Here is a 56,884-nt window from a genome sequence, read left to right as displayed (position 1 = left end):
GTTGCGGCGCCGGATCCGGCGCCATGACCATCGCGCTGGCCCATCCCGGGGCCACCGTGTTTGCGGCAGATATCAACCAGGCGGCGCTGAACGCCGCCGCGATCAATGCGCGCCTGGCATCGGTGACCAATCTGCTACCGGTCCACAGCGACCTGCTGAGCGGGCTCGATGGCGATTTTGACCTGATCGTCTCCAATCCCCCGTACCTGCTGGACCGCGAGCAACGCGCCTACCGCCACGGCGGCGGCGACCTGGGCGCCGGTTTGTCGGTCGCCATCGTCGAACAGGCGGTGGCGCGACTGGCCCCCGGCGGCATGCTGGCGCTGTACACGGGCGTGGCCATGGTCGACACCGCCGATCCTTTCCGCGCCAGCGCAGAGAGCCTGCTTGGCGCCGCCGGTTTCAGATGGACCTACGAGGAAATCGACCCCGATGTTTTTGGCGAAGAGCTCGCGGAACCGGCTTACCAGCACACTGACAGGATCGCCGCCGTGTTCCTGTGCGCAAGCAAGCCGGTGCAGGGCGAGTAAGCCGCGACCCAGGGCGGCCGTCGCGCGCGGGCGCATCATACGTTAGTCAATTTCATTCAATACAACGGCAAACCGCACTCCTATCATCTGCGCACATTTCACTGAAAGGAAACGCAGATGAGCACGTTCATATCCATGGTGGCCTTCGCACTGGTTGCCGCGATTTCGCCCGGACCGGTCAACCTCGTCGCGCTTGCCAGCGGCGCGCGCCATGGCGTGCGCGCCAGCATGGCGCTCGTGACCGGCGCAACGCTGGGGTTCACGCTGTTGCTGCTGCTGACCGGGTTCGGTTTGCATGAAATGCTGGTTCGGATGCCTTGGCTCACTGCCGCGATCCGCTGGGCGGGTGTAGCGTTCCTCCTGTATATGGCATGGCGGCTGGCCACCGATTCCGGGGAACTGGGCGGCGAAAAGGCAGGGCAAAAGCCGTCCTGGTCGCACGGGGCCGCCATCCAGTGGCTCAACCCGAAAGCCTGGCTGGCGGCGGTGGCCGGCATGGGAACCTATGCATCGACGGCAGACGCGCATGCGGTCTGGCTGTTTGCCGGAGTCTACTTTATCGTCTGCTATTGTTCCATCGCCAGCTGGGCCGTGGCGGGGAGCTTCCTGCAGCAGCACGTGCGAACGGCGCATCGGGTGCGGTTGTTCAATCGGGCACTGGCGGCAATGCTGGTGCTCAGCGTGCTGTACCTGATGGCTGGCGCAGGTGCTCGCTAGCCTCGATACTGTCCCGGCGTTGCCGCCGTCAGCCGTTTGAATATGCGCTGGAAATGCGCCTGGTCGGCAAACCCGGCTTCGAGCGCGACCTGGGCCAGGGGAATGCGCTCCCTCAGGCGCGCTTTGGCAAACTGAATGCGGCGGTTGGTCTGGTATTCATGCGGCGCCACGCCGTAGCGCCGCTTAAAAGCGCGGATCAGATACGACCCCGACAGGTTCGCTATGGCGCACAGCTCGTCGAGCCGCAGTGTTTTTGCAAAAAGCATGTCGATATGCCGGGCCGCGCGCTCGGTCTTGACGCTGTCGCCGCCAGCGGTGGGCCCGGGCGCCAGCACGGCGTCGAGCAGGCCGGCAAAATCGGTGACGCCCATCTCGCGCCGGAAGCGGTCGTTGTCGCTGTCGGTCAGTTCCGCGAACAGTTGCGCGCCTGCCGCCGCAAGCGCCGGCGAACGCAGCGCCGCCGTCGCGTACGGCCGGAACGCGGCGCTGCCTTCCCCGCGCAGCTCGCACTGGACGCGCCCCATCCAGTGCGGATCCAGATAAAACATCAGGTACGACCAGGCACCGTCGTCGATGGCATTGCAGACATGAACGTCGCCGGGATTCATGATGACGATCACGCCGCTGTCGACGACCTCAGCATGGGCGCCATTGCCATAGCTGCTGCGTCCTCCCGTAATGACACCGACGGAAAGCGTTTCGTGCGAATGGCGCCCGTGCGTCACCCGGCGGCCGTCGCCCACCTGCCGTACCTCGATGAACGGCAGCTCCGGATGGCGCCAGAATCGTTGAATGGCTGGAATCAGGCTTGAACTCCTAGTCAGCCGGGTGCAAGACCGAATTGCGGCGCGAATAGCCGAAATACACGGCCAGGCCGATCACCAGCCAGACGCCGAACGCGATCCAGGTAGTCTGGCTCAGGAAAGTCATCAAGGCCACGCAAAAGACGATGGCCAGCGCGGGCAGATAAGGCACGCCCGGGCAGCGGAAGGCGCGGTGCAAGTCCGGGCGCTTTCTGCGCAGCACGATGACGGCCACCGATACCAGGCAAAACGCGGCCAGCGTGCCGATGTTGATCAGCTCGGCAAGCACATTGAGCGGCACAAAGGCGGCGATCAGGCCGAACACGATGCCCACGATCCAGGTCGCCAAAAACGGGGTGCCGTATTTCGGATGAATGACGGCCAGGCGCTTGGGCAACAGGCCATCGCGCGCCATGGCGAAAATGATGCGCGTCTGGCCGAACGCCATGACCAGAATCACGGTCGTCATGCCGACGATAGCGCCCAGGTCGACAAAGCCGGCGACCCAGTTTTCCTTGGCGTATTGCAGCGCCAGCGACACCGGATGGTCGACGCCGGCAAAGTTTTTGTACGGCACGATGCCCGTCATGATGGCCGACACCACCACATACAATACGGTGCACACGACGAGCGACCCGATGATGCCGATCGGCAGATCGCGCTCGGGCCGCTTGACTTCTTCGGCCGCCGACGTCACGGCGTCGAAACCGATAAAGGCGAAAAACACCAGCGCCGCAGCACTCATGGTCCCGCTCATTCCGAACGGCATGAACGGGTGCCAGTTGGCGGGTTGCACGTGGCGCGCGCCGACGAAAATAAACAGCAGCACCACGCTGATCTTGATGATCACCATGATGCTGTTGATGCGCGCCGATTCGCGCACGCCCCACGACAGCATGGCCGTCAAAACCAGCATGATCAGCATGGCCGGCAAGTTCATCACCGTTTGCACGCCGGGCAGCGCGCCGGGGGCCGCCGTGAGCGCCGTGGGCAAGTGAAAGCCAAAGCCGCCAATGAGCGACTGAAAGTAACCGGACCAGCCGACCGACACCGCCGAGGTGGCCAGGCCATACTCGAGCAGCAAGTCCCAGCCGATCATCCAGGCGACCAATTCACCCATGGTGGCGTAGCTGTACGTATAGATCGAGCCGGCCACCGGGACCGTCGAGGCGAATTCAGCGTAGCACAGCGCGGCCAGGCCGCAGGCGATGGCGGCGATGACGAACGAGAGCGTCAGCGCCGGACCGGCAGTGAGCGCGCCGGTGCCGGTCAGCACAAAAATGCCGGTGCCGACGATGGCGCCGATTCCCATCAATACCAGGTCGGCGGGACCCAGGACTTTTTGCAGGCCACCTGCGGCGCGGCTTTGGGCCACCATGTGGTCCAGGTTCTTGGTGCGGAAAAGGCTCATTGCTCGGTCTCGATCTCTGCTTGTCTCTGCTTGTTATTGTGGCGTGGGGGCTGTTGCAGCCGGCGAGTATGCTTGCGAGCGCCATTCTAACCTTGGAAACCTTGCACGAAAACCTTCCTGTGTGCAAAAAAGCGACGATCTTGCCCGCCGTGGTGCAGAAGGGGCAATAGCGCCACGTCGTCCTCGCGCACGAGGGTATCGCAAAACGCTGCCACTAATTGATGTAAAGGAGGGATTGGCATCTGTTCTATGGCTCCCCGCATTCGCGAGGACGATGTGGTTACGGTTTTCCAGTTCCGAAATGTCACGAATTTTGGTAGCCACTTAGTACCCAAACGTTTTGCAACACCCTTTCACGCAGGGCAGGCGCGCGCTGCGCCATCCAGGCGCACGCTCACCTTCAAGCCCGGTCCCGGGTCGCCACTCTCGAGGCCGCGCATCGAATCCTCTACCACGCCAGGCCCTGACACATTGCAATATTTGTTGCACTATGGTTCGCACTTGCGTACGCTAAGCAATAACTGATTGAGCGACGGCACCGGAAAGACCAATGGCATATGCGGCATTCCCGTGAACACATGGAACAGATGACACACTCTGCAAGAGTTGGTTACGCCATCGCATTCGTCGTCGGTTTGATCGTGCTAACGATTGCCTTACTTTTATGGCAGCATTTTGGCATGGATACGGTGTTGGAATTGTCCGTCGCCAACGGTCGCCAGCTGGGAGTCACCGCCCTCGACGATCGCCCCCAACAAGGTGAAAGCGTGGCAAAACTGACGCGTAGTGCGGATGCGCTCGTTCTCGATTGCGATTTGCGCCCCACCTTTCGACTGCCCTATTGCGGCTACCAGTTCAGTCTCAGTCGTGACGACAAAGGTATTGATCTCTCCAAATTTGACGCGATCAGTTTTGACCTCGACTACCAAGGCCCCGGCAAGCATTTGCTGCGCTTCTTCCTGCACGACTTCGAACCTGGCCGTTCCACCTTGCAGGACTTTATGTCCCAGAAGATCAGTGAAGTCCATATCTTCGACTTCCCCAGGCAAGGCACCGTGAAGATCCCGGTCACGCTTTTACGGACCGCGCCGTGGTGGATCGACATTCGGAACACACCGCTGTTGAACAATGAGATGCGCATCGATAACGTCACCGCGGTCGACTTACTGATCGGTGCCCCGGAGACGATTGGACAACATCATGTCACCCTGCGATCGATTAAGTTTCACGGCAAACTGATTCGTCAGAACAATCTGCTGCTGATCCTGGTAGCGATCTGGATTGTCTGCGCCCTTGCATGGCTGGCCAATGCGGTGATGCGCTACCGCGCCCAATTGCGCAGCACCAGCAGCCGGCTCGCCTTGCTCAGCCAGGTAAATAGCGCACTGGAACTGGAGACGCGAGAACTCGCTGGCCAGGTGTATTTCGACTCCCTCACCGGCGCACTCAACCGCGAAGGCTTGCGCGACGGCCTGATCAACAAGTGGCAATACAAGGGATCGCACAGCGAACCGATGGCGGTGCTGTTCATCGACCTTGACCACTTCAAGCGCGTCAACGACACGCACGGCCACGCGACAGGGGACGAAGTGCTGCGTACCTTCGCCGTGTCGGTGCAACGCGATATCCGCACCACCGACAAGCTGGTGCGCTGGGGTGGGGAAGAATTTCTGATTATTTGTCTGGGAACCGATGGCGTCGCCGCGCAGGGACTGGCCGAAAAATTGCGCGTCGCGATGCAAGGCCAGGTATGGCCGTGCGGCCTGCAGATGACGGCCTCATTCGGGGTCACGACATTGCAAGCGGGCGAAGATATCGGCGAAGCCATCAAGCGGGCCGACGGCGCACTTTACAGCGCCAAGGCGAGCGGCAGAAACTGTGTACAGTCTGCCTGACGCCACTGTGGTAAACATTCGCCAATCCCCGAATGTCGCGCGATGGCGCCGTGGCCACGCAAGCGGCAATTGCGTGGTATCTTTTCTGATATTAAAAACAACTTCATGATCAGGAAACGCATGGATACCTCCGCCGCCCGCCCACCCTGCCCGCCTTTTACCCGCGACAGCGCCATCGCCAAGGTACGCGCCGCCGAAGACGGCTGGAATACGCGCGATCCGCAGCGCATCGCGCCGGCCTATACCGCCGACTCCCGCTGGCGCAACCGCGCCGAGTTCGCGCTCGGACGCGACGAGATCATTGCCCTGCTTGAACGCAAGTGGCAGCGCGAACGCGACTACCGGCTGATCAAGGAACTGTGGGCCTTCACGGACAACCGAATTGCCGTGCGCTTCGCCTATGAATGGCACGACAGCGCCGGCAACTGGTTCCGCTCCTACGGCAATGAAAACTGGGAATTTGACGCCAGCGGCTTGATGCAAGTACGCCATGCCAGCATTAATGACCTGGCAATCGGCGAGGCCGAACGCAAGTTCCGCTGGCCCTCGGGGCGGCGCCCGGACGACTACCCTGGTCTGTCCGCGCTCGGCCTCTGATCGGGCCCGCCACCGGTTAGTGGCGCACCTTGAGCAACACCAGCCCGTGATTGGACACGGCAACGATCGATCCCTTGTTGTTGATCGCCAGCGCATGGGTCAGGCGCAGGCCAGGGTCGGCCGCGTACAGATGGTCGTTGAGGTCCACTAGGGCGCCGGCCAGCGTCCACGAAACGGCGCGTTCGCCGCCCGCGCCGGGCAAGTTGGAAGAGCCCACCACCACGCCGTCGGCATTGATCGCCACCGCTTCCGAGTAGTTGCCGCCAAGGGTGCCGATGTCGTGCATGAGCGCGCCGTCGTGCATGAACCCGTGGGTGGAGCCGATGCCGGTTGGCGACGAACTGCCCACCACCAGGCCCGCAGCGTTGATCTCCACCGCTTCCGAAAAATCCCCGCCCAGCGTGCCCAGGTCGTGCATGGCGCCGCCGTCATAGCGGTAGGCGTGCAGCTTGCCGTCGAGGTTGTCGGATCCGCCAACCACCTGCCCCGCATCGTTGAGCGCGCGCGCATACGAACGGGCGCCGCCCAGGGTGCCCAGGTCATGCAGGGCCGGGCCGCTGGCGCTGTCGTAAAGAAAGGCGTGCAGCGTTCCGGCCACTTCGGAGGTGCCCGCCACCATGCCGGACACGTTAATGTCGAGCCCTTCGGAACGGGCGCCGCCCAGCGTACCCAAGTCGTGCAGCACGCCGTCGTACTGGTAGGCGTGGGCCGCGCCGCCAAAGGTGGCAATCCCCGTGACCTTGTCGCAGTCGCTCACCGCTCTGGCCTGCGAAAACGGGCCCGGTGGCGCGAGCCGGTGCAAGGCGCCGTCGTAGCGGAAGGCCTGGGGAATGTCGCGCGAGGGCCCGAGCGCCCAGCCGGCGACATGGCCGCAGCGGTTGATGCCGAAAGCTTGCGCACTGGCCCCGCCAAAATCGCCCAGGTCGATCAGGCGGGCGCCGTTGTGCAGGAATGCGCGGCTGGGGCCTGACGGTTTGAAGATGATGCCGGCAACCATGTCGTATTCGTTGATGCCAGTCGAGGTCACGCGGATCAGCGCGGCCGGGTCGTCGATCAGCGGCACCACGTCGTAGATGACGCCAGGTGCCGGGTCGGGCGGCGGCGGCGGGTAGTGGTGCGAATGCCCGCTGCCGCAAGCGCCCAGCAGGGCTGCTGCGGCCACCGCAATGGCTGTTGAGAAAAAGTTGCGAGGTTTGAGTGTGGCGAACGATGTCAACATGATGATCTCCTGGACTGTACGTGACCGAGTCTAGGCGTCTGAGTTGGCATTCGCACGCTAATGAACAGTTCGCTTGTGTGCGCTCAAGCAGATCGATTCCTACCATCTAGAATGCAGCGAGGCATCCATAAAATGGCGCGCTCCCGGGCACATCAGGCCCGGGCCGCAAGACGTCAATATTCCCTACCGCTTCAGTTGCGACAAGTCACGCACGGCGCCGCGATCGGCCGAGGTGGTCAGCGCGGCGTAAGCTTGCAAGGCTTGCGAAACGTAGCGCTCGCGCGCCACCGGCTTCCAGGCGGCGTCGCCGCGCTCATCCATCGTGGCGCGCCGGTGCGCCAGGTCCTCGAAGCTCACGCGCAAGTTGATGGTGCGCGCCGGAATGTCGATATCGATCATGTCGCCCTCTTCCACCAGGCCGATCGCGCCGCCTTCGGCCGCTTCCGGCGAGGCGTGGCCGATCACCAGGCCCGACGAGCCGCCCGAAAAACGCCCGTCCGTAAACAGGGCGCAAGCCTTGCCCAATCCCTTCGACTTGATGTACGAAGTCGGGTACAGCATTTCCTGCATGCCAGGGCCGCCTTTCGGTCCTTCGTAGCGGATGATGACGACGTCGCCCTCGTGCACGGTGTCGCCCAGGATTGCTGCAACCGCATCGTCCTGGCTTTCGAACACGCGCGCCTTGCCGCTGAACTTCAGGATGCTCTCGTCCACGCCGGCGGTCTTGACGATGCAGCCATTTTCGGCCAGGTTGCCGTACAACACAGCCAGGCCGCCATCTTGCGAATAAGCGTGTTCCTTGTCGCGGATGCAGCCGTTGCTGCGGTCCATGTCGAGCGAAGCGAAGCGCTCGGACTGCGAGAACGCGGTCTGGGTCGGCACCCCGCCCGGTGCGGCCCGGAACAGGTCGAGCACGGCCGGATCGGTGCTGCGCGTGATGTCATTGTGCTCGATGGCGTGGCCCAGTGTCTTGGCGTGCACGCTGTAGACCGAGGTGTCGAGCAGGCCGGCGCGCGCCAGTTCGCCCAGGATGGCGCTGATGCCGCCGGCGCGGTGCACGTCTTCGATGTGGTACTTGTCGGTCATCGGCGCGACCTTGCACAGGCACGGCACGTGGCGCGAAATGCGGTCGATGTCGGCCATCTTGAACTCGACCTCGGCTTCGTGCGCGGCCGCCAGCAAGTGCAGCACGGTGTTGGTGGAGCCGCCCATCGAGACGTCGAGCGCCATCGCGTTTTCAAAAGCAGCCTTGGTGGCAATATTGCGCGGCAGGACAGTCGCGTCGTCCTGCTCGTAGTAGCGCTTGGCCAGCTCGACGATCAGCCGACCGGCGCGCAGGAACAGTTCCTTGCGGTCCGAATGGGTGGCGAGGACGGTGCCGTTGCCCGGCAGCGACAAGCCGAGCGCTTCGGTCAGGCAATTCATGGAATTGGCGGTAAACATGCCGGAGCACGAACCGCAGGTCGGGCATGCCGAGCGCTCGATTTCGGCCACGTCGGCGTCGCTGACGCTGCTGTCGCCGGCCTTGATCATGGCGTCGACCAGGTCGAGCTTGATGATCTTTTGCTTGCCGTCCACCACTTTGAGCACCTTGCCCGCTTCCATCGGGCCGCCGGAGACAAACACCACCGGGATATTCAGGCGCATGGCCGCCATCAGCATGCCGGGCGTGATTTTGTCGCAGTTCGAAATGCACACCATGGCGTCGGCGCAGTGCGCGTTGACCATGTATTCGACCGAGTCGGCGATCAGGTCGCGCGAGGGCAGCGAGTACAGCATGCCGCCGTGGCCCATGGCGATGCCGTCATCGACGGCGATGGTGTTGAATTCCTTGGCCACGCCGCCGGCCGCTTCAATCTCGCGCGCAACCAGCTGGCCCAGGTCCTTCAGGTGCACGTGGCCGGGCACGAACTGGGTGAAGGAATTGACGACGGCGACGATCGGCTTGTCGAAGTCGCCATCCTTCATCCCGGTGGCGCGCCACAGGGCGCGCGCGCCGGCCATATTGCGGCCGTGGGTGGTAGTGCGTGAACGGTAGGTCGGCATGGTCTCTCCTGAAAAGGCGAACGAATAAGACCAGTAGTGTGCCGCGCCGGCCACGAGTTGTCCAATATATGATTTAATGGCCTGTCATTCTTTTTGCGTATCACCGCCAATGCTGCAGACAAGTCCACAGACATGACCGCCACCATCGAACTGCGCCAGTTGCGCTACTTTGTCAGCGTTGCCGAGGAACTCCATTTCGGGCGCGCCGCCGCGCGCCTGCACATGACGCAACCGCCGCTGTCGCAAACGATCTTTGCGCTCGAGGCCGCGCTGGAAGTGGCGCTGTTCGAGCGCAACCGGCGCGGCGTTGCGCTCACCACGGCGGGCGCCGCCCTGCTGCCGGAGGCGCGGCGGCTGCTGGCGCACGCGGGCGAATTGCCCGAGCTGGTGCAGCGCGCCGCCTCGGGCGCGACCGGCAAGCTGGTGCTCGCCTTTGTCTCGTCAGCCGACTACAGCGTGCTGCCGCCCTTCCTGCGCGCCTACCGCGCCGCCTTTCCGCACGTGCAGATCACGCTGCGCGAAGCCACGTCCGACCTGCAACTGGACGACTTGATGAATGGGCGCATCGATGCCGGCCTGGTGATCGCGCCGCTGCCCGGCAAGGCCAGGACCGAGCTGGACTACCTGCCGGTGCTGAGCGAGCCGCTGATCCTGGCCGCGCCCGCGGGCCTGGCGGCGCTGCGCGGCAAGCGCGAGGCCGACCTGCGCCTGATGCCGCCGCTGCCGCTGATTATTTTTCCACGTCCGATTTCGCCCAGTCTGTACGACGCCATCCTGGCCGTGTTCCGCGCGGCCGGCATCACGCCTGCCATCGGCCAAGAGGCGATCCAGATGCAGACGATCGTCGGCCTGGTCTCGGCCGGCATGGGCATCGCCCTGGTACCGGAATCGGTGAGCAAGCTGCGCCGTCCAGGCGTGCAATACCGGCCGCTGGCGCAGTCAACGCCGCTGGTGGAGACGGGACTGGCCTGGCGGCGCGACAACAGCTCCCCAGTACTACAGGGTTTCCTGGAATTGATGCGCAAGACGCTCTGATGATCCAGCCTTGAATATGTTGCACGATAACAACGTTCGTAACATTTTTTGACGGTATTTGGTCGCTGTTCGCGACGAGTGCGTGCCAGCGAACAGAACGCCACTATCTCAAGCGTAAGCTTCAATTTAGGAAACGCATCGATCTGGATGCGCCCATTGAGGATTGTGATTATGTTACCAAGTAAATTAGTACCGCTGGCGCTGCTGGCCCTGAGCCAGGCGGTTGCCGCCCAGAGCACGCCGGGCGCCGCCGGCCAGTTTCAGCAAATCCCCCCTGCCCCTGTCATTCCCAAAGCCGCGCCCGCTTTGCGCATCGAACACAACAGCGCCGCGGCCACGCCGGGCGCCGATGAAATCAAGTTCAAAGTCACAAGCCTGCGGGTGAGCGGCGCGCGCGCATACGCCGAGCGCGACCTGGTCGCCCTTAGCGGCTTTCGCGCCAATGTCGATGTCTCGATGGCCGACCTGGTGCGCATGGCCGCCAGGATTGCCGACCGCTATCACCGCGACGGCTACCTGCTGGCCCAGGCTTATTTGCCCGCGCAAGACATCAACAATGGCGCCGTCACCATCGCGGTGCTCGAAGGCACGTATGGCAAGGTCACCATCCGCAACCGCAGCGCCCTGTCGGACCGCGTCGTCCAACGCCAGTTGGAAGGATTGCGCAGCGGCGACACCGTCACCCGCGCGCCGCTCGACCATCGCTTGCTGCTGCTGTCGGACAACCCGGGCGTCGATGTCAGGTCGACCCTGGTGCCGGGCGCGTCGGTCGGTTCATCCGACCTGATCGTCGATCTGGCGCCCGGGCGCCGCCTGTCGGGCAGCGTCGAAGCGGACAATGCCGGCAGCCGCTACACCGGGCAATACCGGGCCGGCGCCACGCTCAACTGGAATGAACCGCTCGGCATCGGCGACGTGGCCAGCCTGCGCACGCTGACCTCGGGCAAGGGCCTGAACTACGCGCGCGCCTCGTACCAGCTACCCATCGGCAAGGTAAAGGCCGGGCTTGCCTACAGCAAGCTGCGCTACGAACTGATCGAGGAATTCGCGCCGCTGCACGCGCACGGCACCGCAGAGATCGCCAGCGTCTTCGCCAATTACCCGCTGCTGCGCACGCGCAACACCAATTTGAACGTCCAGCTTGCCTACGACGACAAGTCCTTCCGCGACCAGATCGACGCCACCGGCGCGCTTGGCGAAAAAGGCGCCAAAGTGCTGATGGCCAGCCTGTACGGCGACCATGGCGACGCCTTCGGCGGCGGCGGCGCGAACACATTCGCCCTCACCGTGTCGAGCGGCACGCTCGACCTGCAAACACCGTCCCTGCGCGCGCTCGACGCCCAAAGCGCCCGCAGCAACGGCGGCTATGCCAAGCTCGCTTTCAGTGCCAGCCGTGTGCAGCGCGTGACGGACGCGCTATCGCTGGCGGCGGCCATCAACGGCCAGGTAGCGTCCAAGAACCTCGACGTTTCGGAAAAAATGGAACTGGGCGGCATGCACGCGGTGCGCGCTTTTCCGGAAGGCGAGGCTTACGCCGACCAGGGCTACGTGCTGAGCGTCGAAGCGCGCCTGTTGCTCGCGCCCTTCACGCCAAATCAGCGCAGCCAGGTACAGGCGCTCGCCTTTGTCGACAGCGGCACGGTCGAGCGCGACCACCAGCCATGGTCCGACGCGCCCAACCGGCGCACGCTGAGCGGCGCCGGGATTGGCCTGGTCTGGTCCGAGAACGCCAACTTCCTGCTGCGCGCCTACTACGCGCGCAAGCTTGGCAGCCAGATGGCGACCTCGTCGCCCGACAAGCCGGGCCGCTTCTGGGTCCAGGCCGTGAAATATTTTTGATTAGGTAACGATTATGAACGCCATCTACAGATCCATCTGGAACGCCCGCCATGGCACCTTTGTCGCCGTTTCCGAAAACGCCGGCTGTGCCGGCAAGGCGGCATCGTCTTGCACCAGCGGGCGCGGCGGCGCCGCGCGCCTGACGCTGGGCATCATGGCAGCTTCCGTCGCCCTGGCGTGCTCGGGCACCGCGCTGGCCGCGCAGCCCACCGGCGGCGTGGTTACCGCCGGCAACGCCCAGATCAACAGCAACGCCACCGGCATGCTGATCAATCAAACCACCAACAACGTGGTGATCGACTGGCAAAGCTTTAACATCAGCGCCGGGCAGAGCGTGCGCTTCGTCCAGCCGGGCAGCAGTTCGGTTGCGCTCAACCGCGTGCTGGGCGCGGACCCGTCCAGCATCCTGGGCAGCCTGAGCGCCAACGGCAAGGTATTCCTGGTCAACCCCAACGGCGTCCTGTTCGGCCGCGGCGCATCGGTCAACGTGGGCGCGCTGGTCGCTTCCACGCGCGACATCGGCAACGCCGACTTCATGGCCGGCAACTACCACTTTTCGGGCGGCGCCGATGGCGCGGTCGACAACGCGGGCGCCATTCACGCCGCCGACGGCGGCTACGTGGCGCTGCTGGGGGCAAAGGTCAGCAATGGCGGGCGCATCGAAGCGAACTTCGGCACCGTGGCGCTGGCGGCAGGCAACGCGCTGACGCTGGAACTGTCGGGCGACCAGCTGCTAAGCGTGGGCGTGGACCAGGGCGCGGTGCGCTCGCTGGTTCAGAACGGCGGGCTGATCCAGGCCGACGGCGGCCGCGTGCTGTTGACCACGCAAGGCGCCGGCAACTTGCTGCAAAGCGCCGTCAACAACACCGGCGTGATCCGCGCCCAGCACCTGGAGAACCACGACGGCGTCATCCGCCTGATGGGTGACATGCAGTCGGGCACGGTCAACCTGGGCGGGACGCTCGACGCGAGCGCCCCTGGCGGGGGCAATGGCGGCTTCATCGAAACCTCGGCCGCCCATGTGCAAGTGGGCGCCGATGCCAGGGTCAGCACGGCCTCCGCGCTTGGGCGCGGAGGCAACTGGCTGATCGACCCGCAAGACTTCACCATCGGCGGCGGCGCCACCGACAATATTTCCGGCGCCACCCTGTCGGCTTTGCTGGTGACCAACAGCGTGACCATCAGTACGGCCACCGGTCCTGACACGATTGTGCCCGGCACGCCGCCCACGTCATTTCGCAATACGGCGATGAATGGCAATGGCGACATCAACGTCAACCAGGCCGTCAGCTGGACCGCCAGTTCCAGCCCGACCACGCTGACCCTGAACGCCGAGCGCGACGTCAACCTGAATGCGGCCGTGACGGCCACCAACGGCAACCTGCAAGCTTGCTGCGGACGCGACGTGAACGTCAACGCCGCCATCACCACCGTCAACGGCAGCGCATTGCTGGGCGCGGGGCGCAACCTGAACCTGAACGCGGTGGCGGCCATGACGACCACGGACGGCAACTTGATGCTATGCGCGGGTAACGATATCAATATCGCCGCCAAGATCACCTTGACGCGCGGCAGCAGCATTCCCGCGCAAAGCCTGAACCTGCCGCTCGGACTGGTCATCGCAGCCGGCAACAACGGCACGGGCGTGGGTACGGTGATCTTTTCGCCGCTGGCCCCCGCTGCGCCAGTCACCGGACCCAGGGCGCCGGTACGCGTTATCTACAACCCCACGTCGTACGCCACCCCGACCAGCTACCTGCCCCATTTCACGCTGACCGGAGGCGCTACGCTCACGCAGCAGATGCTGGTATTTGCCGCCGGCGGCGACAAAACCGCGAACGGATCCACCGCCACCACCTTAAGTTCGCTCAAAGGCAATCCGGCGGGCGTGAGCCTAGTGGCGGGCGCCGGCAGCGCCGCCAATTTCAATGACGCCAACGTTGGCGTAGGCAAGACCATCACCCATACCGGCTACAGCCTAGCCGGCGCCAGCGCCAGCAGTTACGCGCTGCCCGTGTCCTGCTGCGGTCCGATCGTTGGCCGCACCACCGGCACCATCCTGGCCGCGCTGGTGGTGCCGCCGGTGGTGGTGCCGCCGGTGGTGGTGCCGCCCGTGGTAGTGCCGCCCGTCGTGGCGCCGCCGGTCGTGGTGCCGCCCCCGGTGCAGATGCCTGTTCCGGCAGGCCTGCCACTACCGGGCGAAACACCGTTGCCGACCGAGGTGCCGCTGCCGCTGGAAGTGCCTTTGCCAATCGAGCAGCCAGGCGCAACCCAGGTCGCGCCGCCGGTCGAAGTGGCGCCGCTCGCCCTCACGCCACCGCCGCTGAGCGCACCGGCCCTGCTGGTAGTCCCCCGCCCGACCGGCGCGCCGCCGCAATTGGTGCGCCCGCCAGTTGATGTGCCGCCCACCTTGGTCCAGCCGCCGGTAGACCTGCACCCGGCGCCCCCGCCGGACTCGGAAATCGTGCCCAAGCGTCCGCGCAAGCAGGACCGCAACTAGCATGCGGCGAATGCACAACGCTATGAGCACGCCTCGACAGCGCTCGCCGCTGCGCGCTGCATCCTTTGCCGTGGCTGCGGCGCTGATGGCGTCCGTGCTGGGCGTATCCCCGGCGGCAGCGCAGACCGGTGGCGCGCCGGCTCATGCACCGGCGCAGATCGACTTCAAAAGCGAAGCGGCCTCGCAGGATGCAAGGCAGATGGCGCAATGGATACTCGACGCGGGCAACAACCACAATCTGTCGTTCATGATCGTCGACAAAAAGGAGGCCAAGGTCTTCATGTTCGATCCCGGCGGGCGCCTGCTCGGCGCCTCGGCGGTGCTGCTGGGCGCGGCCATCGGCGACGACTCGGCGCCCGGCATCGGCGAGCGCAAATTGTCGTCTATTTTGCCCGGCGAACGCACCACGCCGGCGGGCCGCTTCGTCGCCGCGCTCGACCATAACATCGGCGGCAAGGACATCCTGTGGATCGACTATGCGAATGCGATTTCGCTGCACCGGGTCGTGACGGGCAATGCCCAGGAACGGCGCACGCAGCGTCTGGCTTCGTCACCCACGTCCGACAACCGGATTTCCTACGGCTGCATTAACGTGCCGCCCAAGTTTTTCGACAAGGTCGTCATGCCAGCCTTTCACCAGACCAACGGGATTGTCTATATCCTTCCCGAAACACGGCCCATCGCGGCGGTGTTTGCCGGGTTCGGCTCCCGCTAGCGCGCTCAGCGCTGCTTACAGCCATCCTGCATCGCGCGCCAGCCGGAACGCTTCGACCCGGTTGCGGGCATTGAGCTTGCTGATCGCCTCCGACAGATAATTGCGCACCGTTCCTTCCGACAGGCTGATCAGCCTGGCGATATCGGCACTGCTCTTGCCCTCGCCCGCCAGGCGCAGCACCTGGCGCTCGCGCTCGGTCAGGGGATCCTCGCCCCCGCTCCAGCTCTCCATTGCCAGTTCGGGCGCCACCGCGCGCCCGCCCCCGTGCACGGTCCGGATTGCGCCCGCCAGCGCGTCGGCCGGCGCATCCTTGAGCAGGTAGCCGCGCACGCCGGCCGCCAGCGCGCGCCGCAGGTAACCGGCCCGCGCAAAGGTTGTAACGATCACCACCTTGCAACCGAGCCCCTCGGCGGCCAGCGCGGCGGCCAGTTCGAGCCCCGTCATCAACGGCATTTCGATATCGGTGAGCATGATATCGGGCGCCTGCGCGCGGCACAGCGCCAGCGCCTCGCGTCCGTTGCGCGCGGTGCCCACCACCGATATATCGTCCTCCAGGCCCAGCAAGGCCGCCAGCGCGCCCAGCACCAGCGCCTGGTCTTCGGCGATCACAACCCGTATCATGGCTGCGCTCCCGCCGGCAGGCGCAGTTCAAGCGCCAGGCCGCGCCCGGCCGTCAGCGCCAGCTGGCCGCCGATGGCCAACACGCGTTCCTTCATGCCGCTCAAGCCGTTACCGTGTTTCAGCGCCGGCGCGCCCTCATTCATCACGCCATTGTCGGCGATGCGAAAGACGATCATGCCGCCCTCCAGCGCCAGCGAAATGGCGCAGCTGGTCGCGCCTGCATGACGGATGATATTCGTGACAGCCTCGCGCAGCGCCAGCGCCACCACGTTTTCGACCGCCGCCGGCAGCGGCATGCGCGCCACGTCCTCGGTTAGCGCGATCCCCGCCGCAGCCAGGCCGGCCCGCGTGCTTGCCAGTTCGTGGGCAAAGCCGGTAAGGCGGTAGCCGCTCACGGCCGCGCGTACCTCGGCCAATGCATTGCGGGCGCCGCGTTCGATGTCGGCAATTTCGGCCTTGCATGCATCAAGGTCCCGGTGAGCCAGTTTGCCGGCCAGCTCCGCCTTGAGCGTGATGAGCGAGAGCGTGTGGCCCAGCAGGTCATGCAAGTCGCGCGAGATGCGTTCGCGCTCGGCGATGGTGGCCATGTGTTCCACTTCTTCCTGCTTGCGCAGCAACTGGGCGCGCGAGCGGCCCAGCGTGGTGCTCATCACGGCGGCCACGCCGACCGGCCCGCCGATTGCCAGCACCGGGATCAGGAACTGCACCGGGTCCTCGGCCAGCGTGAACGCTGTTAGGGCGCCCAGCGCCACCACACACAGCACGGCGAAGTAGGCCAACCTTGGCCGCATGATCCCGGCGCACATGCCCGCCGCGAGGATGAAAAACGTGCCGCTAAAACCGTTGAACGGCGCCCATGCGGCGCCGATCAGGCAACTGGCCGCGGCCAGCGCCGCGCTTCGCCAGTCCTGCACCCAGTGGCTGGCAAAATACAGCGGCACAAACCAGGCGATGGTCAGCGCCATTGCCGCCAGCTCAAACGCAGACGCCGGGAAAATGACATATTTCCAGAGCACGAACAACAACGAAAATGACCACAGGTAAGGCTCGTTCCCCTGGCCTGGCGGAACCCAGGGCCAGGCTATGAAAGCGCGAAGTTTCTTCATTGTTGGTTCAAAACCCTATTCGTTAAGCAAATACACATCGGCAATCCGGACAGCATGGTTGTCCGGCGCAGATGCGGCGATTCTACGGAGGACGACAAGAACGGACAAGATGTAAACAACATGGTTTGGGAATGACAATTGTCATGTGGGTTGAAAGATTGAACCAGCGTAGACAGTCTGCGAGTGGGCGACCCGGCATCGCGCGCTAGTCGAGCCAAGACGAAATTATGGCTGAAGACATGTCGCCGCGAAAACAGCTTTGCACACGCCAATTACCACTTGGCAATCGCCGGCCCGGTCGCGCTCTCCCAACGCATAATTTGCCAAGACCGCCCGTTTTCACCCGATATGACCCGATATGACCCGATATCACTCGATTTCCCCGCGAATTGCCACGCTTTTGGTCCGAAATCGCTCGAACGGTTCGCGAAACGCTTCGATTTGATCGCGAAATTGAACGATCACGGATTACTCGTGTCTAACAATCATGAACGCAGCGCCATCGTAGAAAATCGTTCGCTTTTCGGATCATCGCGTAGTCAAATCTGGCCGTTTCGCATTGCAATCGTGCACAAGCGTATGCACATCGTGCTGAATCGGGCCAAATCGTGCGTTATCGTGCCATAAGGAGAGAACCATGCGTCGCCAGCACCCCGACCACCGGATGGACATCCCTGTTTCTCTACAGGTATATCACCAGCTACTCGGCGCCTCGGCCGCTACTGATTTCGCAAAGGAAGACTGGGAAATCGCGGCTGAAGCAATTGATGAATGGGTCCGGCGCCATAACCCGGATGCGCTTGCCGCTCCCGCAGCCAGCGGCTATCAATGGAAGCGCCTGTTCCTGCCTGACGGCACGCTTTTGCGCACGGTATTCGCCGGGAAAAACTATCACTGCCTGGTCGAGGGCGACCGCATTCTCTACGGAGGAAAAGCGGTGTCGCCAAGCTGCTTTGTCAACGCCGTCGGCGGCATGCGGCGCAATGCATGGCTGTGCACCTGGATACTGTTCCCCGATACCAAGGAATGGAAGCTGGCAGACACCTTGCGCGCGCGGCCGCCCTCGCCGCGCGCGCAAAACCGCCGCCAACCATGCGCCAGCAACACAGGCAGCGCCTGTTCGCCCGGCTGTCAATGGCGCGCCGGTAAATGACGCACCAGCGCCCATGGACGCGCCCAAAGCAAGCGCACCCGAATCACCGCGTTGCGAGCACCCGATGCACGATCGACGCGATCGGCGCGAACGAGTTCCGACAACGAATCCGGGCGGTGAGGACCGCCGCCGCCACCGCTGCGCCGGCATCCCGCTTTCTCCGCCACCGTGCGCGCGCGGCCCAGACCGCCGCAGCAACAGGGACGATGAAATCGCGGCATTGCTCAGACAGCAATTGCTTCCACTCCTGTATGAAATTTGCGCATTCGACGGGATGGCCGCCCCGACCGGCACCGCACCCGTTGCATAGCCTCACTGGCTCCGGCTGGTCGTTTTTGGCCCCTTGTACTCTTTCGCATCGGCCTCCGGCTGGCGTCTTGACACGGCAGTTTCTGCACGGTTATTGGCGTGCCGCTATCGCCGCGCCAACGACGCACGGCGCCAACCGATGGCGGTGCCAACCAGAAACGTGCACGATTAATGGTCCGAGCCCGACGCGCCCCTTTTTTTGCGCAATCCAGCCATCAACCGCCCCGAATACATACATACATACAACACATTTGCAAACATTTAACGTTTACCCGGCGATTTGAATGTTTTGTTAGCAATCATGTGAACTTTTGGCATACATTGGGGAGCAGTTCAATTTCATGGAGAAACCGTACCAACAGATCCGCCCACCTAATAAGGAGACACTACATGAGCATTCGCTTTCGTAATTCCTTGTACCCCCTGCTGCCCGCACTTGTCCTGCTTGCCCACGCTTCCGGCGCGGCCGCCAGCACCTTGAACCAGAACGCCTCGTGGACCATCGACCGCGCCAACACCGCCACCAAGTACCGCGCCGTGGCCTATGGCGACTCGATCTATGCCGGCTACAACGGCTCGGTCAGCAGCGCGGCAAAATACGCGGCGCCGACGGTGAACGCCGAATATCTGTCCGCGCAGTGGGGGTCCGACATCGAAAGCGTGCGCCGCACCAAGTCGGGCGCCGTGGCGTCGGACGTGTACAACAACAAGATCGTCGCAGAGCGCTCGTATATGCAAGCGAGCAACACTCGTGTCGTCACCTTCGAAATGTGCGGCAATGACGGCCTGCAGGCGCGTTCCAGCTTCAAGAGCCAGACCGGCACCTGCAATTACAGCGGCCTGGCTGCCGCCGAAAACAGCTGCAAGACCTACGTGACGGCGGCGATGGATTACATCAACGCCAACGCCTATCCCGGCGTCAAGCTCAAAGTGGTCTCCAACCTGCACTACCCCGGCTATGCGCTCGACAATGTACAAAGTTCGTGCAAGGACGCCATGACCGGCGCGACCGTCAAAATGCAGGACAAGTTCCTGCCCGCCCTGGCCCGGATGAACTTCATGATGTGCGACGTGGCCCGGCAAAAGGGATTTACCTGCGCCGACAATTTCGCCCAGTACATGGGCGCGGACTACGATGCCAACGGCGACGGCCAGGTCGACGCCGACGCGCTGCGCTACGTCGCCGGCGAAAGCGAAGCGAGCTACGTCACCCGCATCACAACAACGCTGCGCCCGACACTGCGCGACGCCAACACGCACTTCGTGTCCTCGAGCAGCAGCTACGACTACATCCAGTCGGACGACACCCACCCAACCTATAACGGCAGCACCATCAGCTCGGGCCTGTTTGGCTCCACCACCGGCACTGGCGCCGCGCGCTACAGTTCCTTCACGGGCGGCAAAAGTCCGATCTGGAACCAGTATGGGCACGAACGCATCGGCTGGGCGGTATCGACCTACAACCCACCCGCACCCTGACCGCCACGCGTAGCTCCTTGCTGACGCCACCTCGTCCAAAGCCAGGGCCGGCCGGCACCGATACCGGTGCCGCCGGCCGCGCCTGGCAAACGTCGCGCGCGCGCCTCGCCGCCGCGCTGTTGCTGGCCGTGGCCGGCCTGGGCGCACTGCTGCTTGCGTGGATGCCGGCGCCGTCCGGCCCGCCCGCCCCCGCGCCTGCGCCGCTGACAACGCAGTCCCCCGGCATGGCGAGCGCCGTGACGCCCAGCCTGCCGCAACCCGGGCAAGCGGCCGCGCAAGCGCGCGCCGCCGAGGGCGACGCCGATCCGACGCCCGACCTTCGCAGTTACGTCGCGCGCGGCGAAAACCCGACCATCGCCCAGGTGATCGAACGCCTGCACGAGCGCGGCGTGTACTCGGGCCTGGGCGCCTTTTCGCCGCCGGGAACCAGCCCGCCCTTGGTTGGACTTGCCGTGCCCGAAGACTTCGTTCTTCCCAAAGGCTATGTCCGCCACCACCAGGCAACCGATGATGGCCAGCGCATCGAAGCCATTTTGATGTTCGCGCCCGACTTCCAGTTGTTGGGCGCCAACGGGCAGCCGGTCGCCATGCCCGGCAACCGCGTCGTACCCGCTGAACTGGCCCCGCTTGGTTTACCGATCCGCCGCATCGTCATCCCTGCCCCAACCGAACCCGCCCGTCCCTGAACCATGGCCCCAATTTACCCTGCAACGATACGCATTGCCGCCGCCATTCTCGCCAGCGCAGCCATGGCGGCGCTGTACGCGCGCGGCGGCGCCGGCTTTATGCTCGGCTTCGTCTTCCTCGTTCCGTGGCTGCGGACGCTGGACGCGAGCCCCACGCTGCCCGGCGCGCTGCTGCGCGCCTGGGTTATGTCAATCGCCTTCACTGCGGGGGCTTTCGGCTGGTTCGGCATCGCTTTCGGGCAGTATGCCCAAGTGGGCGCCGCCACCGGCCTGTCGCTGCTGCTGCTCGCCGCGCCGCTGTTCCAGCCGCAATTTCTGGTCTTTGCCGTGGTGCGCCACGCAAGCCGGCGCCGGCATGGCGCCGCAGTGGGCGCACTGGCGGGCGCAGCGGCGTGGGTGGCCGCAGAATGGCTGCTGCCCAACATGCTCGGGGACACCTTGGGCTACGGCCTGTATCCATCGCCCCTGCTGCGCCAGGGCGCCGACGTGGGCGGCGCCGCCGGGCTCACGCTGCTGCTGCTGCTGGCCAACGAAGCCGTGGCGGCGGCATGGGCGCGGCGCGGCGACGGCGTGCGCGCGATGGCCAGGCCACTCGCGCTGGCCGCGCTTGTGCCGCTGCTGCTGGCCGCCTACGGCCAGGTTGTGCTTTCCGGCCAGATCGCGCCGTCCGGCAAGCCCTTGCGCATGGGACTGATTCAATCAAACATTGTCGCCTACGAACGCCAACGCCAGGAAAAGGGCACCCACGCCGTGGTGCGCGAAGTGCTCGACGCCCATTTCGCAATGAGCTATGACGCCGTCGTGCGCCAGCACGCCGACGCCGTGTTGTGGCCCGAAACCGCCTACCCAACCACGTTCGGCCATCCCAAGAGCGAAGCAGGCGCCCAGTTCGACCGCGACATCGTCGATGTCGTCAATGCTGCCGGCGTGCCCTTCGTGTTCGGCACTTACGATGTCGACCAGGCCGGCGAATACAACGCGGCCGCGTTCGTGCAGCCCGGCACGGGCCTGCTGGGCTTTTATCGCAAGACGCGCCTGTTCCCGTTCACCGAGTATATGCCCGCCTGGCTCGACGGGCCGGCCGTGCGGCGCGCCCTGCCGTGGAGCGGCAACTGGCGCGCCGGCAACGGTGCCCGCGTGTTTCCCTTGCGCCTGCGAGATGGCCGCGAAGTTCCAGTGCTGCCCCTGATCTGCCTGGACGATGTCGATCCCGGCCTTGCCATCGACGGCGCGCGGCTGGGCGCGCAAGCGATCCTGACAATGTCGAACGATTCCTGGTTCACCGCCACGCCGCTGGGCGCGCACATGCACCAGAGCGCGGCGGCGTTTCGTAGTATTGAAACGCGGCTGCCGCAATTTCGGGTCACCACCAACGGCTACAGCGCCGTGATCGACGCCACCGGCAGCGTCCTGGCAGGCACGCGCATGGGCGAACGCACGCTGGTGATTGCCGACGTACCGCTGCGCACGCCGGCGCCCACGCTGATGGTCAGGTGGGGCAACTGGGTCGGGCTGGCCGCCAGCGCGGCGCTGCTGCTGCTGGCCGCGTTGTCGGCCTACCCGTCGCGGCGCGGCGGCGTGACGGGCGCGCCGGCCGGCCTTGCCGTCACGCGGCCGCTGCAAGTTACGGGTCTACAAGTGTTCGTGTTGCCGCCCACCGCCCGTCTGGCGGCCGCTGTGTTGCGCGCCTGTGCGCGCGGCGGCCTGCTCTGGATGTGCGCGGCCCTGCTGCTCAACGAAGCCCTGCGCACCAACACCTTGGCCCAAGTGCGCATGTTCACCGGCGTTTTTCTGGCGCCGGAGGCGGGGGCGTGGTGCGTGCTGGCGCTGTTTTCGGCACAGGCCTCAGTGGCCAACGGCGCCCTGGTGCTCGCGCGCGGCGCGCATCGCTTCGAGCTCGCCCTTGCCGACATTGCGGCGGTGCGTGTATGGTCCGTCGCCCTTCCCTGTCCCGGCATTGCCCTGCAGCTTGCGTCCGGGGCGCGCTGGCGCTACGGCCTGGCGTTGGCCAACCCCAACCTGCTGGCCGCTGCACTGGCCGGCGCCGGCGCACCCGCGCCGCGCCAACGCACGCGCCTGCAAGCGGTGCTGCAGGCCTATGTGCAAGCCGGCCTGGCGATCCGGCGCACGCGGCTCGACCATCCGCTTGCCAAGTATGTACTGCTGCCGCTCGCGCTGGCCATACCCGCTTTCCACCTGCAGCAGCAAATTGCCTATGGCGGCGCGTTTGGCGAGTATTACAGTTTTGGTCTGAAGGCTTACCTCACCGCCTTTGCATTGTGGTGGGCCGCCTGGTCGATCGGCGTGGTGCTTACCGAAGCGCTGCTGCGGGCGGCAACCGACGCCGGTACGCTGCTGGCGGCCTTGGTGCGCCCCGCGCAGGCGAGCGCCCTGCGGTACAGGCTGCAACGCTGCAGCCACGCCGCGCTGTTTTTGGGCCTGCCGGCGTGGCTCTTGGTGACGGTCTACGGTGCGTAAGCACCGGCGCAACCACAGCTTGTAGTGTCAGTCAGCGCAGCAACTGGCCGGGACGCAAGGCGAGCGCGCCCGATGCATGGCGCAGCGCCGCCAGCAGCGCGACCAGCACAACTCCGGCCAGCGCCAGCCAGGGTGTGGTCCAGACCAGCGACGCGCGTTCGACGAAGCCTGCCTGGTACCGGGCAATCCCGATAAAGGCCAGCGGCAAGCCGAGCACGGCCGCCGCCAGCATCAGCGCACCCAACTCGCGTCCCAGCAGCATGCCGACCTGCACTTTGCCCGCGCCGTACAGCTTGCGCAAGACGATTTCGCGCGAGCGGCGCTGCACCATATGGCCCGACAGGGCGTACATGCCGAACGCGGCGATTGCCAGCGCCACGCCGGTGGCAAGCACCAGCAGCCTGGCCAGCCGGGCGTCGCCCGCGTAATTGGCGGCCAATACATCGGCTGCGCGCTGCGTATGCATCAACGCATCGGGAAAATAGCGGGGCCAGAGGCGCGCCACCGCTTGTTCCACGTCGGCCACGGACCCGCTCGCCCGTACGCTCAGCGTGCCGGCCCAGTCGATGCCCAGCTCGTAGATTGTCGCGCCCGGCTCGTCGCGCAGGGAGCGGAACCGCAGTTGCGGCGCGATCCCGATGACCCGGTAGGACAGCAGCTTGCCGTCTTCGGTGGTGCGCTGCAGCGTCTGCCCCACCGCCGCCTCGGGCGAGGCAAAGCCGAGCTGGCGGACGGCGATGGCATTCAGCACGACCGGGACGCCATCGTTTTCCTTGTCGATGCCTGCATCGAACAGGCGGCCGGCGAGCGGGCGCAAGCCATACACTTCAAAGAAATTGGTGTCGACCATCTTCGCTTCCATCGAGACCGCGGCCTGGCCCTCACGCATCAGATCGTGGATTACATCGCTGCCGAAGCGGCCAACAACGTGCTCGGACAGGACCACGCCTTGCACGCCCGGTTGCCGGCCCAGTTCGCTCAAAAAGCCGCGCACGGCAGCGCTCTTTTTGCCGCGCTCGGGCAGGTCGACGATCAGCAAGGGCGCGGAATCAAAACCGGGCGCGGCATGCATCGCGAAGCTAGTCTGCACCGACATCCCCATGGCCAGGCTTGCCAGTCCGATCGCGGTGCCCATTTGCAGCACCGTCAGCAGCGCGCGCAAGCGCGCGCCAAGCGCCGATTCAGCGTTGACGCGCCCTTCCAGCGCCTGCGCCGGTCTGACTTTCAAGGCCGTCAGCGCCGGCTGGATCGCCGCCACGATGCCGATCAGCACGCCCAGCAGCAGCGCCAGCGCCACGTTCGGCGCCGAAAAGAGCGTGTCGAGCTTGCGGTTGACCAGTTCGGAAAACAGCGGCAAGGCCAGCCACGCCATCAGCAGGCCAAGCACGGTGGCAAGCATCGACACGACCAGCGATTCGGCCAGGAACTGCAGCACGACCCGGCGCACGCTCGCGCCAAGTACCTTGCGCATGCCAATTTCGCGCTGGCGCCGCAATACGCGCGCCGTGGCCAGGTTCACATAATTGATGGCGCCAATGACCAGGATCAGCACCGCCACCAGCGCCAGCGCGGCCACCGTTGTCCGGTCGCCCCGATCCCCGGGCGCGCCGACCGGATTGCGCGCCACATCCTGGTCGAAATACGCTTCGCGCAAGGGCGAGAGCGCCAGCTCCATGACCTTGCGCCGGCCGAGCCGGGCGCGCACTGCCGGCGGCACGCCCTGCACGCCAGGGGCGTTGTCAATGATTGCCTGCAGCGACATGGCGATAGCATTCGTTTGCGCGCCTGGCGCAATGCGCAGCAGCAAACGGCCCCATGCGCCATGTTCGCCGGTTTGCAGTTCGGTGCGCATCTCGGGCGAGGTCAGCACTGAATGAACGCCGTACAGCGCCTCGAATGGAATGGTGGTGTTGGCCGGCCGATCGCGCACAATCGCACGCACGCGCAGCACCTTGTCGCCGATGTGCAGCGTCCGGTCCAGCGCAGGCGCGCCGCCGAACAGGCGCCGCGCCGTGCTCTGGGTTAATGCCAAACCGTCCGGGCGGCTCAAGGCCGCGTCCAGGTCCCCTTCCAGGGCGGACAGCCCCAGCATGCCGGCAAAATGCGGCAGCACCAGCAGGCTTGGCATTGTTTGCAGCGTGTTCCCAACCTTGACCGTGGGCGGATCGACGCGAAAAAAGGCGGTGGCATCGGCCACGCCCGGCGTCTTGAGCGCCGCTTCGCGCAGCAGCAACGGCGCCTGGTCGAACCAGGGGGCCTTCGGGTCCACGTTGAACTTTTGCTTGACGACGTAGATGTGGTCAACGCCAGGCACGGCGGCATCGTAACGCCAGGAATACTGGACAAAACCGAGCAGCAACAAACACGCCCCCAGGCCAATGGCAAGGCCGAGGATGGCAATGGCCGAATAAACCGGTTCCTGGACCAGGTGGCGCGCGCCTATGCGGAAATCAGCTAGTTTCATGGTGTGCCTTATTGCTGTGAACGGACATGGGCGGGCATTGGCAAATGTTGCCAGCTACGCTACAGACTTGCAATATACTGTAAAATTGCTACTTTATAGAGAAATATTTACTATTAAGTAGCAATACGACGGATGGGCGGCAGTGATGCTATCGTGCGAACAGGCAAATGCCTTGATGGCTCACAGGACAATCAGCTCATGCAAAATCTACATGTTGGCGTCGTCGGCTACGGCTACGCGTCAGCCACCTTTCACATTCCCCTGATCCGCGCCACGCCCGGCCTGACGCTGTCGTGCATTGCCAGCAGCAAGGCACCCATCACCCAGCAAGCGCTGCCGGACGTTGCCGTCGCAGGCAGTCCCGCCGCGCTGTTTGCCAACAGCGACATCGACCTGGTCGTGATTGCAACGCCGAACGACACCCACTATCGGCTCGCCGCTGCCGCGCTGGAAGCGGGCAAGCATGTCGTCGTCGACAAGCCTTTCGCGCTCGACGTGGCCGAGGCAAGCCGGTTGATCGCGCTCGCCGAGCGCCACGGCCGCCAGCTGTCGGTATTCCACAACCGGCGCTGGGATGGCGACTTTCTCGGCGTTGCCCGGCTGATCGACAGTGGCCAGCTGGGCGCCGTGCGCCACTTCGAATCCCATTTCGATCGCTATCGGCCTGTCGTGCTGGAGCGCTGGCGCGAATCGGCCGCTGCCGGTGGCGGCCTGTGGTACGACCTCGGCATCCACCTGGCCGACCAGGCGCTGCAATTGTTCGGCAGGCCGTCCACTGTCTGGCTCGACTTGCAGCGCCAGCGCGACGGCGCGCTCGCTGACGACTGGTTCCATGCCGTGTTGCACTACGCGGGCTTGCGCGTGATTTTGCACGCATCCGCCCTGGCGGCAGCACCGGCGCCGCGCTTCGTGCTACACGGCACGGCCGGCAGCTTCGTCAAATACGGGCTCGACACCCAGGAGGCGGCGCTCAAACGCGGCGAACGGCCGGGCAGTGCAGGCTGGGGCGACGATCCGCTGCCTGGCACCTTGACGCTCGGCCAGGTGGCAGAAGAAACGCTCTACCCCGGCCAAGCCGGCGACTACACCGTGTATTACGCGGCAATGCGCGACGCCATCAATCTGGGCACGCCCCTGCCCGTAACGCCGCAATCGGCCTGCGATGCGCTCGAAATTATCGAACTGGGATTGGACAGCGCGCGCAGCGGCCGTGTTGTGAAACTGCCGCCGCGCTGACAACGGCGGCGTCAATACAAACATTGCCGGCACATGCCTGCCGCGCCTGCGGCACAGGGAAATTGCAATTCATTACCGAAAACCTGAGCAATGGTGTACATTTCAGCGTCTAGCGAAGCACCCGTTTCGCCGCCAAACCGGAGCCATTTGCATGCCGATGCACGTCCTTCGTCTTACCCGCCTTGCCGTTGCCGCCGGCGCCCTGTTGTTGACCCAAGGAATGACCCAAGGCGCGCTGGCACAGTCACCCGCATCGTCAGGCAACGCGCTGCCCAGCGAAACGCCCGCCAAATTTGTCGCCCCTACCGCCAGCTTCGACTACGAACGGCGCATCGTCATGATTCCCATGCGCGACGGAGTCAAGCTCAAGACCGTGATCGTGGTGCCAAAGGGCGCCAAGGGGGCCGGCATGCTGCTCACCCGAACGCCCTACAATGCGGGCGAACTCACTTCGCACGCGCAAAGTTCCCAGATGGGATCGATCCTGCAGGGCTACGACAACGCCACCGACGTCATCGTGGACGAAGGCTATATCCGCGTGATCCAGGATATCCGCGGCAAGTACGGCTCGGAAGGCGATTACGTCATGAACCGCCCCATGCGCGGCCCGCTCAACCCGACCGAAGTCGACCATTCGACCGACACCTTCGACACCATCGACTGGCTGGTCAAGAATGTGTCGGAATCGAACGGCAAGGTAGGCATCATCGGCATTTCCTATGACGGCTACCTGGCGCTGACGGCGCTGGTCAACCCGCATCCGGCGCTCAAAGTGTCGGTGCCGATGAATCCGATGGTGGACGGCTGGCGCGGGGACGACTGGTTCCATAACGGCGCCTTCCGGCAAATCAATATGTCGTACATGCTGGAACAAGTGGTCACGCGCGACAATGACGCCAAGTGGTTCAGCAGCCACTTTGACGATTACGATACTTTCATGCGGGCCGGCTCGGCGGGCGACCTGGCACGCCAGCGCGGACTCGAACAAAGCGGCTTCTGGCAGAAAGTGGCCGCCCACCCATCCTACGATGCGTTCTGGCAGCAGCAAGCCATGGATACCATCCTGGCGCGCCAGCCGCTCACCGTGCCCACCATGCTGGTGCACAGCCTGTGGGACGCGGAAGACATTTATGGCGCCATTGCCCTGTACAAGGCACTCAAGCCGGGCGACCGCAACAACAATGTATTTCTGACCATCGGGCCGTGGCAGCACGGCGGCGCGATCGGCGACGTGAGCAACCTGGGCGCCATCAAGTTCTCGGCCGACACCGGCCTGTACTGGCGCCAGGAAGTGCTGCGCCCATTCCTGGCCCGTTACCTGAAAAATATCCCAGGCAACGCCGCCGCCACCGCCACCGTAGCCCCGGTCACCGCCTTCGAGACCGGCACCAACAAGTGGCGCGCGCTGCCGTCGTGGCCGGCCGGGTGTGCCAGCGCCTGCACCATAACGCCCACGCTGCTGCGCTTGGGTGCGGGACAGAAGCTGACGCTAGGCGGCGCCGCCGGCAGCGGCTTTGACGAATACGTCTCGGACCCGGCCAAGCCGGTACCGTTTCGGGCGCGGCCCATCGCCCCCATGGGTTACAGCGATGCCAAGGGCCAGACCTGGCCGCGCTGGCTGGTCGACGACCAGCGCGAAGCGTCGGGCCGGACCGATGTGCTGACCTATGTCTCCGACGTGCTCGGCGCACCGCTCAAGATCAGCGGCGAGCCGCTGGCAAGGCTGAATGCCTCGACCAGCGGCACGGACGGCGACTGGGTCGTCAAGCTGATCGACGTCTATCCCGACCAGGTGGCGGCGCAGCCGGAAATGGGTGGCTACCAGTTGATGGTGTCGGCCGATATTTTCCGCGGGCGCTACCGGGAAAGCCTGGAAACGGCGCACCCGATCGCTGCCGGAAAAACGCTGCCGTACCGCTTTGCGCTGCCCACGGCCAACCACGTTTTCTTGCCCGGCCACCGGATCATGGTGCAAGTGCAGTCGAGCTGGTTCCCGCTCTACGACCGCAACCCACAAACGTTTGTTCCGAATATCTTCTGGGCCAAGCCGGGCGACTATCGCAAGGCCACGCAGCGGGTGTTTCACGATAGTTACATTGAGTTGCCGACGGTAGGTGCAGGCGGCTAGTCCTCCTGTGTTGGTATTACTCGCCGCATGGCAACATTAAAGCGCCCCCTCCCGACGCCACGTACAATCGATTTTTAAGCTCGGGAGATTTCATGAAACGCACGGCACTGGTTGCAGGCATCACTGGCATTGGCGGCAATTATGTCGCTCGACAATTGCTCGCGGAGGGATGGGAAGTCATCGGCCTATCCCGCCGTCCGCCCCGCGACTTGCCCGCCGTTCGCCACGTCGCCGCGGACCTGCTGGACCCGGCAGCGCTTGCGAGCGCCCTGTCGGACATTTCACCCACCCATGTTTTCATCACCACCTGGATGCGCCAAGCGACCGAGGCCGACAATATTCGCGTCAATGCCGCACTGGTGCGCAATTTGCTCGATGCGCTCTCGCCCAAAAAAACGCTGCGCCACGTCGCCTTGGTGACCGGACTGAAGCATTACCTCGGCCCCTTTGAAGCCTACGCCAGTTCAGGCACGCTGCCCGACACGCCACTGCGCGAAAGCCAGCCGCGCCTGCCGCTGGAAAACTTTTATTACGCCCAGGAAGACGAGCTGCACGCCGCCGCGGCGCGCGACCGTTTCACCTGGACCGTGCACCGTCCCCATACCATGATCGGCTTAGCCGTTGGCAACGCCATGAACCTTGGCACCACGCTCGCCGTGTATGCAACGCTGTGCAAGGAGACGGGCCGCCCGTTCCAGTTTCCCGGTTCAGCCGCCCAGTGGAATGGTCTGTCGGACGTCACCGATGCACGCATGCTGGCCCGGCAGCTGGTGTGGGCTGCAGACACAGATGCTGCCCGCAATGAAGCATTCAACATCGTCAATGGCGACGTTTTCCGCTGGAGCTGGCTGTGGCCCAGGCTGGGCGCGTGGTTCGGCGTGCAGTCGGCAGGCTTGCAAGACACGGTCCGCCCTCTGGAAACTGCGATGGGGCATGACCACGCGCTCTGGCGCGCCCTGGCCGAACGCCACGCCCTGGCCGAACCCGACCTCGATCGACTGGCTTCGGCCTGGCATACCGATCTCGATCTGGGCCGGCCGCTCGAGGTCATGACCGACATGGCCAACAGCCGGCGGCTCGGCTTTAGCGCCTATCAGGCAACAGAGGCGTCGTTCCTTGACTTGTTCGAGCGCCTGCGGGCCGAACGCCTGATTCCCTGATCGCCTGATTTTTTGAACCCGTCGCTTTACAAGCCGATCTGCCAAGCGGCCGATTCGGCCCGGTCACGCTGCTGTCACGCGGGCTTGCTACGCTTTTGTTGAGCTTGCAATGTTTCCTCAACTTTATCCGGAGCCCACATGAAACGCGCTACACTTGCCCCCGTTCCAAGCCGTATCCACCCCATGCTCGCCACCACCATTGCCACTGTCGTCGTCTCCCTGCTCAATGCATGCGGAGGTCAGCAAGACGACCTGCAAAACCCAGGTAGCGCATGGCCGCCCACACCGGCCGTGACAGGCCACCGCGGCGCGTCCGCGCTGCGCCCTGAGCACACCTTGGCTTCGTACCTGCAGGCAATCGACGACGGCGCCGACATTATCGAGCCCGACCTGGTCGCCACCAAGGACGGCGTGCTGGTGGCGCGTCATGAAAACGACATCAGCGGCACCACCAACGTTGCCGCCGCCAGCGCTTTCGCCGCGCGCAAAACCACCAAGACCATCGACGGCGTGCCAGTGAACGGCTGGTTCACCGAAGACTTCACCCTGGCCGAGCTCAAGACGCTGCGGGCAAAGGAACGCATTCCTGCCAACCGCCCCGCCAATGCCGCCTTTGACGGTCAGTTCGAGATTCCCACCTTGCAGGAAGTGATCGACCTGGTCAAAAAGGAAAGCGCGGCGCGCCACAAGGTTATCGGCATTTACCCCGAAACCAAGCACCCGAGCTATTTCAAATCCATCGGCCTGCCGCTCGAAAAGCGCTTGGTCGATCAGCTGGTCGCCAGCGGCTATCGCGGCAAGGCGGCGGCGGTATTCATTCAATCGTTTGAAGTGGCCAACTTGAAAGAGCTGCGCGGCATGACCGACATGCGCATCGTGCAACTAATCGACAATCCAAAAAATCCGCCTGCCCCGAATGGCGCGCCCCGCAATGCGCCCTACGACTTCGTGGCCGCGGGCAGTGCGCGCACCTATGCCGACATGGTCACCCCTGCCGGTTTAAAGGACATTGCAGCGTACGCCGACGTGGTGTCGCCTTACAAGGAAGTCATCATTGCGCGCACCGCCGCCAATGAACTGGGCACCCCGACCAGCTTCGTGGCCGACGCCAAGGCGGCAGGATTGAAAGTGCACACCTGGACCTTGCGCCCCGAAAATCCATTCCTGCCCGTTAGCTTGCGCAAGCCCGACGTGGCGTCGCTGACGCAGCGTGGCGACTCGGTAGCCGAAATCAACGCCTACCTAAAGGCAGGTATTGATGGCTTTTTCACCGACGACCCGGCCGTGGGCCGCGCCGCCGTCACGGCATTCAAGTAGCCGCGCTGCGGCGATGCAGCGCTGCGCGCCGCCAGCAGGCATCAGTCGGCATAGGCGTGGACGATCGATGTCATTTCCCCACGCCAGTAGGGATGCATGCCGTCAAGCAGCATCCACGCCACCTCGCCGTTGAGCGGCACCAGCATCCCGCCCCTGTCCTGATAGCCCCAAAAGCGGCCTCGCCAGGGCGTGGGGACGGTCTGTCCACCCACGGTGCGGCCACGCGCACGCGCGTCGATGCCTGCTACCAAACCTTGTTCATCGAAGCTAAAGTCCAGGCTGACCGTGACCGCGCCGTCCGTCAGCGTGGCACGCGCGCACTGCGCATCGGCTGCTTCCCAACTGACGCCCTGACCGGGTAGCAAGGCCGTCGGATACCAGACCGCTTCGGCAAGAAAGCGCAACAGCTCGCCCTGTGCCCTGTCCAGCGTGCCGCGCAGATCGGCCACGGTGACCAGGCCGAACAAGGCGGCGCGCAACCTTCCCTCGCCGCCGATGCAGGCGTCGTGCACCAGTACCGGCACGCCGGGCAACATGCTTATTCGTGCATTCCAGTCAAACCCCGGGCGCGCCGTCACGATCTGCTGATCGGAGGTAAACGTTTTTCATTGCGTGCCCGCCTCGTTCATGTTCATGCTGCCACGGTGAAGCACGTGCGCGCCGGCCACCATTGGCTTGCCATCCGTGAGCACGAGGCGCAGATAGCGCTGCACCGGCGCCGGCAAGCCTTCGAGGGTGGAAAAGTCAAATGCGGGCCGGCGTGATGGACGTGCGGCCGGCATCGAGCGCAGCGCGCAGATCCCCCGTTCCTGCCTTCCAGCGGTGAGCGCTCCAGGCAACGACTGCGGCGCCGAGAACGGCAAACAACAAGAGGGAAACGCGTGTGGCGAGCATGGCGGCGACCTGGCGCGCAGAAGTCGACGCCAAGGCAGCAGCGTGCTTGACTGCTAGTCGTCGCCGTTCCTGCGCTGCGGTGTGAGTCGGGGCAAGCTGACAGAAAACTTTACGCCCGTCTCTTTAGTGGAACAAACAGAAATCTCACCATTATGCGCCTTGACGATTTCTTTGACGACATACAGGCCCAGTCCCAGGTTCTGTACCCGGGACCTGGTCCTTTCACCAGGCGGGCGAATGGCAAAGCTCTTGACGGGATCGAACAAGGTGCGCAACTTTGCCTGGGGAATGACGTCGGCGTCGTTGCTAACTTCAAATAGAACATTGGACTGGCAACCGTCAATGGCGACCAAGATCGTGCTTTCCCGATTGCCATGCTGAACCGCATTGGAAATCAGGTTCGCAAAGGCCTGGGCCAGGCGCGGTCCATCCCATGTGCCCACCAAATTGCCTTCAGAGACGAGTTCGATGTTGCGGTCGGGATGGAATGTCCGCGCTTCCTCGACCACATTCTGGCAAATTTCGGCCAGGTCGACGGTGTAAGGATCAATCGGTATTCCATCGCCCAGGTGCGAGGTTGAAAAGTCGAGAAGGTCGCGCACAATTTCATCCACGCGCTTGGTGCTGTTAAAAATTCTCAGGCCCACCTTGAGCACTTTGGCCGGCAAGGTCTGGTCTTGCAGCAGCACTTGCGCACCCATGCTCACGGCGCCCAGCGGCGAGCGCACGTCATGGCCAAGAATGGCCAGGAAAAGGCTTTGCGCGTCGCGCAGCAACTTTGTATACCTGGCCATCGATTCGCTCTGGGCCTGGTCGATCGCTTCGTTAAAGCGCACCATATCGTCGATTTCGTCCGCGGTGCTCACAGCGGTATCGCGCGTCCACAAGCGCAGCACGCTCGACCTGAGGGCCCGGAATTCGGCCATTACCTGGTCGCTGTTCAAGCCGGACGCCATGCGCGCTGCAGCGTGTACTTCGGCGGCCGTATCGGTACCGGCGACCGGGGCCAAGCCCTTGGACTTGGCGATGCTTTCGCTTTCTTCCTGCGGGGTTGCCAGATCGGTGGCTATCACCTTCAGGACCTCGGTTGCATGATCACGCAATTCGATCCGACCGGCGTCTTCCAGCGGTGCGAGCGTTCCCGCAAAGTCTTCCCACTCCTTGAGAATGGCGTCGAGATTGCTCAGTATAAAAAGAGAGAGACGCATTTACACCTTGCAGTAATTGCTGTGCTCGGTGCGAACACCGGCCAACAGATCACGTACGACAACCAGCAGATTCTCCGCCAAAAATGGCTTACGCAAAAAAGCATCGTAATCGGTGCCTTGCGCGATATCGCATCGCAACGAGGCGCTCATCAGCACGATGGGCAGTTGTGCGGTCGATGGATCGGCGCGCAATTTTTCGCTTAACTCCACGCCGCTCATGCCCGGCATCGCGCAATCGGAAATGAGCAGCTCGTGCGACGCGCTCCCCAGCCTGGAAAGCGCTTCGGCGCCGCTGGCCGCGACACTGACATCGAAGCCATGCGCTTTGAGCAGCATCGAGCAGGTTTCCGCCATGCCCACATCGTCATCTACTATTAAAATCATGATTGCATTCTATTCGTCTTTTGGGTTCCGTCCAGGCCTCGGCAACGAGTCAAAGATTTGACCCGATTCAAGTTTGCCTTTCCGCAGGAAATTTATCAGTGGGTTAGCGAACAGTTCGAAAATTTAAAAAACGTCGCGCGCAATGTCGGCACTTGCGCCCCGATGCACCTGGAGTAAAACCGGCGAGCGGCTCAGCTTGCGCTGCGCAACAACGCCCAGGGATAGATCCCGCGGTCATGGCCGTCGCTAAAGACCAGTTGCACCGCGTAGTGGCCGATTGGCCTGATCGCGTCAAGCCGCATATTCGCCGCCGGCGCGGCAAGCTCGCCGCGCAGGCGCGCCGACTGGCAGTGGGAACACTTGCAGGCGGCGCGCAGTTGCCGGTGCGTCGCTTGCTGCCGTTCGCCATCCTCCCACAGTACTTCCAGCACACCCTCGCCGCGCCGGTTGGTGATCTGTTCAGGCTGCATGTTGAATCTGCCCCAGCGCCAGGCGGACCGCCTTGCGCGCTTCCGGATCCGGATCGCTGTCCTGTTGCAGTAGGGCAGGCAATGTGGCGGCGTCGCCTATCTCCCCCAGCGCCGGCGCAGCCTCCTTGCGCAAATTGCTTACCGTGTGGGCGAGCGCCTCGACCAGCGCAGGCAGCGCGGCGCGATGGCGCAAGCGGCCCAGGCTGCGCGCCGCGCGCAGGCGCACCTGCCAGTAGGGATCATTCAACGCGTCGATCAAATCCGGCGCGGCGGCCAGCGCGTGCAGCTTGCCCAGCGTCGTGGCCGCCTCCTCGCGCACCTGCCATGCAGCGTCATGCAGCGCTCCACGCAGGGCTTGCAGCGCTGCCGTGCCCAAAGCAAAGCCGAAGGCTCCCACGGCGCCGCGCCGCACGTCTGGCTCAGGGTCGGCTTGCACCAGCGCACTTAAGGCGCCCGTGGCATCCGCGTTTTTCAGGTAGCGAGCACGCTTACCGCTTGTCGTCGCACTAGCGCGTCGCTGGCCTGCAAGGCTGCCATGGCGGGGGCAAAACTGCCTGGCGCGCGCAATTCGCGCAGCGCCCGCAATACGGCCACGCAGACAAACGGATCGGCATCGGCTGCGTGCGGCAGCAACTGCGCCGCCGCTGCGCCATTTTTCAGCTCCGACAAGCTGTGCGCCGCCGCTGCCGCCACTACGACGTCGTTGTCGCGCAGCGCGGCCAGCAGGGCATTGATGGCGTCCGGCTCGTCGTAGCCTTCCAGTGCGCGCGCCGCCTCCACCCGCACATCGGGAGCGCTGTCGCCCAAGGCGGCAATCAGCAGGGGCGCGTCGTCGGCGAACCCGTTGTCGGCCAGCTCGAGCACGGCAATACGGCGCACCGTGCTGTCGGGCGAGGCCAGGCGTTGCAAAAAATCGTGACGCATCGTGTCCTCAGGTAGCAAATTGTAGAGGCAGCGCGAGCGTGCCCAAGGGGGTCAAGCGCGCCAGCAGGCGTGCATTGTGATCGGGGTACAGAATCGGGATATGCTTTTCATCATGGACTGCTTCGGATCGGCCTGTCATGACAGGAAGGTATGAAGCGAAGTCCAGCGAGCGCCAGGCAAGCCATGGTCGAATAAAAATGCCGGTGGATATTCGAAAAACAAACGCCAATGCCGAATTTAAATTTCAACTATGGATATGTGAAATCAATCGTGGCGCCAGGCGCGGGGATGGCGCATAGTGCGCGTCTCCTCCAGTTGCTTTTGTCATTGGAGTTAGCCCGCCTTTGTCGGCGGGCTTTTTTTTGTCAAGCGTTCACATGCGTTCGAGCAGTTGCTGCTGCGCCCGTTCGCTAAGCACCATCACCAGCTTCAAGCGCGCGCGCGTCATCCCCACAAACAATTTACGCAGCACCAGTTCGTCGATCATGTCGAAATCGATCTCGGTAAAGATCACCGCCGGCGCCGACTGCCCCTTGAAGCGGTAGACCGACTCTGCCAGCAAGCCGCCTTCGCGGTACACGGGGTCGCCAAACAGGTCATAGGCGCCCATGAACGACTTCAATGTGTGGGCGTCGCTCAGCCGGTCCAGTTTCAGGATGGCCGAGCGTTCGCGTCCGCGAAAGGTGGCAATGGCAATGTCGTGCCGCGCGAACCCGGCGGCCAGGCACAGCGTGATGGCGTGCTTGGTCTGGGCGAGCATGGCCTCGGTATCGGTGTGCGGGAAGACCAGCTCGTCAATATCGGCCCCTTTGAATGGCGAGCCCGCCTCCACCGGCGGACTTACCGCGCCGATGGCGGCGAGCATGTCGACAATTTGCCGCGGGCTGCGGTAATTGGTGTCGGAATGCAGTGTGACCCAGCCCGGCAAGGGCACCACCTCGCGCCCATACAGGTTCTGGTTCGGGTCTTCCAGCCAGATGGCGCGTCCATCGGCTTTTAGCATGCGCAGCAAAATGTCGCGCCATGCGACCGAAAAATCCTGCCCTTCATCGACGATCAGCACATCATGCCGCCACGCCTCGGGCAGCTCGGCCGTGGCCATTTGCCGCTCGATGTCGCGCCAGACGTCTGGCGCGGCGTAGTTCGGCGTCTGGCCCTGGAAACGCAAGAAGGCGTCGCTGAGCATGTGAAAGGTCGCCACGCGCCCGCCGGCCGGCACCAGGCGCTCGATGTGGTCGGCCAGGGGCCGGTTGTAGCAGACATACAGCGGGCGCAGACCCGCTTCGATGGCCGCCGTATATTCGGCCAGCGCCAGCTGCGTCTTGCCGCTGCCCGCCGTACCGATCACGCGCAGCCTGAAGGGAGAAAATTCAAGCCGCCGCGCCCAGATGGCAAGGCCGCCGGCCAGGCGCGTAACCATCTCGGCGGCGTTGCCGATCATCGCGCTCGGGTCCGGCCGCAGGCTGAGCGTGTTGCCAAGAAAGCGCGTCACTTTCTCGAACTGCTCGCCCGGCTTGTCATGGGTGAGCGGCAAGGTGACGCGGATCACTTGCGCCAGCTGGTCTTTGCGGGTGGCGTCGATGATATGGCGCGGGTCGATGTCGGCCAGATGCGGGTCGCGCACGATGTAGTCGGGACAGTACAGCAGGTAGTCGATCGACAGCTCGCCGCCGAAGCGCTCGCGCAGGCCGCTAATGGAGCGCGTGATGTGATGGCGGATCTTGCGTGGCTTGCCTTCGAAGTTCTTGACCAGGCCATCGGGCGTCTCGTTCAGAAAGCCCGATTTCTGTTCGATCAGCAATATCCGTGCGGTGGGCGCGAAGATGATGAAATCGATTTCCCCGTAGGCTGAAAAACCGTTTTCCACATTGGTCCAGTGGACCCCGTGATAGATGCGGTACGGGGTATCGGCCAGGCGGCTCTCGAGGTAGGTGAGCGTCTCGATTTCACGCGCCGCGGCGCCGGTGACGGCCAGCTCTTTCCAGCCAGTAGGGTAAATGTGGAGCATAAGCGGGCCGCGGCCGGTCATCGGTAATTCTCTATTGTAAAACTTTGATGGCGAGAATGCCACGCGCTTGCCTGGGATGTGGTTCGCATTGGCATCGCATCTTCCTTATTCTTTTTGCAACTTTACGCAAACGTTTTTATTCGTTCTTTTCCGAATTGAAGAATCGTATATTGGCTTGCCGATGTCTATCGCCACCAATGCGCCAGACCGCCCCTTGCAGCCCAACGAAAAAGGTTCCGCCATGTCAGATGACACACTTCCGTCTGCGATTGCGCCAGCATTGGCATCCATCCATGCCGAAGCGGCCCGCGCCGGCTTGCCGTTTGCCGGCGCCGTGCCGCCCGCCCTCGCCTGGCAACTGACATCCACCGCCGGCGTCTTGCTGGTGGACGTACGCTCGGCCGAAGAGCGCCACTTTGTCGGCCACGTACCCGGTTCGTTGCATGTGCCCTGGGCCACCGGCACCGCGCTCTCGCGCAACCCGCGCTTCGTGCGCGAACTGGAAAGCAAAATTGGCGGCAAGGATCGCGCCGTCTTGCTGCTATGCCGCAGTGGAAAACGCTCTGCGCTGGCGGCCGAAGCGGCCACCAAGGCCGGCTTGAATCTGGTGTTCAACGTGCTCGAAGGTTTCGAAGGCGACATCGATGCCCGGCAACAGCGCGGCAAGTCCGACGGCTGGCGCTTTCGCGGCTTGCCGTGGGTCCAGGACTAGCGCCGGCGCAAGCACCCGATATTTCAGAGGATCTCATGGCCACTTTCGACATCACGAGCATCGTCCAATCCCTGCATGCAACGCGCCATCGCTGGCGCCAGCAGCAACGCGGCGCCAGCGAAGTTGGCGCGCGCGAGTTTCCCTCGCGCGAAGCGCTGGCCGCCATCATTGACAGTCTCAAGGGCGTGCTGTTTCCCATGCGCCTGGGCCCGACCGAGCTGCGTCAGGAAAGCGAGGATTTCCACGTAGCGCACGCGCTCGACGGCGCGCTGCACGGCTTGCTCAGGCAAGTACGCCGTGAGCTGAACTACAATGCGGCGCTGACCGGCGCCGAGCTTGGCGATGTCGATGCCGCCGCCCTGGCGCTGGTGCGCAGTTTCGCCGCAGCGCTGCCGGCCATCCGCGTTTTGCTCGACAGCGACGTACTTGCAGCGTTTCAAGGCGACCCGGCGGCGCGCAGCGTCGATGAAGTCCTGCTGTGCTATCCGGGCGTGCTGGCAATGATCCACTACCGCCTGGCGCATCACCTGTACGTGCTGGGCTTGCCGCTGCTGGCGCGCATCGTGGCCGAACTGGCGCATGGCGCGACCGGCATCGATATCCATCCCGGGGCGCGCATCGGCGCCGGCTTCTTCATCGACCACGGCACCGGGGTGGTGATCGGCGAGACGGCCGTCATTGGCGAACGCGTGCGCCTGTACCAGGCCGTCACCCTGGGTGCCAAGCGCTTTCCCACGGACGTGGACGGCACCCTGCAAAAGGGCTTGGCGCGCCACCCGGTGGTGGAAGACGACGTCGTCATTTACGCCGGCGCGACCATCCTTGGACGCATCACGATCGGCAAAGGCGCGGTCATCGGCGGCAATGTCTGGCTGACCCACGATGTGGCGCCGGGCGGGCGCGTGGCCCAGGCCGAATCGCGCGAGGGTGCGTTTGCCAACGGCATCGCCGCTACCTGATCGAGGGGGAATCGACAACATGATCAACGACAGTGTTCCCAGCGTGCTGGTCACAGGCTTCGGTATCGGCGTGCGCCAACTGCGCGAGGCGCGCGGCTGGTCGCAGGAGCGACTGGCCGAACAGGCCAACTTGAATCGCTCCTTCGTCGGCGAGATCGAGCGCGGCTGCGTCATCGCCTCCTTGCTGACGGTCGAAAAACTGGCGGCGGCACTCACCTTGACGCCTTCGGCGCTGCTGACTCGCTGCGAGGCGATCAAGTAGTCCATGTGGACCACGTTGATGGCGATAGCATGTTGCGCGGGCAATGCTGCACCTGCACACTGGCCGGGTTGATTTTCTCACCAGACAATTCGTGCGTGCTGGTGACGCAATCGCTTTTTAAACCAAGCTGAATTGGAGTGACCATGTCGGCAACAGTGGGCGGTACAAGCGCACTTAAAGATAACGCGGCGCGGCAACTTGCCAACGCCACCAAGACGGCCCCGTAACTGGAGACCATCAGTCCGCGCTGGCTGACGCATTTGCTGCAATGGGTGCCGGTGGAAGCGGGCATCTATCGCCTCAACAAGGTCAACAATCCGGAAGCGATCAAGGTCACCTGCACCGCGCGCCAGGAAGAAAACCAGCTGCCCCGCACCTACGTCGACTACGAGGAAAATCCGCGCGAGCTGTACCTCAACGCGGCCTCCACCGTGCTCGACGTCCATACCCGCGTCTCCGACCTGTACAGCAGCCCGCACGACCAGATCAAGGAACAACTGCGCCTGACGATCGAAACCATCAAGGAAAACCAAGAAAGCGAGCTGATCAACAATCCCGACTACGGCTTGCTGGCGCAAGTGACGGACCGCCAGCGCATCTTCCCGCTGACCGGTGCGCCCACGCCGGACGACCTCGATGAGCTGCTCACCAAGGTCTGGAAGGAGCCCGCCTTCTTCCTCGCCCATCCGCTGGCGATCGCCGCCTTCGGCCGCGAAGCGACCCGGCGCGGGGTGCCGCCGCCGACCATCAGCCTGTTCGGTTCACAATGCATCACCTGGCGCGGGATTCCGCTGATCCCGTCCGACAAGGTGCCTGTGGCCGACGGCAAGAGCAAGAACTTGCTGCTGCGCGTGGGCGAGAAGCGCCAGGGCGTCATCGGGCTGTTCCAGTCGGGCTTGCCGGGTGAGCAAAGTCCCGGCCTGGCGGTGCGTTTCATGGGCATCAACAACCACGCCATTTCCTCGTATCTGATCTGCCTGTATTGCTCGCTGGCCGTGCTCACCAGCGACGCGCTGGCCGTGCTCGACGACGTTGAGATCGGTAAATACCACGACTACCCGGACACTTACAAGTAAGCCGCGCCATGAACCTGTTCCCTGCCCCTGCCCTTGGCGCTGCCCCTGCCGCCAACCTGCCTGCCGCAGCGCCTTTCGCCGTGCCCGATTCCCCGCAGCCGCCGTTCGACCCGGCTGTGCTGGCGCGCCTGGCCACGGCGTTCTTTGCGGCGCCCCCGTTCGCTCCGCACGGCGTCCAAGCCCCGGGCAATATCGCACCGCCCGGTTCGCCGTTGGTCAGCCCGGCCGGCTTTGGTCCCGGCCTACCCGGCACGCCGATACCACAAGTGCAACTACCCGGCACCAACCTGATCCCGGCCGCGCCCACCAACGTCCTTTCGCTGGGCAATCGCGCGCCGGCGCTGCTGCCCGCCGCGCAAGCGGGCAATGGCGCGCCGGACAAAGCGCACGGTGCCATTCCCGCCTACGAACCGCGTGCCGGCGGCGCCTTTCTCGGCGTACCGCAAGCGATCAAGGCCGCGCTGGCGCCCCGGCCCGGCCCGTTCTACTTCCTCGATGCCGTCCACGGCGAGCCTGGCATAGCTGACGCGCCGGCACGCTCGCCGGCGCCTTTGTCCACGCCACACTATTATTTTGTCGCCGCTCCGCCGGCGTCGGCGGCGCCCGAGCTCACCGAGCGCTCGCCGCCGTTCGACGTGCATGCCGTGCGGCGCGACTTCCCGATCCTGCAAGAGCGTGTCAACGGACGCCAGCTGGTCTGGTTCGACAACGCGGCCACGACGCACAAGCCGCAAGCGGTCGTCGACCGCATCGCCCACTTTTACGCGCACGAGAACTCGAACATCCACCGCGCCGCGCATGCACTGGCCGCGCGCGCCACCGATGCTTATGAGGGAGCGCGCCAGCGGGTGCGCCGCTTCCTGAATGCGCCCGCAGTCGAGGAAGTCATTTTTGTGCGGGGAACCACCGAAGCGATCAACCTGGTGGCCAAAAGCTGGGGCGCACAATATGTGGGCCAGGGCGACGAAATCATCGTCTCCCACCTCGAGCACCACGCCAACATCGTGCCGTGGCAGCAACTGGCAGCGGCCAAGGGCGCCACGCTGCGCGTGATTCCGGTCGACGACACGGGCCAGGTCTTGCTCGACGAGTACCGCAAGCTGCTCAACAGGCGCACCAGAATCGTCGCCGTCACGCACGTGTCGAACGCGCTCGGGACAGTGACGCCGATCCGCGAAATCGTCGAGCTTGCGCATCGCGCCGGCGCCCGGGTACTGGTGGACGGCGCCCAATCGGTATCGCACATGCGCATCGACGTGCAAGCGCTGGGGGCCGACTTTTTTGTCTTTTCGGGCCACAAATTGTTCGGGCCGACCGGCATCGGCGTGCTGTGGGGCAAACGCGAAGTGCTGGAAAACATGCCGCCGTGGCAAGGCGGCGGCAACATGATCGCCGACGTCACCTTCGAAAAGACACGCTACCAGCCGATACCGAACAAGTTCGAGGCCGGCACGGGCAACATTGCCGACGCGGTGGGACTGGGCGCCGCCATTGATTACATCGGCCGGATCGGCATCGACAACATCGCGCGCTACGAGCACGACCTGCTGGAGTACGGCATGCGGCAACTGGGCGCCATCAGGCAAGTGCGGCTGATCGGCACGGCGACCGGGAAAGCCAGTGTGATCTCGTTCGTGTTGGCCGGGCACAGCACCGCGCAGGTCGGCCAGGCGCTCAACGACGAGGGCATTGCCGTGCGCACCGGCCATCATTGCGCGCAGCCGATCTTGCGCCGTTTCGGGGTCGAGAGCACGGTGCGCCCGTCGCTCGCCTTCTACAACACCTTCGACGAAATCGACCAGTTGGCGGCAGTCGTCAAGCGCCTGGCGCAGCACGAGCGCTCTTTTGCTTGACATTGTCGGGCGGGCGCGCAGCACCGGCCGGCGCCGCGCGCCGCGCCGCCGTGCCGCCGTGCCGTTCCACCAAGAAGCAGTATTGATGGTATTCAACAAAAAGATTGATGTGGAGAAAAATGTGATCCACATTCCCGTGTGGAGGCGAAGCGCCGAGGCTCCACCGGGGCCATCAAATGCGTATTGCGACAAGACTCGGCGCCGTCGTGCTGACGGTTTTTATTATAAGCTGCGCCGTCGCAGCGTTTGCCGCAATGCGTTTCCGGGAAGTTGCCAAACTGACAGTCGCGGCCGAAGCACGCGACTTGGCCACAAGCATGGCCACCATGCTCGCTTACGACAGCGCCCACGCCAGCGATCAAGAGCGCAATCTCCAGTACCAGCGCATCATCGCCGCCGTCGCCGCGAGCCAGCAGCGCGACCGGGAAGTCTTTGACCGCAATCTGGTCATCGTGGCCGACGTGGCGAGCGAGGACGTTGGCACGCCCGCTCCCCAAGGCTTGCGCCGCGACAGTATCGCCGCCACCTTGCGCGACGGCCAGCCGCGCCTCATCACGGAAGGCGCGGGCCAGAATAAGGCGCTGATCCACCAGGTGGTGGTGCCGGTGTATAACCGGCAACGTCGCGTCATCGCGGCGCTCATTTATGAATATACCCCGCTGTACGACAGTCTGCTGAGCCGCGCCCGCGACGCCATGCTGGTCGTCGGCTGCGCCGCATTGCTGGGATTGGCGTTGGCCTTGCTGTGCGCGGCCTGGATTTCGCGCAGCATTTCAGCCCCGCTCAAGCAATTGACGCATGCGGCGCGCCAGCTCGCGCAGGGGCAGCGCCATGTGACGGTCAGCACCAGCTCCACCGATGAAGTCGGCGCACTAACGCGCGTCTTCAACAAGATGAGCGTGGCCTTGCTGGCGTCGAAAAAAAATTTGTCGAAACAGGCGCAAACCGATTTGCTCACCGGACTGCCCAACCGCATGCGCGCCTGCACCCAAAACAAGCGCTGGCAGGATGCGGCTCGCCGCCGGTGCCAGTGGCCGTCAATGTCTCGTCCAGGCAGTTGCGCACGCTGAGCTCGAGTCGATTGTGCAACGCGCGCTCGACGACAGCGCGCTCGCGCCGCAATGGCTGGAACTCGAACTGACCGAAAGCGTTTCCATGGCCGATCCCGAACGCAGCGTGCCGATGATGGAGCGCATGAAGACGATCGGCTTGTCGCTATCCATCGACGACTTCGGCACCGGTTACGCGGACATGAGCTACCTGCGCCGTTTTCCGATTGACCGCCTCAAGCTCAGCATCTCGTTCGTGCCCGACATCACGACCGACCCGGGCTGCCTGGCCATTGCCGACGCCATCATCACCATGGCCCACAGCCTGCACCTGGAAGTGGTGGCCGAAGGGGGGGGGGAAACCGAGGGGCAGCTGTCCTTGCTGGCAAGCCGTCATTGCGACATCCTGCAAGGCTACTTTTTCAGCAAGCCCTTGCCGGCGGCCGAGCTGGAACAATTTCTGCGCACCGGCCACAGCATGCCTGCAAACCTCACCGGTCGCGCCAGCAACGCACCCCTGCTGTTGTTGCAGGACGACGAGACACTCGTGCTCGAGTATCTGTCGTTGGTGCTCGGCAATGAAGGCGATGACGTGCGCGCCATGTCCGACCCCCTGCGCGCTTTTGAGTTACTCGCGTGCCATGAGTTTGCGGTCGTGCTACGCGACCAGCGCATGCCGGCCATGGATGGCATTGCATTTTTGAGCCGTGTGAAAAGCATGCATCCCGCGACCATCCGCATCATCCACAGCGCCTTTGACGATGCGCTCGTCACGCGCGAAGCGATCAACCGCGGCGCCGTGTACAAGTTTGTCGACAAGTCGGCGAACAATCTGGCACTGATTCATGCAGTCAAGGATGGCTTTGACAGTTACCTGGCGCGGCGAACCACAAGCCATGGCGCGAATCCGGCCGGCGCCACCCTGCATGGCTGAGGCGCCGAGCGGCGCCCAAGGCCAGCGCAGCGGGGCGGGGCGGGGCGGGGCGGGGCGTCACCTGAACATGACGTGAGCCTGACATTCGACAAAAGAAATATTACTTGAAAAAAGTATTGCCAAATTATTTTTGGCAACTCAATGCCCTTGCCGAAATTAACTTTTGGTTACTGCTATAGTGTGGCCGTATGTATGTTTCTCGCCCATGGTTGCAAGTGCCGCGCCATCGGCAAGCCTGTTCGGCAGTGGCGAGTGCGCCCCGTGCGCGCGACGAACTGAGCATTTTGTTGATTCGAAAGCGCCTATGCGTACGACTGGTTTTGGGATGGTTATCGGCGCCACCGAGCACAAATTAGTTGCAGATGGAAATATTGAGGTCAGGCGCCAGGAAAGCTTACTGAAAACTGGCGCGCTCCAGGACGCCATTTTCTACAGCGCTTATTTCTCTTGCATCGCGACCGACGAAAAAGGGGTGATCCAGCTCTTCAACGTGGGCGCCGAGCGCATGCTGGGCTACAGTGCGCTCGACGTCGTCAACCGGATCACGCCAGCCGACATTTCCGATCCCCTCGAAGTGATTGCGCGGGCCAAAGCGCTCAGCGTGGAAGTCGACACCCCCATCACGCCTGGATTTGAAGCGCTGGTCTTCAAGGCCTCGCGCGGCATTGAAGATATTTACGAGCTGACTTACTTTCGCAAGGATGGCAGCCGCTTTCCTGCGCTGGTCTCGGTCACGGCCTTGCGCGACGATCAAAACGCCATCATTGGCTACCTGCTCATCGGCACAGACAATACCGCGCGCAAGCAAGCTGAAGAAGCGCTGCTGAAGGCGGGCGCACTGCAAAGCGCCATCTTCAACAGCGCCAATTTCTCCAGCATCGCCACCGACGCCAGGGGCGTGATCCAGATTTTCAACGTCGGGGCCGAACGCATGCTCGGCTACACGGCGCTCGAGGTGATGAACAGGATCACGCCGGCCGACATCTCCGACCCCCAGGAAGTTATCGCGCGCGCGCTCGCGCTCAGCCTGGAGCTGGAAACGCCCATCACGCCCGGCTTCGAAGCGCTGGTTTTCAAGGCGTCACGCGGCATTGAAGACATCTACGAACTGACCTATGTGCGCAAGGACGGCAGCCGCTTTCCGGCCATCGTCTCCGTCACGGCGCTGCGCGACGCCCACGACGACATTATCGGCTACCTGCTCATCGGCACCGACAATACCGCGCGCAAGCAGGTCGAGGCCGCCCGGGCGCTGCTCGACCAACGCTTGCGCGATCAGCAGTTCTATACCCGTTCACTGATCGAGTCCAGCCTCGACGCCCTGATGATGACGGACCCGCAAGGCATCATTTCGGACGTGAACCAGCAGATGGTCGCGCTCACCGGACGCACCCGCGACGAACTGATCGGTGCACCGAGCAAGAAGTTTTTCACCGACCAGGTACAGGCCGACGCCGCCATCAAGCGCGTGCTCCAGGAAAACAAGGTCACCGACTACGAACTGACGGTGCGCGCACTGAACGGGGTGGAAACAGTGGTCTCGTACAACGCTGCCACCTTCCACGACCGCGATCGCAAGCTGCAAGGCGTGTTCGCCGCCGCCCGCGACGTCACGGAGCGCAAGCGCTTCGAACATACGCTGGAAGTAAAAAATGGTGAACTGGAACGTGCCAGCCGCATAAAATCGGAATTTTTGGCCACCATGTCGCACGAATTGCGCACGCCCCTGAATGCCATCATCGGCTTTTCCGAAGCGCTCAAGGATGGCTTGCTGGGCGAAACCAGCGCGCTGCAAAACGAATGCATCAGGGACATTTTCAGCAGTGGCCAGCACTTGCTGTCGCTGATCAACGATATCCTCGACCTGTCCAAAGTCGAAGCGGGCATGATGGCGCTCGAGCTGGAAACGGTCGATCTGCACGCCCTGTTACTGAACAGCATGACCATCGTGCGCGAAAAAGCTGCCGCCCAAAACATCACGCTGGCCCTGGAAGGTGGCGCCGAGCTGGGCTTGCAACAACTGGACGTGCGCAAGACCAAGCAAATCATCTATAACCTGCTGTCGAACGCCGTGAAATTTAGCGCCAGTCGCGGCGCCGTCACCTTGCACGCCCAACGCGTGCCGCGCAGCGCGGTCGGCCAGCTCGCCGGCCACTGGCCGGTGCACAGTTTTCCCCTGGCGCCAAACGAGTACCAGGAGTTTCTCGCACTGTGCGTGAGCGACGCCGGCATCGGGATTGAGGAAAACGACTTGGCCAAGCTGTTCCAGGCTTTCAGCCAGATCGATAGCAGCCTGGCACGCAAATTCGAAGGGACGGGGCTAGGTCTGTCGATGGTGAAGCAGCTGGTCGAACTGCAGGGCGGCGCCGTGGCGGTCGCCAGCCGCGCCGGCGAAGGCTCGCGCTTTGGCGTGTGGTTGCCGCTTCGCGCGCCGCTGTCCGAGGCGCCGGCCGCGCCCGTCAGCGCGCCAGCCGCGGCGCGCCCGCAAGCGGCGGTTCACATGGCGCTGGTGGTCGAAGACAACGACCAGTCCGCGTCCCTGGCGCGCCTGCTGCTCGAAGCGGAAGGCTTTACCGTGCTACGGGCAGCGAGCGCGGAAGAAGCGTTACGCATGGCGCCCCAGCAGCCACTACACCTGATCACGCTTGATATCCGACTGCCGGGCATGGATGGCTGGCAATTTCTGCAGTGCCTGCGCGACATCCCGGCGCTGGCGCGGGTGCCGGTCGTGGTCATTTCCGGCATCGCCAATGCCGATCTGGGCCTGTCTGGCGGCGCTGCGGCCATCTTGCAAAAGCCGATCAGCCGCGCCCAGTTGCAAGCGTCGCTCAGCCTGCTGGGGCTACACCCGGCACTGGAACGCACGCGCACGGTACTCGTTGTCGATCACGACAGCCGGGTGGTTGAAACCATCGCCGCCTTTTTGCCCATGCCCGCCTATGCGGTGGTGCGCGCCTACACCGGAAGCGAAGCCATCTTCCTGGCGCAACACATGCGCCCGGACCTGATCTTGCTGGACCTGATGCTGCCGGACCTGAGTGGTTTCGCAGTAGCCGAAATGCTGCAACACAACGCCGCGACGGCGCGTATTCCCATTCTGGTGGGCGCCGCAGCGCAGACCGGGGTGGCGCAGCGCGGCGCAAAAGAAAGCCTCGACCAGGCCCGCTTCATCGCCGAAGTAAGGCGCGCAATGCTGCGCGACTAAGGGGAACGGGCATGGCACGCATCCTGATCATTGAAGACAGCGCCGCCACCATGAAGTTGACCACGCTCCTGCTGCGCCATGCCGGGCATGCCGTGTTGTGCGCGCAAGACGCCGAAAGCGGCTTGCTGATGGCGCGCACCGAGCGGCCGGCATTGATCCTGATGGACATTCAATTGCCCGGCATGGATGGCCTGGCCGCAACCGCGCTGCGCAAACAGGACAGCGCCACAAGCGCCATCCCCATCATTGCGCTCACTGCCATGGCCATGAAGGAAGACCGCGAAAAAAGCGAAAGCGCCGGCTGCGATGCTTACATTGCCAAGCCGCTGCGCTACGCACAATGATATGCGGCGATCGACGCGCTGCTGCTGCCGCCAGTGTCAGCATGACGGTGCGCGCGCCCACCATCCTGATCGTCGACGACGAAGCGCAAAACCGGCGCCTGCTGGCGGTACTGCTGCGCCCGGAAGGCTACCAGACCTCCAGCGCGATCAGCGGCGAAGAGGCGCTGGCCGCCATCGACGCCTCGGCGCCGGATCTGATCTTGCTCGACATTACCATGCCTGGCATGGACGGCTATCAGGTGGCCAGCATCCTGAAGGCCAACCAGGCCACTGCCAACATTCCCATCATCATGGTGACCGCGCATATGGAGCGCACGGCGCGCCTGGCCGGGCTCGATGCGGGCGCCGAAGATTTTCTGACCAAACCGGTCGACCGCGCCGAGCTTTGGTTGCGGGTGCGCAAACTGTTGCGCCTGAAAGCGTTTGGCGATGTGCGCGACGAAGGCCTCGATCTGGAGCAGCAGGTGCTGGCCCGTACCGTCGACCTGCAGCGCTTTCGCACGGCGATGGACGCGACCGCCGACGCCATCATGCTGGTCAGCCGCAACAGCATGCGGTTTATGGAAGTGAACGAAACAGCGTGCAGCCTGCTGGGCTACGAGCGCAGGCAATTGCTGGACATGGGACCGGCCGAACTGATCGACGCGAGCAACGCCAAGCTGGAGCGCCAGTATGACGCGCTCATTGCCGGCCCCGCCAACCGCGACCAGCAAGAAACGGCCATGGTGCGCAAGGATGGCTCGACGGTGCAGGTGGAAGTGAACAGCCAGGCCCTGCGTTCCGGGTCGGACTGGACCATCGTGGTCGTGGTGCGCGACATTACCGAGCGCAAGGAAGCGCAGATGCGCCTGACGCATCTGGCCCACCACGCCGCCCCTGACCGGCCTGCCCAATCGCACGCTGTTTTATGAAACGCTCAAGCGCACCCTGGCGCTGGCGCGCGACACAGGTTCGCTGGTGGCGGTGATGTTCATTGACCTGGACAATTTTAAAGGCGTCAACGACACGCTAGGGCACGCGATTGGCGACGAGCTGCTGCTGCAGTTTAGCAATCGGCTGGTGCAATGCGTGCGCGTGCGCGACACGGTCGGCCGCCTGGGGGGCGATGAATTCGCGCTGATCCTGATCATGCAGGAGGGCCAGCAGGGGGCGGCGGTCATTGCCGAGAAAATCCGCGACGTGCTGCGCACCCCCTTTCTGCTGCACGGCCACGATGTGAGTGTCACGGCCAGCATTGGCACTACGATCCATCCGGACGACGCGTCCAGTCCCGACACGCTGATCACGTACGTCGATACGGCCATGTACGAAGCCAAGCACGCCGGGCGCGACACGTACCGCTTCTTCACGGCCCAGATGAACGCCGACGTGCTGGCGCGACTGGAGCTTGAAACGGCATTGCGCAAGGCGATCAGGAACGAGGAATTCGTGCTGCACTACCAGCCCAAGGTGCACCTGAACAGCGGTCGTATCGCGGGCCTGGAAGCCCTGTTGCGATGAGAGCGTCCCGGGCATGGCATGGTCGCGCCCAAGGACTTCATTTCGGTTCTGGAAGACACCGGGATGATCGTGCAGGTCGGCAGCTGGGTCGTGGCGCAGGCGTGCAAGCAGATCGGCGTGTGGCTGCAGTCGGCGGTCGGTCCCATCCAGGTGTCGGTCAACGTTTCCGGACGGCAGTTTGTTGAAGGCGACCTCGATGGAAACATTATCGCCGGGCTGGCCATGCACGCCATTCCGGCCGACCTGCTCGAACTGGAATTGACGGAAACGTCGCTCATGGCGCAAACCGAGCGCACCATCGAAATTTTACAGAGCGTCAAGCAACACGGGGGTCAGGTGTCCATCGATGATTTCGGCACCGGCTATTCCAGCCTGGCCTATTTGCGCCGCTTTCCCATCGATAAGCTCAAGATCGACATGGGGTTCATCCGCGACGTCACCACCAACCCCGATGACGCGGCCATCGTGCTGGCCATCATCAACCTGGCCCACAGCCTGAAGCTCGATGTGATTGCCGAAGGCGTCGAGACCGCAGCCCAGCTCAACTACCTGCGGCGCCACCACTGCGACCAGATCCAGGGCTATTACTTCAGCGCCCCGCTCACTGCCGAGCAGGCCACGGAAGTGCTGCTGCAAGACACCGCGCTTCCACCGGCACAAGACAGCGGACAGTCGCGCAAGACCTTGCTGATCATCGACGATGACCCGGTCATCCTCGAGGCACTTGCCATCCTGTTCAGCTGCGACGGGTACCGCATCCTGTGCGCGCCGTCGGGCGCCGATGGCTTCGACCTGCTCGCATTGAACGAGGTGCAGGTGATCCTGTGCGACCAACGCATGCCAGCCATGAGCGGCACCGACTTCCTCGACAAGGTCAAGCAGCTCTATCCAAAGACGTTTCGCATCGTGTTATCCGGCCATACCGATCTGGAGTCGATCATGGAGGCGGTCAACGGCGGAGCGGTGTTCCGTTTCTATACCAAGCCTTGGGATAACAAGCTGCTGCGCGATAACGTGCGCGATGCTTTCCGCCAGTTTGCCGCGATTGGATGAGGCCTGGGGTGCGCCTGTCCTTGTCGATAAAAACTAATTAGGACTCTTGACTAATCGGGCGCCTATGGTATGCTGCGTTCATGGACATCACACCTGAATCCCCTTGGGACGGCACACCAGACATCTCGGCACGCATTGTGGTCGCGATTGCCCGCGTGTCGAGCGTGCTACGTGCCGGCATGTGGGAGTTTGCCACCGCCGAGGGCTTGAATCCCACCCAGGCCGACATCTTGCAATTGCTCAGAGAGCGCACCCAGGGTGTGCGGCTCGCGTGGCTGGCGGCGCAATTGTCGGTGTCCCCGGCCAGTGCCAGCGATTCGGTCTCGGCGCTGGTGGGCAAGGGCCTGGTCAACAAGGCGCGCGCCGACGACGACGGTCGCGCCACGGCCTTGTGGCTGACAGAGCAGGGAAAAGCCCTGGTCGACAAGATGTCCAAGGCGCTCGGCTTTGCCGATGATGCCGCCTCCGCGCTTGAGCGTGACGTGCAGGAACAGTTGCTCGTCGGCCTGTTCAAACTGATTTCGCAATTGCAAAAAAACAAGCGGTTTCCCGCCCTGCGCGCCTGTTTGTCGTGTCGATTCTTCGAGCCGAACCGTTTCCCGGGCAGCCAAGCGCCGCATCACTGCGCGCTGGTCAAGGCACCGCTGCCGATCGCCTTTCTGCGCATCGATTGCGCAGAACATCAAAGCACCGACCCGCTGACGGAACGGCGGAACTGGGATGCCTTCGCATGAATTTTTTTTGACTTAAATAATTAGGACTCCTATTGAAACAGCGCGTGGCCGGCCCGTTTCAACCTCTTTTGGCCACTTTTTAAAGGAAGCAACCATGTCCCGTATTGAACTGATCAACCTTGAGGCCGCCCACAACGACGTCGCTCCACTGCTGGACCAAGTACGGTCGGCGTTTGGGGTCGTTCCGAACATGTTCCGCGCCGTTGCCAACTCGCCCGCAGCACTGACCAGCATGTGGGCATCTTTTGGCGCACTGGGCAAGGGCACGCTGGACGCCAGGCTCGGCGAACAGATCGCCGTGGCCATCGCAGACGTCAACAATTGCGCCTACTGCCTGGCGGCGCACACCGCCCTTGGCCGCAAAGCCGGCGCCACGGCGCAAGAGATGAGCGCGGCGCAAGCGGGCCAGTCGCCCGATCCCAAGACCGCCGCCGCCCTGCGCTTTGCGACTTCCGTCGTCGCGCAGCGCGCGCGCATCGCATCCTCGGACGTCGAAGCGCTGCGTGCGGCCGGTTTCAACGATGGCGAGATCATGGAAATCATGGCACACGTTGCCCTGAACCTGTTTACCAACTACGTGAACGTCGCCTTCGACGTGCCGCTCGACTTCCCGCAAGTCGAACTGCGCGCACAGCGCGCCAAATGAGCGCGCAGATGGGGCGCGCCGCGCCTGAACTGGACATCGCGGCCTGGCGCAACACCACCGTGCCGCTCAGTCTTGCCTCCCTGCGCGGCAAGGTGGTTGCGCTGTATGCCTTCCAGATGCTGTGCCCGGCCTGCGTGTCGCACGGCATTGCGCAAGCAAAGAAAATGCGCGCGACGTTCCCGCACGACGATGTCGCCGTCTTGGGCCTGCACACCGTCTTTGAACACCATGCGGTGATGGGTCCGGCGGCGCTGGACGCCTTTATCCATGAGTACCGCATCGATTTTCCGGTAGGCATAGATCGCCCATCGGACAGTGAGCCCGTGCCCAGAACCATGGCCGCGTACCAGATGCGCGGCACGCCCACGCTGCTGCTGATCGACCGGACCGGCATGTTGCGGCACCATATTTTCGGTGTCTCCGACGACATGCAGGTTGGCGCCCTGCTCGCCGAGCTCATCTACGAGGCGCCGAACGGGCGTTGCGATGACGGCGCGTGCCGGCTGTAATAAAGCGAACGATGCAACTGCTGCCTTGTCGCCTATCCATGCCTGCAAATGGCACTTTATACCCTCAATCAGGAGAAAAAATGAAGACTTTGAAACGCACCCTCGTATCGGCCATGCTGTTGACGGCGCTTGCCGCGCAAGCGCACTCCAGCCACACCGGTGGCATCCACACCCCGGCCAACCCCGCCATCGATGCCGCGTTTGACATCGTGCACACGCGCATTGCAAAGCAAGGCAATTACGCAGTGTTTCATATTGCGGTGGCGGGCAAGGCTGGCCAATCGCGCCCGTCGAAGGTGGGCACACTCGCCGGCAGCACCGCGTTTTCCTATGTCTGGCCGACCACGATCGATCCGGCGGCCGTCGGTTTTGATCATAATGCCGGCATCCTCGCTTTTGCCGTCACGGCGCATCCAGACTTTGACGACACCCCCCTGTACGATGAAAATGGCGATGGCAACCTCAACAATGACGGCGACCTGTGGCACTCGCACTGGGTGGTCCTCAAGCCGGATGACGCCTGCGGCAAGGGCAAGCTGAAAGTGGTCGATATTGCTCCGGGCGCCAAGCCGGCACTGCCGAGAACGTGGCCGGGACTGCCCATTCTCATCGACAGCCCGGGTTACAGTCCGGTCTTTAACGACAGTACGCTCGAAGTGCGCGTCCCCTTCGCCGACCTGGGTGGGCGCGCCGACCTTGGCTTTGACGGTGTGACGGCCGCGCTGCGGGTCAATACGAGTGTGCACAGCCCGCTGCTGTGCGTTGCCGATGTGTTCAAGGTGGCTTCCGGGGCGCTGACCTTGCCGGGCAAGCTGGGCCAGTAGCTGCAAGGAGCCGGGCGACCAGACATGCCGGCACGCCCGGCAGTTGCCTCCCAACCCGCCATCTGTGACTGCCAAGCAACAGGAGGGCTGTCGCGGGTGCTATATTAACGGGCAGCCAACTGTAAAATTCGTTGACGGCCCGGCAGCACGACCAAGGGCAGCGCATCGATGGCTTCTTATTGCAAATTTTCCTGTGGAAGTAGTACATGAATTCAGCTCCCGATCCTGCATCACAGTGGCAAACCGTGTTCGACCAGATCGACGCGATCATGCATGTTCAGCCAGAAGACGCCTTAAAACTTTGCAAGCAAGTGTTCGTTGAGTCGTACCTGTGGGAGCCGCCCACCTACGTGCGCGCCGCCGAGCGTTACGGCAAGATCATGGATCACCTCGGCAGATCGAGCGAGGCACGCGATTCGCTGTTTGCCGCCCAGCAGGCGGCCCAGGCTTCCTGCATGCCGGCCCATGAAGCGAAAATCCTCGAACGGCTCGCGCGCGGCTATTATTCCGGTGGCGACTACCGGCGCGCCATCCAGTATTGGGATGGTTGCATCGAGGTGAACAACCAGTTCGCAGGCGACGCCGAGACCTGGATCCTGGCCAAGGTCGGCCTGGCACAAGTCTACAAGGGCGCCGGAGATTACGAAGCGGCCCTTACCATGCTTGCTGAAGCGCAGTTGCGAACGGCGCAAGTGGGCGACCCGCACCTGGACGCAAAGGTGAAAATCAACCTGGCGGTGTGCCTGATCGAGCGGCAACGCGCGGCAGAGGCCGCCGCCATCTTGCATGAAGCGTTCGCGCTCTGCTCGGAACACCAGTTGTACGACTATCTCGCGGAATCGAACCTGTACCTCGGCAAGATCGCCCTCGCCGACGGAGCTCTGGAAACAGCCATGGCGTACGTGGATGCGGGCCTTGCTGCGGCCCGCCGGGTCAATTTCCGCTGGTGCGAAGCGCACCTGCTGGCAGTCAAGGCCGAAGTCCATGCGGGCAGGGGCGCCGCCGACCTGGCTTTGCTGGCCGTGAAGGAAGCACAAGCGATTGCAATTGCTGACGGCTTCTTTGACATGTTGATACAGCAGCATTTTGCGGCGGCGCACTATGCAGCATCCTTGAACGACTTTGCCACCGCGTTTACCGAGCACAAAAAAGGGCGCGACTGCGAGCAGCGCATGCATGTCAAGGCGCCGCTGGAGCGCAGCTTCGATCTGAAAGAACAGCTGCGCTCGCATCAATGTCTCAACCGCCTGCTGCTCGACCTGTCCACGCATGACGTAGTCGAGCGCGCTGAACTGGAAAGCGCGTTGCGGCTGATTACTGAAGCCAGCAGCCAGATCCTGGCCGTGGCGCGTGTATCGCTATGGCTACTCGACGTCCCAAGTGGTGTTCTTGCGCAGCGCTGCCTGCACGCGGCCGATGGCGCCGCCGGCACCTTGGACGCGCCAATGCGCATTGGCGACTATCCGCTGTTTTTCGAACGGCTGAACGACCCCCGCGCGCTGGTCGCGCACGACGCGCTACATCACCCCCACACAGCGGAACTGGTCGAACCATACTTGAACGTGCACCAGATCAAGTCCATCCTGGTCTTCCCCATCCGGCTGGGCGGGCAGACAATCGGCGCCTTGTGCTTCGAAGGCGTCGGTACGCAACACAACTGGACCCAGGATGACCTGCTGCTAGGCAAGCAGCTGGCAGAAATGTCGGTGCGCGTGATTACCAGCTTCGAGCACACTGTGGCGCGCGCGGAAATCAACGCACTGCATGCCGGCATCATGCGCGCTCAGAATGTCTTTCCAGTCAAAAACTAGCTCAGAGAAGCTGGGGTTTGAGGCGCAGTAGAACGGTTATGCAAAGCTTTCCATAACCGTTCCTATGGAAAGCATATTGTTATGGAAAGAGCTGGCGGTGAGCCGCCTGCCCCAGCGACGGCCCGGCTTGCTATCGAGTGCAAATTTGCTCCACATAACGAGCAGCTACCGTAGCCGGAGTAAGGGCGCTTTCCAAAGGTGGTGATACCGTCCAGTCGAGTACAATCGACGGGGATAGCACGGCAGGCAGACACCAGCCGGCAACACGCAAGCAATGGCGGCAGTCGGCCAGGACCGGACGGAGCTAGCGTAGTGCTCTTCAAGCGAAGTATATGTAAACATAATTAAGAAAGTAACTCTCAATGTTGTTCATTCAGCGCAAGCGTCTTATAGCAAGTATTCTTTCCATTGCTGCCGCTGCACCCTGCATGCTAGCCTTCGGCGCGGAGTCCATATCGGGAATGAACGCGGATCAAGTTGCCGGATGTCGCTATGCATCTCAGACAACGCAGTGGCTGACGATGTTTCGCGATCGGGGCGATTCGCAGGTCCAGGCAGTCGAAGGTTTTTTGACAGTGGCCCGCACAGCAAGGTCGCCAGATGCTGAAATGGAAAAGGCGACGCGTGTGGATGCAACACGAAGAGCTGCCTTCGTATTTGCCGTACCGAACTTTGCACCAGTCACGTTCGGCCATTTCGAATTTTCCGTCTGTAAGATGAGAATGTTGAATGGCTGGTTACCGGACTTTGCTAAGGCGGACCAGATCACTGAGCAGGTCGTGGCCTGTCAGACGCAAAACAAGGAACTCAAATCGGACGCTATGGCTGCATGCGTTGATAAGGTCGTCCTCGGAAACCGCAAGTAGGTAAAATAGGCTGTAGTCGGCCAACAGCGGTCAGTTTCGTTAAAGGGTAATACCTGATGTCAATTGCGGCCAAACCATTTGGTTGCCAAGAACAATTTGACTGGGGCGCGGATATTCACTCCGTCGCCTACGATGGACGCTTGGTAGTACGCGTCCTGAGGAACCGAAACAAGGATGACGGAATCGAGGTTCAGTTCTCTCGCGTTGGTGGCTTCCGGCTTTTGGACGAAGTTCCACTTGCTGAATACTGGACGGATGAGGACTTCCCGTCAGGCTTCCCAGTGCTTGAGGTGCTTGATGGTGGATGGGTAAAAGAAGAAGACCGCCGACTTGGCTATACACAGGAACAGCGCGAATGGATTATTGTCACCGCCGGTTCATGCGTCAGCATTTTCTCGGAATGCGAGCCGACAATTGTTGACGCGGCTTGGCCTAAGCACAATTGATTTTTCCGAACCCGGCCGACAGCGGACTGCCGCAAGCAAACAATAATCAGGTTCCCTATGAATGAATTGCCAAGCGCACGCACGGCCCACGACGACGCAGCACGCAAAAAAATCGATGCGGCTGTCGCTGCTAGAAACTTGGGATGTGTGTCAAATAACACGCGTTGGGATGAGCTAATCAATCATTTCCGCCGGCTGAGTGGATGGTGCCCGTCGTACCGATCAAAATCAGTTACAGGGCATATTTCGGCATGGGATGTCGAGTGGTTTTACCATTTGCCCTTTCCGTTTGCCTCCGTCGAGTGGTTTGATATCGGCTTGTGGGAGGACGTCCCCGCAGAGGGCCGACTACTTGCGCCTTCGATCATTGACCATACGGACGAAGTGTCGATAGTCGTTGAGCAGATCGGTTTCGAATTTGAAGTGCGCGGCGACGTTCTTCGGATTTGGGGTTACATGCCTAAATCTTACGAGGACTTTCCGCCTGCCTAATTGTCAAGACCCGCTTGGTTATATACGCGTTTAACGAATAATTCTGGTTTCTTCTGCTGCCATTCTTTGAGCGCTTGAATGGGAGTTAAATGCTTCAAAGCCCGTTGCGGGATGCTGTTGTTGTAGATTTTCAGATAGCTACGCAACGTTGATTCCAGGTGACTGTTCAGCCCCTATGACCGGCAGAAATTAGTTGTAAACAATTGTGATCGCGTTCATCATGCTGGCATGGCAACGAAACCTTCTTCTCCCGACCTGACTGGACTGTCCCACGAAC

Annotated in this window: 50 protein-coding genes and 3 pseudogenes (1 of these 53 cut by a window edge); 36 read left to right on the top strand and 17 right to left on the bottom strand. The window is 63.2% G+C overall.

The genetic code is table 11. The annotated features are described in order from the left end of the window. Together ACP7D4_RS16280 and ACP7D4_RS16275 are read left to right on the top strand one after the other, a co-directional pair. Positions 1-530: the 3' portion of a methyltransferase gene (locus ACP7D4_RS16280; protein WP_426210110.1), read on the top strand. Its footprint begins 490 nt before the window's first position; only the last 530 of its 1,020 coding nucleotides appear in the window; its start codon lies beyond the left edge, outside the window; the stop codon is at positions 528-530. A gap of 117 nt (positions 531-647) precedes the next feature. Further along, positions 648-1,247 (top strand): LysE family translocator, encoded by a 600-nt coding sequence (locus tag ACP7D4_RS16275; protein ID WP_426210108.1) that lies wholly within the window; start codon positions 648-650, stop codon positions 1,245-1,247. Here ACP7D4_RS16275 and ACP7D4_RS16270 read toward each other — a convergent pair. Beyond that, positions 1,244-1,990 carry an AraC family transcriptional regulator gene (locus ACP7D4_RS16270; RefSeq protein ID WP_426210107.1) on the bottom strand — a complete coding sequence of 249 codons (747 nt, stop codon included), beginning with the start codon at positions 1,988-1,990 and terminating at the stop codon, positions 1,244-1,246. The two genes, ACP7D4_RS16275 and ACP7D4_RS16270, sit on opposite strands and share 4 nt — an antisense overlap. A 73-nt stretch (positions 1,991-2,063) precedes the next feature. Beyond that, on the bottom strand, positions 2,064-3,461 hold the full coding sequence (locus ACP7D4_RS16265; protein WP_426210105.1) for an amino acid permease: 1,398 nt from the start codon (positions 3,459-3,461) through the stop codon (positions 2,064-2,066). 578 nt (positions 3,462-4,039) lie between these two features. Between ACP7D4_RS16265 and ACP7D4_RS16260 the strand changes: the two genes are divergently transcribed. Together ACP7D4_RS16260 and ACP7D4_RS16255 are read left to right on the top strand one after the other, a co-directional pair. Continuing rightward, entirely contained in the window at positions 4,040-5,356 is a 1,317-nt protein-coding gene (locus ACP7D4_RS16260) for a GGDEF domain-containing protein (protein WP_426210104.1), read from the top strand. Positions 5,357-5,476: 120 nt separating this feature from the next. Continuing rightward, positions 5,477-5,953, top strand: a complete 477-nt coding sequence (locus ACP7D4_RS16255; protein WP_426210102.1) for a DUF1348 family protein — start codon at positions 5,477-5,479, stop codon at positions 5,951-5,953. A gap of 16 nt (positions 5,954-5,969) precedes the next feature. Here the strand turns inward: ACP7D4_RS16255 and ACP7D4_RS16250 are convergent, their stop codons facing one another. Further along, positions 5,970-7,172 (bottom strand): hypothetical protein, encoded by a 1,203-nt coding sequence (locus tag ACP7D4_RS16250; RefSeq protein ID WP_426210100.1) that lies wholly within the window; start codon positions 7,170-7,172, stop codon positions 5,970-5,972. Between the two features lie 183 nt (positions 7,173-7,355). Beyond that, complete coding sequence (gene ilvD, locus ACP7D4_RS16245) at positions 7,356-9,218, bottom strand: dihydroxy-acid dehydratase (RefSeq protein WP_426102255.1); 1,863 nt, start codon at positions 9,216-9,218, stop codon at positions 7,356-7,358. A 132-nt stretch (positions 9,219-9,350) separates the two neighbouring features. On the opposite strand from ilvD, the gene ACP7D4_RS16240 reads away from it, so the two are divergent. The 4 genes from ACP7D4_RS16240 (at position 9,351) to ACP7D4_RS16225 (ending at position 15,307) form a co-directional block, all read left to right on the top strand. Beyond that, a complete protein-coding gene (locus ACP7D4_RS16240; protein ID WP_426210098.1) occupies positions 9,351-10,253 on the top strand; it encodes a LysR family transcriptional regulator in 903 nt (300 codons plus the stop codon). Positions 10,254-10,424: 171 nt separating this feature from the next. After that, positions 10,425-12,092, top strand: coding sequence for a ShlB/FhaC/HecB family hemolysin secretion/activation protein (locus tag ACP7D4_RS16235; RefSeq protein WP_426210097.1), 1,668 nt, complete (start codon positions 10,425-10,427; stop codon positions 12,090-12,092). A 13-nt stretch (positions 12,093-12,105) separates the two neighbouring features. Then, positions 12,106-14,592, top strand: coding sequence for a filamentous hemagglutinin N-terminal domain-containing protein (locus tag ACP7D4_RS16230; protein ID WP_426210095.1), 2,487 nt, complete (start codon positions 12,106-12,108; stop codon positions 14,590-14,592). 22 nt (positions 14,593-14,614) lie between these two features. Continuing rightward, the gene (locus ACP7D4_RS16225; protein WP_426102263.1) at positions 14,615-15,307 is read left to right on the top strand and encodes a hypothetical protein; all 693 of its coding nucleotides are present in this window, start codon (positions 14,615-14,617) and stop codon (positions 15,305-15,307) included. Between the two features lie 15 nt (positions 15,308-15,322). Here the strand turns inward: ACP7D4_RS16225 and ACP7D4_RS16220 are convergent, their stop codons facing one another. Both ACP7D4_RS16220 and ACP7D4_RS16215 read right to left on the bottom strand, forming a co-directional pair. Then, a complete protein-coding gene (locus tag ACP7D4_RS16220; protein WP_426102265.1) occupies positions 15,323-15,928 on the bottom strand; it encodes a response regulator in 606 nt (201 codons plus the stop codon). Beyond that, positions 15,925-16,944: a sensor histidine kinase gene (locus tag ACP7D4_RS16215; RefSeq protein ID WP_426210093.1), complete on the bottom strand. Its 1,020-nt coding sequence runs from the start codon at positions 16,942-16,944 to the stop codon at positions 15,925-15,927. The genes ACP7D4_RS16220 and ACP7D4_RS16215 overlap by 4 nt, the downstream gene beginning before the upstream one ends. Positions 16,945-17,671: 727 nt before the next feature. Between ACP7D4_RS16215 and ACP7D4_RS16210 the strand changes: the two genes are divergently transcribed. Then, positions 17,672-18,187 (top strand): hypothetical protein, encoded by a 516-nt coding sequence (locus tag ACP7D4_RS16210; protein ID WP_426210091.1) that lies wholly within the window; start codon positions 17,672-17,674, stop codon positions 18,185-18,187. Between the two features lie 43 nt (positions 18,188-18,230). Here the strand turns inward: ACP7D4_RS16210 and ACP7D4_RS16205 are convergent, their stop codons facing one another. Then, complete coding sequence (locus ACP7D4_RS16205) at positions 18,231-18,422, bottom strand: hypothetical protein (RefSeq protein ID WP_426210089.1); 192 nt, start codon at positions 18,420-18,422, stop codon at positions 18,231-18,233. 464 nt (positions 18,423-18,886) lie between these two features. On the opposite strand from ACP7D4_RS16205, the gene ACP7D4_RS16200 reads away from it, so the two are divergent. Genes ACP7D4_RS16200 through lnt form a run of 3 tightly spaced genes read left to right on the top strand, consistent with a single transcriptional unit; the run spans position 18,887 to position 23,139 of the window. After that, positions 18,887-19,975, top strand: coding sequence for an SGNH/GDSL hydrolase family protein (locus tag ACP7D4_RS16200; protein ID WP_426210088.1), 1,089 nt, complete (start codon positions 18,887-18,889; stop codon positions 19,973-19,975). Positions 19,976-19,992: 17 nt separating this feature from the next. After that, positions 19,993-20,661 carry a hypothetical protein gene (locus ACP7D4_RS16195; RefSeq protein WP_426210086.1) on the top strand — a complete coding sequence of 223 codons (669 nt, stop codon included), beginning with the start codon at positions 19,993-19,995 and terminating at the stop codon, positions 20,659-20,661. A 3-nt stretch (positions 20,662-20,664) separates the two neighbouring features. Beyond that, complete coding sequence (lnt, locus tag ACP7D4_RS16190) at positions 20,665-23,139, top strand: apolipoprotein N-acyltransferase (RefSeq protein WP_426210084.1); 2,475 nt, start codon at positions 20,665-20,667, stop codon at positions 23,137-23,139. Positions 23,140-23,170: 31 nt separating this feature from the next. Here lnt and ACP7D4_RS16185 read toward each other — a convergent pair whose 3' ends face one another. Continuing rightward, positions 23,171-25,603: an FtsX-like permease family protein gene (locus ACP7D4_RS16185; RefSeq protein WP_426210082.1), complete on the bottom strand. Its 2,433-nt coding sequence runs from the start codon at positions 25,601-25,603 to the stop codon at positions 23,171-23,173. Positions 25,604-25,801: 198 nt separating this feature from the next. Between ACP7D4_RS16185 and ACP7D4_RS16180 the strand changes: the two genes are divergently transcribed. The 4 genes from ACP7D4_RS16180 (at position 25,802) to ACP7D4_RS16165 (ending at position 31,444) form a co-directional block, all read left to right on the top strand. After that, positions 25,802-26,839 (top strand): oxidoreductase, encoded by a 1,038-nt coding sequence (locus ACP7D4_RS16180; protein ID WP_426102281.1) that lies wholly within the window; start codon positions 25,802-25,804, stop codon positions 26,837-26,839. A 151-nt stretch (positions 26,840-26,990) separates the two neighbouring features. After that, positions 26,991-28,967, top strand: coding sequence for a CocE/NonD family hydrolase (locus ACP7D4_RS16175; RefSeq protein WP_426210080.1), 1,977 nt, complete (start codon positions 26,991-26,993; stop codon positions 28,965-28,967). A 92-nt stretch (positions 28,968-29,059) separates the two neighbouring features. After that, entirely contained in the window at positions 29,060-30,127 is a 1,068-nt protein-coding gene (locus ACP7D4_RS16170) for an SDR family oxidoreductase (RefSeq protein ID WP_426210078.1), read from the top strand. Between the two features lie 183 nt (positions 30,128-30,310). Further along, positions 30,311-31,444: a glycerophosphodiester phosphodiesterase gene (locus ACP7D4_RS16165; protein ID WP_426210196.1), complete on the top strand. Its 1,134-nt coding sequence runs from the start codon at positions 30,311-30,313 to the stop codon at positions 31,442-31,444. 41 nt (positions 31,445-31,485) lie between these two features. On the opposite strand, the pseudogene ACP7D4_RS16160 reads toward ACP7D4_RS16165, so the two are convergent. The 8 genes and pseudogenes from ACP7D4_RS16160 to ACP7D4_RS16125 form a co-directional block, all read right to left on the bottom strand. Next, positions 31,486-32,226 (bottom strand): annotated as a pseudogene (locus ACP7D4_RS16160) (DUF6920 family protein). Beyond that, positions 32,189-32,371, bottom strand: coding sequence for a hypothetical protein (locus ACP7D4_RS16155; protein WP_426102287.1), 183 nt, complete (start codon positions 32,369-32,371; stop codon positions 32,189-32,191). The pseudogene ACP7D4_RS16160 and the gene ACP7D4_RS16155 overlap by 38 nt, the downstream one beginning before the upstream one ends. Before the next feature lie 20 nt (positions 32,372-32,391). Continuing rightward, a complete protein-coding gene (locus ACP7D4_RS16150; RefSeq protein WP_426210076.1) occupies positions 32,392-33,546 on the bottom strand; it encodes an ATP-binding protein in 1,155 nt (384 codons plus the stop codon). Beyond that, positions 33,547-33,930 (bottom strand): response regulator, encoded by a 384-nt coding sequence (locus tag ACP7D4_RS16145; RefSeq protein WP_426102291.1) that lies wholly within the window; start codon positions 33,928-33,930, stop codon positions 33,547-33,549. Between the two features lie 191 nt (positions 33,931-34,121). Next, the gene (locus ACP7D4_RS16140; RefSeq protein ID WP_426210074.1) at positions 34,122-34,400 is read right to left on the bottom strand and encodes a DUF971 domain-containing protein; all 279 of its coding nucleotides are present in this window, start codon (positions 34,398-34,400) and stop codon (positions 34,122-34,124) included. Further along, positions 34,390-34,836 (bottom strand): HEAT repeat domain-containing protein, encoded by a 447-nt coding sequence (locus tag ACP7D4_RS16135; RefSeq protein ID WP_426210072.1) that lies wholly within the window; start codon positions 34,834-34,836, stop codon positions 34,390-34,392. The genes ACP7D4_RS16140 and ACP7D4_RS16135 overlap by 11 nt, the downstream gene beginning before the upstream one ends. Before the next feature lie 35 nt (positions 34,837-34,871). After that, a complete protein-coding gene (locus tag ACP7D4_RS16130) occupies positions 34,872-35,324 on the bottom strand; it encodes a HEAT repeat domain-containing protein (RefSeq protein WP_426210070.1) in 453 nt (150 codons plus the stop codon). Between the two features lie 373 nt (positions 35,325-35,697). Beyond that, complete coding sequence (locus ACP7D4_RS16125; RefSeq protein ID WP_426210068.1) at positions 35,698-37,332, bottom strand: ATP-binding domain-containing protein; 1,635 nt, start codon at positions 37,330-37,332, stop codon at positions 35,698-35,700. A gap of 241 nt (positions 37,333-37,573) precedes the next feature. Between ACP7D4_RS16125 and ACP7D4_RS16120 the strand changes: the two genes are divergently transcribed. The 20 genes and pseudogenes from ACP7D4_RS16120 (at position 37,574) to ACP7D4_RS16025 (ending at position 56,607) form a co-directional block, all read left to right on the top strand. Next, positions 37,574-38,044, top strand: coding sequence for a rhodanese-like domain-containing protein (locus ACP7D4_RS16120; protein ID WP_426102313.1), 471 nt, complete (start codon positions 37,574-37,576; stop codon positions 38,042-38,044). Positions 38,045-38,079: 35 nt separating this feature from the next. Continuing rightward, positions 38,080-39,003, top strand: a complete 924-nt coding sequence (epsC, locus tag ACP7D4_RS16115) for a serine O-acetyltransferase EpsC (RefSeq protein WP_426210066.1) — start codon at positions 38,080-38,082, stop codon at positions 39,001-39,003. Between the two features lie 19 nt (positions 39,004-39,022). Further along, complete coding sequence (locus ACP7D4_RS16110; protein ID WP_426210064.1) at positions 39,023-39,265, top strand: helix-turn-helix domain-containing protein; 243 nt, start codon at positions 39,023-39,025, stop codon at positions 39,263-39,265. A 143-nt stretch (positions 39,266-39,408) separates the two neighbouring features. Continuing rightward, a pseudogene (locus tag ACP7D4_RS16105) lies at positions 39,409-40,341 on the top strand (family 2A encapsulin nanocompartment shell protein). Between the two features lie 8 nt (positions 40,342-40,349). Beyond that, entirely contained in the window at positions 40,350-42,194 is a 1,845-nt protein-coding gene (locus tag ACP7D4_RS16100; protein WP_426210062.1) for a family 2A encapsulin nanocompartment cargo protein cysteine desulfurase, read from the top strand. Between the two features lie 305 nt (positions 42,195-42,499). Continuing rightward, complete coding sequence (locus ACP7D4_RS16095; protein WP_426210060.1) at positions 42,500-43,264, top strand: HAMP domain-containing protein; 765 nt, start codon at positions 42,500-42,502, stop codon at positions 43,262-43,264. Positions 43,265-43,277: 13 nt separating this feature from the next. Continuing rightward, on the top strand, positions 43,278-44,177 hold the full coding sequence (locus ACP7D4_RS16090) for an EAL domain-containing protein (RefSeq protein ID WP_426210058.1): 900 nt from the start codon (positions 43,278-43,280) through the stop codon (positions 44,175-44,177). 304 nt (positions 44,178-44,481) lie between these two features. Continuing rightward, positions 44,482-47,382 (top strand): PAS domain S-box protein, encoded by a 2,901-nt coding sequence (locus tag ACP7D4_RS16085; protein ID WP_426210056.1) that lies wholly within the window; start codon positions 44,482-44,484, stop codon positions 47,380-47,382. An 11-nt stretch (positions 47,383-47,393) separates the two neighbouring features. After that, positions 47,394-47,726 carry a response regulator gene (locus ACP7D4_RS16080; RefSeq protein ID WP_426102327.1) on the top strand — a complete coding sequence of 111 codons (333 nt, stop codon included), beginning with the start codon at positions 47,394-47,396 and terminating at the stop codon, positions 47,724-47,726. Between the two features lie 41 nt (positions 47,727-47,767). After that, entirely contained in the window at positions 47,768-48,637 is an 870-nt protein-coding gene (locus tag ACP7D4_RS16075; RefSeq protein WP_426210054.1) for a response regulator, read from the top strand. After that, positions 48,582-49,226, top strand: coding sequence for a putative bifunctional diguanylate cyclase/phosphodiesterase (locus tag ACP7D4_RS16070; RefSeq protein ID WP_426210194.1), 645 nt, complete (start codon positions 48,582-48,584; stop codon positions 49,224-49,226). The genes ACP7D4_RS16075 and ACP7D4_RS16070 overlap by 56 nt, the downstream gene beginning before the upstream one ends. A gap of 18 nt (positions 49,227-49,244) precedes the next feature. Beyond that, entirely contained in the window at positions 49,245-50,279 is a 1,035-nt protein-coding gene (locus ACP7D4_RS16065) for an EAL domain-containing protein (RefSeq protein WP_426210052.1), read from the top strand. Positions 50,280-50,359: 80 nt separating this feature from the next. Then, positions 50,360-51,013, top strand: coding sequence for a MarR family winged helix-turn-helix transcriptional regulator (locus tag ACP7D4_RS16060; RefSeq protein ID WP_426107634.1), 654 nt, complete (start codon positions 50,360-50,362; stop codon positions 51,011-51,013). A gap of 94 nt (positions 51,014-51,107) precedes the next feature. Further along, a complete protein-coding gene (locus tag ACP7D4_RS16055; protein ID WP_426107635.1) occupies positions 51,108-51,659 on the top strand; it encodes a carboxymuconolactone decarboxylase family protein in 552 nt (183 codons plus the stop codon). Then, complete coding sequence (locus tag ACP7D4_RS16050) at positions 51,656-52,168, top strand: redoxin domain-containing protein (protein ID WP_426210050.1); 513 nt, start codon at positions 51,656-51,658, stop codon at positions 52,166-52,168. Before ACP7D4_RS16055 ends, ACP7D4_RS16050 begins: the two co-directional genes overlap by 4 nt. 80 nt (positions 52,169-52,248) lie before the next feature. Continuing rightward, a complete protein-coding gene (locus ACP7D4_RS16045; RefSeq protein WP_426210048.1) occupies positions 52,249-52,992 on the top strand; it encodes a hypothetical protein in 744 nt (247 codons plus the stop codon). Between the two features lie 206 nt (positions 52,993-53,198). Further along, complete coding sequence (locus ACP7D4_RS16040) at positions 53,199-54,803, top strand: GAF domain-containing protein (protein ID WP_426210046.1); 1,605 nt, start codon at positions 53,199-53,201, stop codon at positions 54,801-54,803. 362 nt (positions 54,804-55,165) lie between these two features. Beyond that, entirely contained in the window at positions 55,166-55,669 is a 504-nt protein-coding gene (locus tag ACP7D4_RS16035) for a hypothetical protein (RefSeq protein WP_426210044.1), read from the top strand. Between the two features lie 56 nt (positions 55,670-55,725). Beyond that, positions 55,726-56,115, top strand: coding sequence for a hypothetical protein (locus tag ACP7D4_RS16030; protein ID WP_426210042.1), 390 nt, complete (start codon positions 55,726-55,728; stop codon positions 56,113-56,115). A 57-nt stretch (positions 56,116-56,172) separates the two neighbouring features. Next, the gene (locus ACP7D4_RS16025; protein ID WP_426210040.1) at positions 56,173-56,607 is read left to right on the top strand and encodes a DUF6678 family protein; all 435 of its coding nucleotides are present in this window, start codon (positions 56,173-56,175) and stop codon (positions 56,605-56,607) included. Here ACP7D4_RS16025 and ACP7D4_RS16020 read toward each other — a convergent pair. Beyond that, positions 56,604-56,780 (bottom strand): annotated as a pseudogene (locus ACP7D4_RS16020) (IS481 family transposase); the annotation flags it as partial. The gene ACP7D4_RS16025 and the pseudogene ACP7D4_RS16020 sit on opposite strands and share 4 nt — an antisense overlap. Between the last annotated feature and the right edge of the window lie 104 nt (positions 56,781-56,884).

The sequence above is a fragment of the Massilia sp. TWP1-3-3 genome (assembly GCF_049897805.1).
GTDB lineage: Bacteria > Pseudomonadota > Gammaproteobacteria > Burkholderiales > Burkholderiaceae_D > Telluria_A.
This window is presented reverse-complemented; position numbering and strand designations above follow the sequence as displayed.

Excerpts from the sequence above, each read along its gene's own strand:
- ACP7D4_RS16275 (WP_426210108.1), top strand. The coding sequence starts at position 648 with ATGAGCACGTTCATATCCATGGTGGCCTTCGCACTGGTTGCCGCGATT.
- ACP7D4_RS16265 (WP_426210105.1), bottom strand. The coding sequence starts at position 3,461 with ATGAGCCTTTTCCGCACCAAGAACCTGGACCACATGGTGGCCCAAAGC.
- ACP7D4_RS16260 (WP_426210104.1), top strand. The coding sequence starts at position 4,040 with ATGGAACAGATGACACACTCTGCAAGAGTTGGTTACGCCATCGCATTC.
- ACP7D4_RS16255 (WP_426210102.1), top strand. The coding sequence starts at position 5,477 with ATGGATACCTCCGCCGCCCGCCCACCCTGCCCGCCTTTTACCCGCGAC.
- ACP7D4_RS16250 (WP_426210100.1), bottom strand. The coding sequence starts at position 7,172 with ATGTTGACATCGTTCGCCACACTCAAACCTCGCAACTTTTTCTCAACA.
- ilvD (WP_426102255.1), bottom strand. The coding sequence starts at position 9,218 with ATGCCGACCTACCGTTCACGCACTACCACCCACGGCCGCAATATGGCC.
- ACP7D4_RS16240 (WP_426210098.1), top strand. The coding sequence starts at position 9,351 with ATGACCGCCACCATCGAACTGCGCCAGTTGCGCTACTTTGTCAGCGTT.
- ACP7D4_RS16235 (WP_426210097.1), top strand. The coding sequence starts at position 10,425 with ATGTTACCAAGTAAATTAGTACCGCTGGCGCTGCTGGCCCTGAGCCAG.
- ACP7D4_RS16230 (WP_426210095.1), top strand. The coding sequence starts at position 12,106 with ATGAACGCCATCTACAGATCCATCTGGAACGCCCGCCATGGCACCTTT.
- ACP7D4_RS16225 (WP_426102263.1), top strand. The coding sequence starts at position 14,615 with ATGAGCACGCCTCGACAGCGCTCGCCGCTGCGCGCTGCATCCTTTGCC.
- ACP7D4_RS16220 (WP_426102265.1), bottom strand. The coding sequence starts at position 15,928 with ATGATACGGGTTGTGATCGCCGAAGACCAGGCGCTGGTGCTGGGCGCG.
- ACP7D4_RS16210 (WP_426210091.1), top strand. The coding sequence starts at position 17,672 with ATGCGTCGCCAGCACCCCGACCACCGGATGGACATCCCTGTTTCTCTA.
- ACP7D4_RS16200 (WP_426210088.1), top strand. The coding sequence starts at position 18,887 with ATGAGCATTCGCTTTCGTAATTCCTTGTACCCCCTGCTGCCCGCACTT.
- lnt (WP_426210084.1), top strand. The coding sequence starts at position 20,665 with ATGGCCCCAATTTACCCTGCAACGATACGCATTGCCGCCGCCATTCTC.
- ACP7D4_RS16185 (WP_426210082.1), bottom strand. The coding sequence starts at position 25,603 with ATGAAACTAGCTGATTTCCGCATAGGCGCGCGCCACCTGGTCCAGGAA.
- ACP7D4_RS16180 (WP_426102281.1), top strand. The coding sequence starts at position 25,802 with ATGCAAAATCTACATGTTGGCGTCGTCGGCTACGGCTACGCGTCAGCC.
- ACP7D4_RS16175 (WP_426210080.1), top strand. The coding sequence starts at position 26,991 with ATGCCGATGCACGTCCTTCGTCTTACCCGCCTTGCCGTTGCCGCCGGC.
- ACP7D4_RS16170 (WP_426210078.1), top strand. The coding sequence starts at position 29,060 with ATGAAACGCACGGCACTGGTTGCAGGCATCACTGGCATTGGCGGCAAT.
- ACP7D4_RS16165 (WP_426210196.1), top strand. The coding sequence starts at position 30,311 with ATGCTCGCCACCACCATTGCCACTGTCGTCGTCTCCCTGCTCAATGCA.
- ACP7D4_RS16150 (WP_426210076.1), bottom strand. The coding sequence starts at position 33,546 with ATGCGTCTCTCTCTTTTTATACTGAGCAATCTCGACGCCATTCTCAAG.
- ACP7D4_RS16145 (WP_426102291.1), bottom strand. The coding sequence starts at position 33,930 with ATGATTTTAATAGTAGATGACGATGTGGGCATGGCGGAAACCTGCTCG.
- ACP7D4_RS16140 (WP_426210074.1), bottom strand. The coding sequence starts at position 34,400 with ATGCAGCCTGAACAGATCACCAACCGGCGCGGCGAGGGTGTGCTGGAA.
- ACP7D4_RS16130 (WP_426210070.1), bottom strand. The coding sequence starts at position 35,324 with ATGCGTCACGATTTTTTGCAACGCCTGGCCTCGCCCGACAGCACGGTG.
- ACP7D4_RS16125 (WP_426210068.1), bottom strand. The coding sequence starts at position 37,332 with ATGCTCCACATTTACCCTACTGGCTGGAAAGAGCTGGCCGTCACCGGC.
- ACP7D4_RS16120 (WP_426102313.1), top strand. The coding sequence starts at position 37,574 with ATGTCAGATGACACACTTCCGTCTGCGATTGCGCCAGCATTGGCATCC.
- epsC (WP_426210066.1), top strand. The coding sequence starts at position 38,080 with ATGGCCACTTTCGACATCACGAGCATCGTCCAATCCCTGCATGCAACG.
- ACP7D4_RS16110 (WP_426210064.1), top strand. The coding sequence starts at position 39,023 with ATGATCAACGACAGTGTTCCCAGCGTGCTGGTCACAGGCTTCGGTATC.
- ACP7D4_RS16100 (WP_426210062.1), top strand. The coding sequence starts at position 40,350 with ATGAACCTGTTCCCTGCCCCTGCCCTTGGCGCTGCCCCTGCCGCCAAC.
- ACP7D4_RS16085 (WP_426210056.1), top strand. The coding sequence starts at position 44,482 with ATGCGTACGACTGGTTTTGGGATGGTTATCGGCGCCACCGAGCACAAA.
- ACP7D4_RS16080 (WP_426102327.1), top strand. The coding sequence starts at position 47,394 with ATGGCACGCATCCTGATCATTGAAGACAGCGCCGCCACCATGAAGTTG.
- ACP7D4_RS16075 (WP_426210054.1), top strand. The coding sequence starts at position 47,768 with ATGACGGTGCGCGCGCCCACCATCCTGATCGTCGACGACGAAGCGCAA.
- ACP7D4_RS16065 (WP_426210052.1), top strand. The coding sequence starts at position 49,245 with ATGGTCGCGCCCAAGGACTTCATTTCGGTTCTGGAAGACACCGGGATG.
- ACP7D4_RS16060 (WP_426107634.1), top strand. The coding sequence starts at position 50,360 with ATGGACATCACACCTGAATCCCCTTGGGACGGCACACCAGACATCTCG.
- ACP7D4_RS16055 (WP_426107635.1), top strand. The coding sequence starts at position 51,108 with ATGTCCCGTATTGAACTGATCAACCTTGAGGCCGCCCACAACGACGTC.
- ACP7D4_RS16050 (WP_426210050.1), top strand. The coding sequence starts at position 51,656 with ATGAGCGCGCAGATGGGGCGCGCCGCGCCTGAACTGGACATCGCGGCC.
- ACP7D4_RS16045 (WP_426210048.1), top strand. The coding sequence starts at position 52,249 with ATGAAGACTTTGAAACGCACCCTCGTATCGGCCATGCTGTTGACGGCG.
- ACP7D4_RS16040 (WP_426210046.1), top strand. The coding sequence starts at position 53,199 with ATGAATTCAGCTCCCGATCCTGCATCACAGTGGCAAACCGTGTTCGAC.
- ACP7D4_RS16035 (WP_426210044.1), top strand. The coding sequence starts at position 55,166 with ATGTTGTTCATTCAGCGCAAGCGTCTTATAGCAAGTATTCTTTCCATT.
- ACP7D4_RS16030 (WP_426210042.1), top strand. The coding sequence starts at position 55,726 with ATGTCAATTGCGGCCAAACCATTTGGTTGCCAAGAACAATTTGACTGG.
- ACP7D4_RS16025 (WP_426210040.1), top strand. The coding sequence starts at position 56,173 with ATGAATGAATTGCCAAGCGCACGCACGGCCCACGACGACGCAGCACGC.